Genomic DNA, 55998 nt, shown 5'->3' with positions numbered 1-55998 from the left:
GGTGGAACTCGGTGGACAGGCCGGTCGGGGTGAACGTGCCGGGGCGGTGCAGCCCGCAGGCGGCCTGGCGGGCGGCCTCGACCAGGACCATGCCGGGGTGGTGGTCGTTCGCGTGCTCGAAGAGGATCGGGTGGTCGAGGTCGGGGTTCAGCAGCCAGCTGCCGGGGCGGTCGGCGGGGGCGAGGACCACGTCGAAGGGGGCCAGCCGGCCGGCGGAGGCGGCGGGCACGGGCGTACGGCGGGGCAGCGGACGCGCTAAGCCGGCGTGGCCGCGGTCGCCGCGCAGCCGGCGGTAGGTGGCGGGGGCGACGCAGGTGAAGCGGGCGGTGCCGGAGGCGGCGAGGGCACCGTTGCGGTGGATGTCGACCTGGAGGAAGCCGGAGAAGCGGCTGCCCTTCCAGATGAAGTCGGTGCAGGTGGCGGTCATGTCGAGTTCGCTCGGGCCGCGGCCTATGCGCAGCTGCTCGGGGCGGGAGGTGAAGTCCAGGCTCCAGAGGAGGACGTTGTGGTCGAGGGGGACTCCGTAGACGGCGTGGCAGAGGTAGAGCCCCGTCTGTCTGATGGTCTCGCCGGCCTGTACGGGGTCGTGGCCGCCGCCGTCGGCGCTGGTGAAGAAGGTGTGGGCGCGGGGCCACTGCCCGGTGAGGGCGAAGGTGACGTCGCCGATGCGCTCGCAGCCGGTGAGGAAGACCTCGGCGAGTGAGCTGCGGTGGACGTACTCCCTGGGCACCGTGGTGGTCAGCACCGGGGCCTCGTTGCAGCGCGTCCAGGGGTCCCCCGCTCCCGCGAGCGGAAGGACGGGAGCGTTGTTCCGGATCGTCAGCATGGTCATGGGACCTCTCCCGCAGAGCCGTTTGACGGATGGGACGGGGTGCGTACGCGAGACGCAAGATACGTACTCTCCGGTTTTGTTTGCAAGGTGCGGAAGGAGAGTGAATGTCGCTCGCGCACCGGCGTCGGGGGCGGCCGCAGAGGGCGGTGCGGGGGCGCCGTGACGTCGACCAGCGAATATCAGGATGGCGGCCGTCGGCCGTGATGCGAGGGATCACGGCCCAAGTGGGAGAAGGCCTTCCGGTCATATGCGCCGGTCCGGCGGGGCATCGTCACGCGTTGTTCAACGAGCGGCGCGCGAGCCGTTCTTGAGCGATCGTCATGCAATAAGGGCTGCCTTGCAAACCATTGGCAGGCGGGGCAGAGCAATGCCAGAATCGGGGCCGCCGCCGGTCTTCAAAAGAACCGGATGGATGGTTTCTGAACGCAGGGTGTCGGCAGCTCGCTGCACCCTGTGACCGATGTTCGCCACCATCCGGGAGAGCCGTCAGATGACCCGTCAGTGCCCCATAGCGATCGACCTGTCCGGAGCGGACGTGCACGCCGAGGCGGCGCGCATCCGGGAGCAGGCGCCGGCGACGCAGGTGCTGCTGCCCGGCGGGGTGACCGGCTGGGCCGTCAACCGGCACGCCGACATCCGCAGGCTGCTCGTGGACCCGAGGGTGTCGAAGGACGCCTACCGGCACTGGCCGGCGTGGATCGACGGAGAGGTCGGCGCCGAGTGGCCGCTGGCGATCTGGGTCTCGGTGCAGAACATGATCACCGCCTACGGCGAGGAGCACACGCGCCTGCGCAAGCCGGTCGCGGCCGCGTTCACCTCGCGGCGCGTCGCCGCCCTGCGGCCGAGGATCGAGGAGGTCGTGGACGGGCTGCTGGACGGCCTGGCCGCGCTGGAGCCGGGCCGGGTGGTCGATCTCCGGGCGGAGTTCGCGCACGAGCTGCCGACCCGGATGGTCTTCGAGCTGTTCGGGATCCCGCAGCGGTCGTGGGCGGCCCTGCACAAGATCATCAGGGGTTTCTTCGACACGGCGATCACGGTCGAGGCCGCCCAGCAGAACGCCGTGGACATGGAAGCGACCATGGCCGACGTGGTCGCCTACCGGCGGGCGCACCCGGGCGACGACATCACCAGCGTGCTGATCGCCGCCCGGGACGCGGACGGCGAGGAGGACGGGGCGCACCTCAGCGAGAAGGAACTGGTCGACAACCTGATCCTGCTCTTCACCGCCGGGTACGAGACCACCGTCAACCTCATCTGCACGGCCCTGCACGAACTGCTGCGCCATCCGGACCAGTTGAAGCTGGTGCGCGAGGGACTCGCCTCCTGGGAGGACGTGGTCGAGGAGGCGCTGCGCATCGAGCCGCCGGCCTCGTACGGGCTGCTGCGGTTCGCGGTGGAGGACATCGACATGGGCGAGGGGGTGGTGATCCCGCAGGGGGACCCGATCCTGGTGTCGTTCGGCTCGGTCGGGCGGGATCCCCGGCTGCACGGGGAGCGGGCGGAGCGGTTCGACGTCACGCGCGCGACCCGCGGACAGCACCTGTCCTTCGGTTTCGGGACGCACTACTGCCTGGGCGCGACCCTGGCGCGGACCGAGTGCGCGATCGCCGTGCAGCGCTTCTTCGAGAGGTTTCCCCAGCCGGTGCTGGCGGGCCCGGAGGGCGGGGAACTGCCGCGGGTGGCCTCGTTCATCTCCAACGGGCTGCAGGAGCTGCCGGTGGTGCTGAGCGCCGGGAACGGGGGTATGTGAGGCGGGAGGGAGCCGAGGGGTGGGAGGGGGCGTGGGGTTTTGGTGGAGAGGTGACGGATTGTGATGCCCGGCTGGATAGAGGCGCTTGACTAAAATACGGACCTTCTGGTTGGTTTTGATGGGGTGGCGGATCCTGTCAGGGGGTCCGTCAGTCACAACCCCTGGACAACGGAGGCACCGTGGCACGGCAAGAGCGTGCGGTACGTACGCGTCGCGCGATCTTGGAAGCGGCGGCGGCGGTCTTCGACGAGCGCGGGTACGACGCGGCCACCATCGCCGACATCCTCGCCCGGGCGGGGGTCACCAAGGGTGCCCTGTACTTCCACTTCTCCTCCAAGCAGGAGCTGGCCCAGGGGGTGCTCGAAGAGCAGTTCGCCGAGGGCGGGGTGCCCCACCGGGAGAGCAAGCTCCAGGAACTCGTCGATGTCGCACTGGTGTTGGCGTACCGCATGAAGCACGAGCCGATGCTCAGTGCGGGGGCCCGCCTCTCCCTGGGCCCGGGCATGCGCGACATCTTCGGCGGCGGGTCCGTGCCGGGCTGGATCGAGTTCACGCGCGCGCTGCTCTCCCAGGCCAAGGAGCAGGGCGAACTGCTCCCGCACGTCGATCCGGCCGAGACGGCCTGGATCCTTTCCGCCTGCTGGACGGGCGCCCAGATCTTCTCCCAGACCCTCAACGACCGGACGGACCTCGAACAGCGGGTGGCCGCCGTCTACCAGCACATCTACCCGAGCATCGCCACGCCGGCGGTGCTCGCGCGGCTGGAGATGGGCCCCGACCGGGGGCGGCGGGTGACCGTGGAGATGGGGATCGCGGCCGGCCCGGCGCAGGAACCCGAGCCGGCTCTGCCCTGAGGCCGGCCGCCCCGGTGCGGAGCGCGGTGAGGACGTGCGGGGCCGGGTATACGGCTCTGGAGGTTCGGCCGCAGGGCGGGTCGGTGCGCGTCGGCTCCAGCGGGACACGAGCCGCGCTCCGGTGCGGCCGCTGACGGTGGGCGACACGATCTTGTACCCCCCTGGGCAAACCGCACTGACGGTTTGTGGAGACTCCATGGCCAAGCAGGAGCGTGCGGCCCGCACGCGAGAAACGTTGATCCGTGCCGCTGCGGAGGTCTTCGCCGAGCAGGGGTTCGTCACCGCGTCGATAGCGGCGATCAGCAGACGGGCCGGTGTGAGCGCCGGCGGGCTGCACTTCCACTTCGAGAGCAAGACCGCGCTCGCCCGGGCCGTCGAGGACCGGGCGTCGCAGGCGCTGCGGCGCGTCACCACCGAGAGGTGGGGGGCCGCGGCGGCCCCGTCCGGGGCGGTGGACGGCAACGCCCTGCAGGTGCTGGTGGATTCCTCCCACTCCCTGATGGCCCTGCTGGCGTCGGACGTGGTGGTACGGGCCGCCTTCGGGCTGTGCGCGGACGTCTCCCGCACGAGCGAGGTCGACCTGCGCCGGCAGTGGCGCCTGTGGGTCGAGGCGGTCACGCGGGCCGCGGCGCGGCACGGCGCGCTGGCCGACGGGCTCGCCCCGCAGGACGCGGCAGGCGTGGTCGTGGCCTCCACCGTGGGGCTCCAGGCCCTGGGAGCCGACGAACGGGACTGGCTCGCGCCCCACGCCCTCACCCGGTTCTGGGCGCTGACACTCCCCCAGCTCGCGGCCGCCGGGACGCTGGACGGGCTTGCGCCGGAGGGTTCTGCCGCGCACCCGGACTCCGTACCAGACTGAGTGGTCTGTTTAAGTGGCTGCGGGAGTCCCTCACCGGGTCTCGGTCGAGGGTGATCGGGGGGTGGGGTGGTCGATCCAGGACGTCATCGGTTGGGCGAAATCCCAGGTGGGAGTGGGTTTTTGAGTGACAGTCAGGAGGCTTCCGTCTCCAAAACAGCGCAACCGGTTTGATATTGACAAACCGTCGGTCCTGTTTTCTACTGGCTGTGCGACTCATCCAAGGACAGGGGAGTACGGCGTGGACATCGATGTACTGGGCGCGTTGGCTGTGCGGGAGAACGGGATCTCCATCACGCCGACCGCCCCCAAGCCCCGGCAGGTCCTGGCGCTCCTGGCCCTCCATGCCGATCAGGTGGTGCCCGTGTCGGCCCTGATCGAGGAGCTGTGGGCGGGCGAACCGCCGCGCAGCGCGCGCACGACGCTCCAGACGTACGTCCTGCAGTTACGTGCCCTCATCGCGACCGCTCTGGAGCGGGGCGCGGCCGGCGGTGCGGAGGCCGGTACGGATCCCGTGACGCATCCCGTGACGCAGCCCGGTACGGATCGCGGCGCGGGCGTGCGGACCGCGAAGGACATACTCGTCACCCTGCCGGGCGGCTATCTGCTGAGCAGCGGCGGCGGAGTGCTGGACGTGCGGGAGTTCGACCGGCTCGCCGGGAGCGGCTACCGCGCGATGGACGCGGGTGACTTCCCCGCCGCGGCGCGGCTGCTGCGCGAGGCGCTGGCCCTGTGGACCGGGCCCGCCTTCGCCGACGTGCAGAGCGGGGTCCAGCTGGACATGGAGGCCAGACGGCTGGAGGAGACCCGGCTGTGCGCCCTCGACCAGCGGATCGAGGCGGACCTGCGGCTGGGCCGGCACCGGGAGCTGCTGGCCGAACTGACCGTGCTGGCGAGCCGGTACCGCACGCACGAGAACCTGCACGGCCAGTTCATGCTCGCCCTGCACCGCTCGGGCCGGCGCGGCGAGGCGCTGGACGTCTACCAGCGGTTGCGCGGGACGCTGGTGCGCGAGCTGGGGCTGGAGCCGTCCGTGGCGCTGCGGCGCCTGCAGCGCTCGATCCTGATGGCGGGTCCCGAGAGCCTCTCCGAGCCCGGCGTCGAGCCCGGGGGCGAGCGGCTCGTACGAGTCTGAGGCGCGTGAGGTACGTGAGGTGTGTGAGGTGTGTGAGGTCTCTGAGGCCTTCGGGGCCCTCCGCTGTCCGGCCTGTCAGGGGCCTTCGAGGCGCGGGGGGCTCCGTCGGTGGCGGCGAGAGGGGACGGCTCGGTGCAGGAGAGGTCGGAGCGAACCCGTAGGCGGCTGGTGTGTGCCGCGGCCGGGATGTTCCACCGCAACGGCTACGCGAATGCGACGCTCGACGAGATCGCGGGCGCGGCCGGGGTGACGAAGGGGGCGCTGTACTTTCACTTCGCCTCCAAGGACGAGCTGGCGGAGGCCGTGCAGCAGCGGGGGCACACCCTGCTGCACGAGGAGGTGCGGGCCCTGCGCGAGTCGGGGGCCTCGCCGTTGCAGGCACTGATCGACATCACGCACTGGCTGGCCGTGGCGCTGCACGAGGATCCGGCGATCCCGGCGAGCTTCCGGATCACCAAGGAGTGCGGGGCGGGGCCCCGGGGGCCGGCCGGGGCGCGGCCGGCGGTGGTGGACTTCCACGCAGCGTGGATCTCGGCGGTCCGTACGCTGCTGCGGCTGGCGCGGGACGCGGGTGAGCTGCCGGCGGCTGAGCGCGGGTGGGAGGGCGCGGAGGCGCTGGTGACGGCTGCGGCGTGCGGGATCGAGGTCATGTCCGGTACCGGGATGCCGTATTGGGAGCTGCGGCGGAAGGTGGCGGCGATGTGGGCCCTGCTGCTGCCGGGCCTCGTGGACGGCGCGAGGGTACGGGAGTACCGGGCGCAGGCGCGCGGTGGCGCGTCGGCCGGCAGCGGGGCCGCCGCGGCGGGCGTGTAGCTCGCTCGCGCAGGCACCAAATGACGTGCACAGCACGGGTGTTGCTCGCCTTCGGCGGGCGCTGGCGGGACGGCTTCAAGTGCAGGTGCGGGTGTGAGTGCGATCCAGAGGTGACGGGGATGTTTCCGGCCGCTCGGGGAGCGCTCTCGGGGACTGTTCGTGCGGTGTTCCGCCGGTGCGGCCGTGGTTCCCGCGGCCGTGGGGCGGGGCTTGGAGAGGGGCTCGAAGGGAGCTTGAGGATCCGGTGACATCGTTCAGGGACCGCTACCGTGCCCCGAGTCGGAGGCCGAACGGCGAGGGACTCGACGACGTGCGGAGGAGACGGTGAAGATTCAGGTGCTGGGTCCGTTGAGCGCCGAGGTCAACGGGGGTTCGATCGTTCCGACCGCACGCAAGCCGCGGCAGATCCTCACGCTCCTCGCCCTCTACCCGGGCCGGGTGATGCCGGTGCCCACGCTCATGGAGGAGCTCTGGGGCACCAGCCTGCCGCAGAGCGCGCTCACGACCCTGCAGACGTACATACTCCAGCTGCGGCGGCGGCTGGGTACCGCCATGGGGCCGGGCGGGGGTGCGGGCGGCACCGGTGGCGCCGGTGGCGCGAAAGAGGTGCTCGTCACGCGGCACGGCGGGTACCTGCTGCAGATCCCGCCGGAGGCGGTGGACGTGCACGAGTACGAGGGCCTCGTGGCCCGGGGGCAGAGCGACTTCGAGCAGGGTGACGACGAGAGCGCGGCGTCCATGCTGCGCGCGGCGCTCGCGCTGTGGCAGGGGCCCGCGCTGGTCGACGTACGGGTGGGCCCGATCCTGGAGATCGAGGTCATGCGGCTGGAGGAGAGCCGGCTGGTCACCGTGGAGCGGCGGATCGACGCGGATCTGCGGCTGGGCCGGCACTCGGAGCTGCTGGCCGAGCTCACCGAGCTGATCGCCCGGCATCCGCAGCACGAAGGGCTGCACTCGCAGGCGATGGTGGCGCTGTACCGGTCGGGCCGGCAGGCGACGGCGCTGGACGTGTACCGGCGGCTGCGGGGCCGGCTGATCGAGGACCTGGGGGTGGAGCCGTCGCCGCAACTCCAGCGCCTGCACCAGGCCATGCTGGCCGTCGACCCGGCGCTGGACGTGCAGGCGGGGCCGAAGCGGGGGTCGACCTTCGACCTGTACGCCGTCTGAACCCGGCTCCCCTGCTGCGGCGGCCGCCCCTTTCCAGGGGCAGGTTCTAGGGGCAGGACTCCTCGTTCTTCACCGTGCCGAAGTCGATCTTCGTGCCGGTGCCGGTGGCCGTGCCGGCGGCCGGGGTCTGCGTGCAGACCTTCCAGTTCCGGTCGAGGACCTGGTGACGGTTCTTGCCGAGCGCGTCGTGCGAGGAGAGCAGGTGGAACCCTGCGGCCTGCGCGCCGTCTTGGGCGCTCTGGAGGACCTGGCCGACGAAGTCGGGCACGACGGCCGCCGGCTTTCCCGGTCTGCCGACGTGCCGGGTGGGCCGGGGGCTTCACCGCCTGCGCCGGCCACCGGCCTGTACGCGGGGCCGGCGGACGCCGGGGTGCGCGGGCCGCCGGTGGGCGCGGGTGTCACTGGTGGGGGATGTCGATGCCGGCTGCGCGCAGGTGCGCCTCGACCAGGGTGTTCAACCGGGCGATGGACGGTGTCTGGTCCTCCCGGTGGTGGTTGACCAGCCCGTACCGGGAGGCGGCGTCGGGCCGGTTGTGGAAACCGGTGGGCGCCGCCAGCAGTGCGCGGTGGGTCAGGAGTTTGCCGGCCAGTGCGGATGCCAGTTCCTCGATCCGCGGGTCGTCCGGATCCCAGGACCTCGCGTCCCAGCCGCGCTTGGTGAGCTCGACGTGCTCGGGGTCGTCGAGGACGTGTTCGAGGCGGGCCAGGAAGCCGTCGAAGATCTCCGGGACCAGTGCGCGGGCCAGCACCATGGCCTCCCGTTGGCCGGCCAGGTAGTCGGGGCCGAAGCCGAGTTCGGCGAGCCGGTCCAGGATCGTGCAGGCCCGGTCGGGCAGCAGGACCCGGTCGCCGTGGGTGAGGCGGTGCAGCGTGTCGCGGCGTGCGCTCAGGTCCTCGATCCGTTCGGTGAGCCGGCGGTGGACGTCGTCCAGGGCGGCGGCGAACCGCTCTGGGTCGGCGTCGAGCAGGTCACCGATCTCGGCCAGCGGCACGCCGGCCCCGGCCAGGGTCCGCACCTGGACCATCCGGAGCAAGTCGGCGGACCCGTAACGCCGGTAGCCGGAACCGTCGCGTTCCGGCTCGGCGACCAGGCCGAGCCGGTGATAGTGCCGCACGGTCTTGATCGTGACGCCGACGAACGCCGCCGCCCGGCCGATCGTGAGCCCGTCTGCCATCGGCTCGACACACCTCCAGGTCGTGGGCGGCCGCGGTCTCGCGAACCAGGGGCGAGGGTAGCGCGCATCCGGTCGGCCCCGGGCCGCGACGCAGGTTGACCTTGACCTTGGGTCAGGGTGCACGCTCATCGCACGGCCGCCTCGCATGCGAGTGGCGCCGGACACCTGCCCCCTCTTCTCACGAGATCGAGGAACGACCATGAGCGAATCCCTCTCCGCCACGAAGCACTCCGCCGCCGCGCCGGACCGCCCGGAACTGCGGGAGGCCCTACGGGAGATCGTCGATTCCGGTATCGCCGGAGTGCAGCTGCGCGTGCACGACGAGCGGGGCGAGTGGACCGGCAGCGCCGGGGTGGCCGAACGGGGCGGGGCCGCCGGGCCGCCGCTCGACGGGCACGTGCGGATCGGCAGCAACACCAAGACCTTCACCGCGACCGTGGTGCTGCAACTGGTGGCCGAGGGAAGGATCGCACTGGACACCCCGGCGGCCGACTGCCTGCCGGCGTTCGGGCTGGACCGGCGGATCACGGTGCGGATGCTGCTGCAGCACACCAGCGGCGTGTTCAACCACACCGGCGAGCTCCTGGAGGACGGGACGGTCGCGCCCGGGATCCCCTCCACGATCGCGGGCCGGGAATGGGTGGAGAACCGGTTCACGAGCTACCGGCCCGAGGAGCTGGTACGGCTGTCGTTGTCGAAGCCGGCACGGTTCGAGCCGGGAACGGGCTGGAGCTACTCCAACACCAACTACGTGCTGGCCCGGCTGCTGATCGAGAAGGTCACCGGCCGCTCGTGCGCGAAGGAGACGCAGGAGCGGATCCTGGGGCCGCTCGGCCTGTCGGGCACCGTCGTACCGGGCACCTCGCCGGAGATCCCCGAGCCCTACGCCCACGCCTACTACCGGTACGAGGACGCCGGCCGCCAGGAGATCGTCGACGTCACCCGCCACAACCCCTCCTGGATCTCCGCCGGCGGGGACATGATCTCGACCACCCGGGACCTGCACACCTTCATCTCCGCCCTGACGGGCGGCCGGCTGTTGCCGGACCCGCTGCTGGCCGAGATGCGCACACCGCATGCGATGAGCGGATTCGGCCTGGGGCTGCGGGTGCAGGAGGTGGGCGAGGACGGCGCGACCGTCCTCTTCCACAACGGCGGCGCGGCGGGCCACGCGGCGCTGATGTACAGCACGCCCGACGGCAGCAGGACCCTGACCGCCGCACTGAACTACGTGGACGACGCGGCGATGTCCCTGGCAGGGGCGTTCCACAAGGCGCAGGAGCGGCTCGTCGGGGAGGTGTTCGGCGGCGGGCGGGCCTGAGGGCCGGGCCTGAGGGCCGGGGCTGCCTTCAGGGCCGGGGCTGTTTTCAGGGCCAGCCGATGTCGTCGTCCGGGTGGGTCTTCCCGGCCGGTCGGGCGGGCCGGCGGGCGGGGGCCGCGAACGGGGTGTGGGCTGCGGGCGTCCAGGACGCGCGGGATGCGCACACCGATGGCCTCATCGTCGACTCCAAGGCGCCGAATACGGGAAGAGCGGGGCTCCGGCCGGGTGCCGGGGCCGGGTTCTGGAGAGTCTGCCTCGGCCGGATCGAGGAATGCTCGAGGAACGCATGACGTGCGCATGAGAGCCGTCGCCAACCCCTGGCAAAGGTTTGCCCGCGTATTGCCGGGCGTCCTAGGCTCGTTGGCGGTTCCCGACAGATTTCTTGCCCGCGACCTCAGGGATGCTCATGCTGCGACAGCCCGCGTTCGGACACCGCCTGAGAAAGCTCCGGATGGCCCAGGGCCTGTCCCAGACGGCGCTGGCCGGCGAGGGCATGTCCACCGGATATCTCTCCCGCCTGGAGTCGGGCGCACGCCAGCCGACCGAGCGGGCCGTGGGGTACCTGGCCGGCCGACTGGGCCTGGAGGCGGCCGACTTCGAGGAGCCGGCCACCGGCTCGCTGGCCCACGCGCTCACCCTCGCGGCGTCCACCGGCTCCCCCGACGCCGTCGAGGCGCTGCGCCAGGCGCTGACCGCCGAGGGCCACGAGAGCCCGGTACTGCGCTGGCAGGCTTTGTGGCTGCTCGCCGGGGCCGCCCGCGTCCAGGGCGACCACGCGCTGGAACTGGAGCGGCTCACACGGCTGGTCGATCTCGGTGAGGAGGTGGGCGTGTGCGAGCTGCGCGTACGGGGCCTGACCCGGCTCGCCCGCTGTCTGCGGTCCATCGGTGAGATCAAGGCGGCCCTGGAGGCCGCCGTCGAGGCCCACCGGATCGCGCTGCGCGAGGAGTTGGGCGTGGAGGACCGGGCCACCGCTCTGCTGGCGCTGGTGTCCGTACAGGCCGAGGCCGGCCGGATCGGTGACGCGCGCGTGCACGCCGACGAGCTGACCGTTCTCGTCGAGGGCCGCGCCGACGCGCTGTGGGCCGAGGCCATGTGGACGGCCGCCGCCGTCCGGATGCGCCAGGGCGACTACCCGGGCGCGCAGGCCTGCCTGGACGATGCCCTCGACCGGTTCGGCAGCCAGGAGGACCTGGTCCTGTGGACCCGGCTGCGGCTGGCCACGGCCCGGCTGCACCTGCAGAAGCTGCCCGCCGATCCGGAGCAGGCCCAGCGCCGCGCCGCCGAGGCCGAGGCCGCTCTCGCCTTCGTGGGCACACCGGCCCTGCGGCAGGACCTGACCGCGCTCAAGGCCGACCTGGCCTTCGCCACCGGCCGGTACGACGACGCGCGCGCCCTGTTGGCCGCGCTGGCCGGCGACGAGTCGAGGATGACCTACCGCGGCCGGGTACGGCTGGAGATCCTGCGTCATCAGCTGCTGATCCTCGGTGGCGACCCCTGCGGGATCCAGGGCCTGCGCAACCTGGCGCAGCAGGCTCAGCAGGACGCGAACATCGACCTCGCCGCCGAGATCTGGCGGGTGCTGGCCGACGCACTCACCCAGGCGGGACACGCAGGTCAGGCGGGACAGGCGGGACACGCAGGTCAGGCGGGTCGGGCGGGCCGGTTGAGCGGGGCCTCGCCCGTCGGGGGTTGAGGAAGGCTCAAGTCCCCTGGTGCAGCCTGAAACGCATCGCAGGAACGATCAGGGCGGGGGTGTGTCTCATGTCGTCGCAGCGCGTGCACGCGAGCGAGCGGACGGCGTGGGTGGCCGCCCCGGCCGGCGTGGTCTACGGGCTGCTGGCCGATGCCGTGCGCTGGCCGCTCCTGCTGCCCTGGCACGCCCACGTCGAGCGGATGGACTTCGACGGGGTCCGGGAGCAGCTGCGGCTCTGGGACGTGCGCGACGAGAGGGTCCGCTCCTTCCACGTACGCCGGGTGCTGGACCCGCACACCAGGACCGTCGCGTTCGAGCAGGAGGACACCGCCCGCCCCGGGGTGCCCACCACCGGCCTGTGGACGGTCGAGGCGCTCGGCGAGACGGAATCGCAGCTGACGTTGCGTCAGGACCGCACGCTGGAGGGGCTGCCCGCCGCCGAGACCGGGCGCAGCCGGCAGGAGTGGCAGGCGGAGCCGGCCGAGCAGCTCGCCCACGTCAAAGCGGTCGCCGAGCGCTGGGAGCGCCTGGACCAGCTGCTGCTCTCCTTCGAGGACAGCCTGCACGTCGACGGTCCCGCCGAGCTGGTCTACGACTTCCTCTACCGGATCGGGGACTGGCCGCAGCGCGTCCCGCACGTGGAGTCGGTCGCCGTGATCGAGGACGTGCCCGGCGTGCAGCTGGCCACCGTGGACTCCTGTGCCGCCCCCGGCGGACGCACGCTCACCACCCGGTCGGTGCGGCTGTGTTTCCCCTCGGCCGCGCGGATCGTCCACAAGGAACTGACACCGTCGCCTCTGATAGCCGCGCACAGCGGCGAGTGGTCGCTGGTCCCGGACGGGGGCGGCGTACGGGCCGTGTGCGCGCGGCAGGTGATGCTGCGGGAGGAGGCGGTCGAGGAGGTGCTGGGGGCGGGGACCGACCTGGTCGAGGCCCGCCGGTACGTACGGACGTGGCTGGGGCGGGCCGGTGGCGAGACGCTGCGGCTGGCCGGGTGGCACGCCCAGAGCGCCGTGCGCCGTCTGCGATGAGCCCGAGAAGGAGGTCGTGAGCATGGTTCCCGCCCGGTACCGCCCCGATCCGCTCGACGCGCCCCTGTACGTCGCCGGTCCCGAAGGGCCCTGGGACGAGGTGGGCGACCGGCTCGAGGACGCCGGCCGGGCTCTGGTCTGCACGACGTGGGGCCAGTGGCTGGCGGCCGTGCTGCTCGACCCCGCGCTGCGGCCCCTGCTGGGGAGCGACTGGCCGCGCTACCGGCAGACGGCGCCGGCGGCCGGCAGGATGCGGTTCGCGGTCTCGCGGTTCGTGGTCAGGCACTCCGCGGCCGCCGCGCTGAACGTTCCCGTGGACGGCCTGGAACTGGGGTACGCGCCGGACGGACAGCCCCTGGTGCGGGGCGCGGGCGCAGACCTGGAGGTGAGCCTGGCGCACACCGGTGAGCTGATCGTGGTCGGTGTCAGCCGTACCGGTCCGATCGGTGTGGACGTGCAGGACGCGGACCGTGACGTCTCCTTCGACGTGCCGCCCGGGCAGCTGTGCACGGCGCAGGAACGCGTGGCGCTGGCCGCGCTGCCCGAGGGTGAGCGCCGGGCCCGGCTGCTGTGGCTGTGGACCTTGAAGGAGGCCTACGCCAGGGCGCTCGGGCACGGGCTGCGCCGCGCCCCTTCCACCGTCGGGTTCGACCGGGACGAGCGGGGGCGTGCCGTCCTGGCGGGCGCACCGCGGGAGGGGGACGCGGGAGGGGCGTGGACGTTCACCACCCATCCCGTGCAGGGGCGTTACCTGGTCGGCGCCGCGCACCGGCGCCGGTCCGTCCTGCCGGCGGCGGACCGGAAGGCGCAGGTCGACTCCGGTTCGCGGAGCGCTGCAGCCCCGCTCGAGGAAAGGGGGGACGGGCCCGCGGCCCCCTTACGCTTGCTGCGACCGGTGACCTCCGGGCGGGGCGAGGGAAGGCGGACGCGGTGAACGCAAGGGAACGTCCCGCGGTGTCCTTCGCGTCGGTGCCGCCGTGTCGTGTCCGTGTCCGTGCCGGCGACTGACCGGAGCGCGGCGGGCGTACGGCCCGACGGCGTACGGCCGGGCTGTGTGCGGCCGGGCTGTGTGCGGGCCGGCCGGTGAGCCGCCGTGACGCCGCGGACGGGCCGGGGCCGGTCCTCACGGTGGTGCACGAGGCGGGCCGCGGTGCGCCGGGCTCCACGCTCGTCCTCGGCCTGCGGGGGCTGCACCACGATGCGGACGCCGAGGTGTTCGCCGCCCGCATCGCCGAGCGCCACCGCAGCTTCCGGGTCACCTTGGAGGGCCACGGTCCGGGCCGGCACACCCTGCGCCTCCTGCCGGAGGCCGCCGCGGCCGGCTCCGCGTCGCTGAGCGCCGAGCTGCTGGCCGACCTGCTGGGCCCGTACCCGGGCGGTGAACCCCTGGACCTGGACGGGTACCGGCGCGAACTGCTCGTGGAGGCCGTCACCCGTCCCGAGGGACCGGACCGGCACGTGGAGCAGATCCACTGGAACTGGGCGGGCCCGCTCGACCGGGCCCGGTTCGACGCGGCCTGGCAGTCCGTCTGCGGGCGGGAGTCGGTGCTCCGGGCGGCCTTCGACTGGACGGCCGTGCCCCGGCTCGTGCTGCATCCGGGCGCCGTGGTCGAGGTCGTCCACCGCACCCGCGCCGAGATCGGCTGGCCGGAACTCCTCGCCGCGGACCGGGCGCGGGGGTTCGCCCTCAACCGCCCGCCGCTGCTGCGCCTGACCCTGCTGGAGGGGGATGCGGGGGCGCCCACCCGGGTGCTGCTGACCTGCCACCGCGCCCTGCTCGACGAGCACGGCGTCCATCTGCTGCTGCGCGCGTTCTACCGCGCCTATCTCGCCGGAGGCGTCCTGCCCGGAGGGGAGCGCCGCCCCGACCTGTGGGACCACGCGCGCTGGCTGGCCCGGCAGGGCGCCGAGGGCGCCCGGGAGTGGTGGACGCGTGCGGCGCCCCCGCGCGGCGCCGCGACCGCGCCGGGGCGGCCCGGCGGGGACACCCGGCAGAGCGGTGAGGGGCACCTGCGTCGGCGGCTGGGCGAACCGTACGGTCCGAGGCTGCGCTCGTGGGCGGCGGCCCGGGGTGCCGGTGAGAGCAGTGCCCTGCACATGGTGTGGGCGCTGCTGCTGTACCGGGCGGCCGCGGCCGAGGGGCCCCTGCCGGTGAGTTTCGGGGTCCGGCTGCGGGGCGGAGACATCGCGCTGCCCGGGGCGGCCGGTATCCCCGGGCTGCTCGGCAGTCCGCTGCCGATGACGGTGCGGGTGGATCCGGCGGCCCCGCTGACGGGCCTGTTGCGGCAGGTGCACGAGGCCCGGCTGGACATGGCCGCCTACCCGTGGGTGTCGGCCGACCTCATCCGGGAGTGGAGCGGCCGGGGGGCGGGCGAGCGGCTCACCGACACCGTCCTCGTCTTCGACGGCCCGGCCGGACCGGGGGCGGACGTGGGCCGTGAACTGGCGGCACAGGGCATCGGCGTGGACGCGCCGCGGAGCGTCGGCGCCGCCACCGGGGTGCCCGTCACGGTCGTCGCCCGGCACGAGAGCGGCGGCGCGCTGGTGTTCGACGCCGTCTACGACCGGGCGAGGCTGGCGGATGCGGACGCCGCGGCGGTCCTGGGCCAGTGCGTCGGGCTGCTGCGGGCCCTGACCGATCTGCCGGACCCGGATCCCACCGTCGGCCAGGTGCTGGGGCTGCTGGCGGACGACGAGGTCCCCGCCATGGCCGGGGCGCCGGCCGTGGCACGGCGCGCCACCGTCAGCACGCTGCGCGGCGGGGCGTCTTCGGCGGACGTGATCTGTCTGCTGGTGGTGCCGGGGGTGGTGGGCGGCTGCTACGAGCTGTTCGCGCGCGAGCACCGGGGCCCGCAGACCATCGTGGCGCTGGACCTGGGCGGTCCGCCCGGCCCGGTGGGGCCCGCCGCCCTGGCCGCTCTGACCGGTCTGCCGGGGCCCGGCGGGCGGCTGGTGCTGTGCGGGTGCGGGCCCGGTGCGGGGGCGGCGTACGAGCTCGCGCGGGTTCTCGCGCAGGGGTCGGGGGCAGCGGTGAGCGTGGTCATGACGGGCCTCGGCGGTCCCCGGGGCAGCGCGGACGCGCTCGCCCGGGGGCTCGCGGGGATGGCGGTGCGGCGCGGCTGAACAGCCGGACGGCCGGGGTCCGGACACGGTCGGGTGTTATGCGGCGAAGAGGTCGAAGGTGGAGGTGCAGCGCGGTCCGGCGAGCACGTCGAGCTGCGGGTCGACGGCGAGCATGGCCTGGTGCAGGCGCTGGAGTTGGGGTGACGGCTCCACTCCGAGGTCCTCGATCAGGCGGCCGCGCAGCCGGCGGTAGACGTCCAGGGCCGTCGCCTGCCGGCCCGAGCGGTAGAGCGCGACCATGACCTGCGAGTGGAGTCCCTCGTGCTGGGGGTGGCGTGCGGTCAGCTCGGTCAATTCCGCGATCAGTTCGCTGTGCCGGCCCAGTCTGAGGTCGGCGTCGATCCGCCGCTCGACGGTGACCAGGCGGCTCTCCTCCAGGCGCATGACCTCGATGTCGAGGATCGGTCCGACGCGTACGTCAACCAGTGCCGGGCCCCGCCACAGGTCCAGGGCGGCCCGGAAGCGGGTGGCGCAGACCTGGCTGTCGCCGGATTCGAAGGCCGACTGGCCCTCGCGGACGAGGCGTTCGTAGTCGTGTACGTCGACGCCGTCCTCGGGTATCTGCAGGAGGTAGCCGCCGTGCCGGGTGACGAGGACCTCCTTGGCCCCGCCGGGGGCGTCGGGCCCCATCGCGGTGCCCAGCCGCCTGCGCAGCTGGAGGATGTACGTCTGCAGGGTGGTCAGTGCGCTCTGTGGCGGCGCGGTTCCCCAGATCTCCTCCATGAGGGTGGGAACCGGCATGACGCGCCCCGGATAGAGCGCGAGGAGCGACAGGATCTGTCTTGGTTTGCCCGCGGTCGGAACGATGGATCCGCCGTTGACCTCGGCGCTCAGCGGACCCAGAACCTGAATTCTCACGGTCTCCTCCGTACTTCCTTGGCTCTTTTCCTCCGGTGACCAAGGAGCTGCCCCCGTTCGAGGCACGCTAGCCGGGGTGGATGTGTTCCATCTCTTTCCTGTAGCGGCTTTCGAGCCGCCTTCCACCTGCGACGCCGCGGCAGAGCGCCCCTTTTTCGCACGGGTGCCGGGAATGCGGGAAAGATTTCTGATCCTTTTCCCGTGGAGGCCGAAAATCCGGTGCGTATGGCACGGGAATTCCCGGGCGTATTGGCGGCGGGTGGTTACGGCCAGTCGATGAGGGTGGTGGCCGGGGCGGGGGCGGCCGGGGCGCCGGCCGCGTGCGGGGCGACCGGCCAGTCGATGTCGCCGCCGTCGGCGAGGGCGGCCGCTCCGGCGGTGAGGACGGCGGCGGTGGCGAGGGCGGCGGTGGCGACGAGGCGGGCGATGTTCTTCATGGTGGCTCCTCCGTGGCAACGTTTCGAATCTTCTTGGCAAGTCCTCTGCCAAGAAGATTGGCAACGTGTGCTCGGGATTTGCTCGTCAATCGCTTGAGAAGGAGTGGAGGGAAGGGCGCCGACCGCCTCCCGGGCGGGTTGTCCGCCTTCGTGAACCGCCGTGACCTGCACGGAAATCGGCGAGGCGGGGCCGGTCGGGAATATTGCCAAGTGTTGCCAGGGGGTCGGAACTCGAGCATCGCCGGAGCGGGCATTGCCAAAACCGCCAGGCGATAGGCAATGTATTGCCAGACGTTTTGGCAATGCATGGCAGACAGGGTCGTGGACGTGCCGCGGCCCCGACAGCGGGGGGAGGCCCCTGAATTGAATGCGCCGACGTACGACACGGAACGAACGGCCCACCTGGACACGGCGGGCACGGGCCGGATGCCGGACGGCGTGCGGGCCGTGCTCGCCGCCTGCACGGCCCGCGACGACCGCTTCGGGAGCCGCGCGCTGGCGGAGCACCTCGGCGCCGTCCTGCACACCGAGGTGCACGAACGCATCGGCGCCCTGCTGGGCGTCCCGGCCGGCGACACGGTCCTGGCCACCGGCGCGGCCGAGGCCTTCGACGCCTTCGTCCGCGCCGCGGAGCTCGGTCCCGGCGACCGGATCTGGACCACCCCGTACGAGGGCGTGGCCCGCCTGAGCACCCTCTGCGCCCTGCGCGACCGCACCCGTTGCCGGCTGGAGGTGGTCCCGCTGCGGGCGGACGGCGACCTCGACCTGGACTGGATGCGGGCCCGCATCGACGAGGACGTCGCCCTCGTCTCGGTGGTGCACGTCTCCTCGGCCTGCGGGACCGTCAGTCCCGTCGAGCAGGTGGGCCGGCTGCTGGCCCCCCATCGGGCCCGCTACGCCGTCGACGCCTCCCACTCGGTGGGCCAGCTCCCCCTCGACGCCGCGCGCACCGGCGCGCACCTGGTCACGGCGGACGGCTGGCGGTTCCTGCGCGGCCCGCAGTCCGTGGGCTTCGCCTATGCCGCGCCCGGGGTGTGGAGCGGGCGCCCGCCGGCTCCCGCCCCGGCCGCCGTCGCCGCGCTGAACGCCGCCCTCGCCCACCACGGCGCCGCCGTGCGCCTGCCGTACGAGGACCTGCTGCCCCGGCTGCGGGCCGCCGTCGAGCGGACGCCGGGGACCGAACTGGTCCAAGCGGGCCGGGAGCAGGCCGGGATGCTGGCCTTCCGGCACGGCGAGGTGCCGGCCGCGCTCATCCGCCGCGGCCTGGCCCGGCGCGGGGTCGTCCTGTGGAAGACCGTCGCGCAGGAGAACCCGCTCCACCCGGCGGCGCGGGACGGCGCCCCCGCCGTGCGGGCCTCGGTACACCGCGACAACAGCGCGCAGGACGTCGACCGCTTCGAGCAGGCCCTGCGGGAGGTCCTGCGGGAGGAGCGGGAAGCGCGCAGGGAGCGGGGGCACGCCGGCGCGGCGGCCTCGGGTGCGGTGTGGGCCGCGGCCGGCGGGGACGGCTTCGGCGCTCCGTCGCCGTACCGGGCGGCGCCGGTGCGCCGCGGCCACCTCACCCTGCACCGGGCGACCTGAGCCCCACCACCCCCCACTGCCGGGCCGCCGAGCCCGCACGCCGCAGCGCGCCGGGACCGCGTCTCGTACGGGGTTCGAGTGGACTTCCACGGCGTCTTGAGCCGCGCGCGCGACGGTGGCCGCAATCCGGTCTTCAGATCTGGAGGATCCCCATGACCATCATCGACGTGTCCACCCCGCCCGTCCGTACCGACCGTGCGGCGGAACTGGCCGGCATCAAGGCGCAGGCCCTGGCCGGGCCGGGCGAGCGGGCCACCGAACAGCAGCACGCCAAGGGTAAGCTGACCGCCCGTGAGCGCATCGGCCTGCTGCTGGACGAGGGCTCGTTCCACGAGATCGAGGCGTTGCGCCGGCACCGCGCGAGCGGTTTCGGGCTGGAGCAGAAACGGCCCTACACCGACGGTGTGGTCACCGGCTGGGGCACGGTGGGCGGCCGCACCGTCTTCGTGTACGCGCACGACTTCCGCATCTTCGGCGGGGCGCTCGGCGAGGCCCACGCGGAGAAGATCCACAAGGTGATGGACCTGGCCGAGGCGGCCGGCGCGCCGCTGGTCTCGCTCAACGACGGAGCCGGCGCCCGTATCCAGGAGGGCGTGTCCGCCCTGGCCGGCTACGGCGGCATCTTCCAGCGCAACACCCGCTCCTCCGGGGTCATCCCGCAGATCAGCGTGATGATGGGGCCGTGCGCGGGCGGGGCGGCGTACTCCCCCGCGCTCACCGATTTCGTGTTCATGGTCCGCGGCACCTCGCAGATGTTCATCACCGGCCCCGACGTGGTCCGTGCCGTCACCGGTGAGGAGATCACGCAGAACGGTCTCGGCGGCGCCGACGTGCACGCCGCGGTCTCCGGGGTGGCCGCCTTCGCCTACGACGACGAGGAGAGCTGCCTGGAGGACGTACGGCACCTGCTGTCGCTGCTGCCCGCCAACAACCGCGAGACGCCGCCGCGCGAGGCGGGCGGGGATCCCGCGGACCGGCCGACCGGGGCGCTGGCCTCGATCGTGCCCGCCCATCCGCAGCAGGCGTACGACATCCGGCGCGTCATCGAGGAGGTCGTCGACGACGGGGACCACTTCGAGGTCCAGCCCGGCTGGGCGGCCAACGTGGTGTGCACGCTCGCCCGGATGGACGGGCACGTCACCGCGTTCGTCGCCAACCAGCCCGCCCACCTCGCCGGGGTGCTCGACATCCAGGCGAGCGAGAAGGCGGCCCGCTTCGTGCAGTTCTGCGACGCCTTCAACATCCCGATCGTCACCCTGGTCGACGTGCCCGGTTTCCTGCCCGGGGTGGGCCAGGAGCACGGCGGCATCATCCGGCACGGCGCCAAGCTGCTGTACGCGTACTGCAACGCCACCGTCCCGCGGATCTCCCTGGTCCTGCGCAAGGCGTACGGCGGCGCGTACATCGTGATGGACTCCCGTTCCATCGGTGCGGACCTCGCGCTGGCCTGGCCCACCAACGAGATCGCCGTCATGGGCGCCGAGGGCGCGGCGAACGTCATCTTCCGGCGGGAGATCGCCGCCGCGGCCGACCCCGACGCGACGCGCGCTCAGAAGATCAAGGAGTACACGACCGAGCTCATGCATCCCTACTACGCCGCCGAGCGCGGCCTGGTCGACGACGTCGTCGACCCGGCGGAGACCCGCTCGGTGCTCACCTCGGCCCTGGCCATGCTGCGTCCCAAGTACGCCGACCTGCCGTCGCGCAAGCACGGCAACCCGCCGGTATGACGGCCGGGGAGGCGGCCACCGGATCGGGGGCCGGGGAGGGGCCGTGGAGGATCACGCGCGGGCATCCCGACGCGGCGGAGACGGCCGCCGTGCTGGCGGTCCTGACGGCCCTGCTGGCCCGGCAGGCGGGCGAGCGGCCGGAGGAGCCTGCGCGCACCCGGGCGGCCGGCTGGGACCGCAGCGGCGGGTTCCGGCGCGCGGGGACCTGGCGCGAGCGCTGATCCGTCGCGCCCCGAGTGCCCTGCGGCACGCTCTGGACGTCCTGGTGAGCGACGGAGGGAAGAAGGATGACGACGGTCAAGGCGAGAGCGCAGGCCCCCGAACGGCCCGTGGCGCTGGTCACCGGGGCGACCAGCGGCATCGGGCTGGCCGTCGCCCGGGACCTGGGAGCGCGCGGCCACCGGGTGTTCGTGTGCGCGCGCACCGAGGCCGCGGTCAAGGAGACCGTCGCCGACCTGCAGGGCGAAGGGATGAGCGTGGAGGGCGCGGCCGCCGACGTACGCGACCGCTCGGCCGTGAAGGCGGTGGTCGCCTCGGCGGTGGCGGTGTACGGGGCGCCGGTCAGCATCCTGGTCAACAACGCGGGCCGCAGCGGCGGCGGCGCCACCGCGGACATCACCGACGAGCTGTGGCACGACGTCATCGACACCAACCTCAACAGCGTGTTCCTGCTGACGCGCGAGGTCCTCAACGGCGGCGGCCTCGGGGCGGAGCCCTGGGGCCGCATCGTCAACATCGCCTCCACCGCGGGCAAGCAGGGGGTCCTGCTCGGCGCCCCCTACACCGCCTCCAAGCACGCCGTGGTCGGCTTCACCAAGGCGCTCGGCAAGGAACTCGCACCGACCGGTACCACCGTCAACGCGGTCTGCCCCGGCTATGTGGAGACGCCCATGGCGGCGCGCGTGCGCAGCGGGTACGCGCAGGCGTGGGACACCACCGAGGAGTACGTGCAGGAGCAGCTCGAGTCGAAGATTCCGCTCGGCCGCTACTCCACGCCCGAGGAGGTGGCCGCTCTGGTCGGCTACCTGACCACCGATCTGGCGGCCTCCATCACGGCCCAGGCCCTCAACGTGTGCGGGGGGCTGGGGAACTTCTGACGCCGGCCACCGCCGCCGGGGGGCGGGGACGCACGTGAGGGAGGGCCGCGGACGGTCGATCGTCCGCGGCCCTCCCCCGCTGCCGGTCCCTCCTCGTCACAGGATGGCCGGCGGTCCCGAAACGTCCCAGACGACGGCCTGCGGGGCGATCCGTGCGTCCCGCCAGTCGGCCAGGGCGGGTGCGTCGACCGGCTCGTCCGAGAGCAGGACGTGCCGCAGGGCCGGCAGGCTGCTCCGGCCGGTGCGGGCCGCCGCGGTCAGGCGGGCGAAGGCGGACGGCAGTTGCGTCAGCACCGTCACCTCCTGCTCGGCCAGCAGGCGGGTGAAGGCGCGGGCGTCGCAGGCGGTGTCGCGGTCCACGACGACGGCGCGTGCGCCGGACAGCAGGGGTCCCCAGAGCTCGCGCATGCCCAGGTCCAGGCTGAGGGAGTGGAAGGAGGTCCACACCGCTTCCGGTCCCGACTCCAGCAGCGGGAGCAGGGCGTCCACCCACGACAGGACGTCCAGGTGGCTGACGGGCCGCAGGGCCAGGGCCCGGCCCGGGTCGCCGCCCTCGGGGAGGGCCAGGAAGGCGGTGGCGGGCGCGATCGCGCGGCGCATCGCCGCTTCGGGGCGGGCCGCGATGACGAAGCGGCCCGCCTTGGCCAGCGGGATCTCGTCGCGCAGCAGTCCGCCGTCCGAGACGACCATCTCGGCGCCGGCGTCGCGCATCAGGAACTCCTGCAGGCCCGCGTTGTGCCCGGGCTCCAGCGGCAGTACCGCCGCCCCGGTGCGCAGCGCGCCCACGACGGCGGCGGGGGCCTTGCAGGTGCGCTGGGCGCGTACGGCGACCACCGATCCGGGTCCCGTGCGGCCCGACAGGCGTGCGGCGATGTCGTCGGCGAGCCAGTCCGCTTCGAGGTAGGTCGTCTGCTGTTCGCCGTCCCGGGCGCAGATGCGGGCCGGGTGGCGGGCGGCCGCGGCGGCGAAGCGGAGGTCGATGCGGTGCCGGCGTGCGGACGGCCCGGCGGCCGGGTCGAGCCCGATCCGTGCGAGCAGAGCGGCCAGGTCGGCGGACAACTGGTCGAGCTCCGGATGATCCGGAGTGGCGTTCATGCGGCCTCCCAGCGGGCGGGTCGTTGCTCCGGGGGCCGATGGTGTCGCAGGGGACCGGAGAACGGCTCAAGTCCCGCCGCACAGGGCGGCTTGACGGTTGCTCAGCGGGGGCTGGACGTCTGCTCGATGCTGTGTCCACGGGTGGTCGAGGACTGCTGGAAAGGCCTGGCCCGCCCGGTGGTGGCATGCCTACGATTCTGGAACTCACGCCGAAGCCACCCTCTCTCCGTCGCGCTCCGAGGTGACCACTCGTAGACGCAGGCATATGGAACTGAGCTTTGTGGCTATGGCCCGTCTCGCGAGACTGGACTTGACTGTACTCATGACTCAGAACACGCAGATCACCCTCGTCATCGGCGGTCACGGCAAGACCGGCCGGCGCGTCGCCGAGAAGCTTTCCGCCCAGGGCCGCGAGGTCCGCATCGGTTCGCGCAGCGGCCGGCCCGCCTTCGACTGGCACGAGAGCGCCACCTGGGGTCCGGCGCTGGAGGGCGTCGACCGGGTGTACGTGACCTACTACCCCGACCTCGCCTTCCCGGGAGCGGCCGAGCAGGTCGCCGAGTTCTCCAAGGTGGCCGTCGCCGCCGGTGCGCGCCGTCTGGTGCTGCTGTCCGGGCGCGGTGAGGAGGCCGCGGAGGTGTCGGAGGAGAACCTGAAGGCCTCCGGCGCCGACTGGACCATCGTCCGCTCCAGCTGGTTCAACCAGAACTTCAACGAGAGCTTCTTCCTGGAGCCCGTCCTGGCCGGCGAGATCGCCCTGCCGACCGGTGACGCCGTGGAGGCCTTCGTCGACGCCGACGACATCGCCGATGTCGTGGTGGCGGCGCTGACCGATGACAAGCACATCGGCAAGACCTACGAGCTGTCGGGCCCGCGCCTGCTCAGCTACAGCGATGTGGCCGCGGAGCTGACCAAGGCCACCGGGCGCCAGATCACGTACATCTCGGTCACCAACGAGGAGTACCGTGCCGTGCTGCGCGAGAACGGCCTCCCGGAGGAGTTCGCGGACCTGTTCACGATGATCCTCGACGGTCGCAACGCGCACCTGGTGCACGGTGTCGAGGAGGCCCTGGGCCGCAAGCCCAAGGACTTCTCGGAGTTCGCGCGCGAGGCGGCGGCGTCCGGGGTCTGGAACGTCTGACGGTAGGGGACCCCTTTCACCGTCTCTCTGCTCCCTCCCTTCTCACTCCTTGACCGGGCGGCGACTCTGGTACGGCCGCCGCCCGGTGCTCGGGGTGTCCGGGGACGGACAGCGCACAGCGGCACCACCGCACACCGGTACCACCCCGCAGGACAGACAGGCAGGAGGCTCCCGTGCCGGCTCCCCCGTCGTATTCCAGCGAACACGGGCTGGAACACCTTCCCCCGCACTTCCACGGCTTCGCCCTGATGCACGTCGCGATGCGGCGTGACGCGGCCCGGCTGCGCGCGGCGGCCCCCGCGTGGAACGGTGCGGGCGCCGCGTGGTGGCAGCGGCTGCGCGAGGTCATCGAATGGCACCACACCAGTGAGGACGACGTGCTGTGGCCCGGACTGCGCCGCCGGGACGCCGACTTCGATGCGCAGGCGCGCGAACTGCACGAGGACCACGAGGAGTTGGACGCGGCGATGGCGGCCGTGTCGACGGCGGTCGCCCGCCGCGGCGACGGTCTGGTCAGGGCGGCGCAGACCTTCGAGGGCGTGCTGCGCGACCATCTGCGCGACGAGGAGCGGATCGTCTTCCCGGTCTTCGACCGGCTGGGCGAGCGGGCCTATCTGGCCGAGGAGCGCAAGGTGGTCTCCAGTGCCCCGATGCGCGTGATGACGTATCTGCAGCCGTGGATGTTCGACGGCGCGTCCCGGCAGTCGGTCGCGCACGTCTCGGCGACCATCCCGCCGCCCGTCCGGCTGATCGGCGCCACGCTGCTGAACCGGCGCTACGAGCGCACGTTGAAGGGAATTTTGAAGTGAGCAGCACGACCACGCAATCGGTGACGCTGGTGGCGGCGACGGTGGGGACCGGGCTGATGGCCGGCCTGTACTTCGCCTTCGACATCTCGGTGATGCCGGGGCTGGGCCGCGGTGACGACCAGACGTATGTGACCGCGATGCGCAACATCAACGAGGCGATCGACAACGGTCTGTTCGGCCTGCTCTTCCTGGGCGCGTTCCTGGCGACCGGGGTGGCGGCCGCGCAGCAGCAGCGCGGCGGCCGCCTTGACGCGGCGCGGTGGGGCTGGCTGGCGTTCGCGCTGTACGGGCTGTCGCTGGCGGTCACCGCGATCGTGAACCTTCCCCTCAACAATCAGCTGGCCCGGGCCGGCGCCGACGCGGCGGCGGCCCGCTCCCGTTTCGGGGGCCGGTGGGCTTCCGGCAACGTCGTGCGCACGGTGGCCTGTACGGCGGCGCTGGCCGCGCTGGGGCGCGCGCTGACGCTGCACGGCCGCGCCTCGGCGGCGTAGAGCCCCGCGATCGGCGCCCGCTCTCTTTCCGTCCCCCGCGGGAGAGCGGGCGCTTCGCCGCGTGCGGACGGCGGCGCGGGAACAGCAGGGGTGCGGGGTGGGGGGCTTCGGCGCGGAGGCGCGCGGCGCGAGAGGATGGATGCATGGACACGCTGACCGGATTGCTGGAGGGGCCCAAGGCCCGGGGGGCCTTCCTCCTCAAGTCCGTCTTCAACCCGCCCTGGTCGCTGCGCGTGGAGGACCGGGCGCCGCTCTCGGTGGTCACGATGGTGCACGGTGACGCCTGGCTGGTGCCCGGCCTCGGCAGCCCGGTGATGATCCGGCCCGGTGACGTGGCGGTCGTGCGGGGCCCCGAGCCGTACACGGTCGCGGACCGCCTGGACACGCCGGTGCAGATCACCGTCGGCCCGGAGCAGCGGTGCAGCACCGAGGAGGGCGAGGACGTCACCGAGACGATGGCGCTGGGTGTGCGGACCTGGGGTGACGATTTCCAGGACGCCGGTTCGGCGGTGATGCTGAGCGGCACCTACCAGGCGCCGAGCGAGATCGGCCGGCGGCTGCTGAGCGCGTTGCCGACGATCCTGGTGCGTCCGGCCGAGGCCGCCGACACCATGCTGGTCGCGCTGCTGGCCTCGGAGATCTCCAAGGACGAGCCGGGCCAGGAGATCGTGCTGGACCGTCTGCTGGACCTGCTGCTGATCGGGGTGCTGCGGACCTGGCTGGCGGCGCCCGGCAGCGGTGCGCCCTCCTGGTACCGGGCGCAGAGCGATCCGGTGGTCGGGCCGGCGTTGCGGCTGCTCCACGAGAATCCGGCGCACGGGTGGACCGTGGGGGAACTCGCCCTGAAGGTGGGGGTGTCGCGGGCTTCGATGGCCCGCCGGTTCACCGATGTGGTGGGTGAGCCGCCGGTGGCCTATCTGACGGGGTGGCGGCTCGCCCTCGCCGCGGATCTGCTGCGGGAGCCGGACGCGACCATCGCGACGGTGGCCCGGCGGGTGGGCTACAGCTCGGCCTTCGCCCTGTCGACGGCCTTCAAGCGGGTGCGGGGCGTGAGTCCCCAGGAGTTCCGTACGGGTGTGCACCCCGTCGCCGCGCCGGAGGCCGTGCAGCAGGCGCGCACGGTGGTGTTGCCCCGGCCTTGACGGCCGGTGGCGGGTGCGGGCCCGGGCGCCGGGGGGTGTCCGGGCCCGTGTTCTAGACGGGCGCCGCCGCGGAGGCCGGTACGGGCGCTGCGGCCTCCTGGGGCGGCCTGCGGTGCTCGCGTGCCACGGCGGTCAGGACCAGGTGCGGGCCGGCGAGCCAGCGGCCCCGGTAGTGCGGGTCCACCGGTGGGGGCAGTGGCGGGTGCAGGGTGGTGGTGAAGCGGCCGTCGGGGAAGAGGGTGAGGGTGGCGTCGCGGAAGCCGAGCCAGATGCCGGTGGCCGGGTACCAGGCCTTGTACGCCGCTTCCTTGGCGGAGAAGAAGATGCGGTCCCACGGGGTCGAGGGGTCGGCTGCGGCGAGGTCGGCGAGGTGGCTGCGCTCCGTGTCGGAGGCGATCAGGCCGAGGACGCCGCGGGGCAGTGGGCCCGCCGGTTCCGCATCGATGCCGATGGCGGCCATCGCGGAGGCGGGGGCGGCCGCCGCGGCGCGGTAGCCGGCGCAGTGGGTGATGCTGCCGACCACTCCGGCCGGCCACTGGGGGGCGCCGCCCGGGCCCGGGAGGAGGGCTGTGGCGGGGCGGCCGAGGTCGGCCAGGCAGCGGCGGGCGCAGGCCCGGGCGGTGGCGAACTGGCGGCGCCTGCGGTCCCGTCGGCCCTGCATGAGGGCGGCCTCGGCCGGGAAGAGAGGGGCGGGCGCCGCGTCGTCGAAGGCTTCCGATGACGTGACGCCCGGGGGAAGGAGTTCCTCGATCATCGTTGGGCGAGCTCCGTGACGGCTGCGACCGCCAGCAGCGGACGCTCCAGCGCGAGCATGTGGCCGGCGTCGGGGACCGGTTCGAAGCGGGCGCCGGGCAGGACCTGGGCGAGGGTTTCGGCCAGGGTGATGTCGATCACCTTGTCGGCGTCGCCGTGCAGGACCACGGCGGGGGTGGTGACCGCCTTCAGTTGCTCGCGGACGTCCCAGCCGCGGGTGCAGCGGAAGAAGTCCGCGCGCACGCGCGGTGTGGTGGCGGCGAACATCTGCCGGTTCACCTCTCGTACGACGGGATCCACGCCCTTGCCCAGGGTGGAGCCGAGCAGTTTGCCGCCCAGCCAGGGGCGGTGCAGGGCCCGGGAGAAGACCGGGCTGCCCATCATCTTGACCTCGCTGTCGGGGGTGTCCTGGCCGTGTGCCGCCGTGGCCAGCAGCACCAGGCCGCGCAGTCGGCCCGCCGAGGGTGAGGTGGCGGCGTAGGAGAGGGCGGCGAAGCCGCCGCCGGAGTGGCCGACGAGGACGGCCTCGCGGGCGTCGGTCTCGCCCAGGACGGCGGCGAGGTCGGCGCTGAGGCGCTCCACCGAGACCGGGGTGCGGCCGAGGGTGGAGGCGCCGTGGCCGCGCTGGTCGTAGAGCACGACCCGGTGTCCGGCGCGGATCAGCCGGTCGGCGACGGTGCCCCAGGCGCGGCGGGTGTGTGCCCAGCCGTGCAGCAGGACGACGTCGGCGCCGGGCGGTGTTCCGTTCAGGGGGGCCAGTACGGTCACCGCGAGTTCGGCGCCGTCGTCGGTGCGCAGGGTCAGCTCGCCGGCGAGCTGGGGGGCGGCGGTCACCGGGGTGCCGCCGACAGCTGCCGGTCCAGTGAAGCGAACGCGGCGAGGGTGGCCTTGGAGTGCTCGGCGCCCAGGTCCGCGACCTTGGCCAGGACCTTGAGCCAGCCGTGCGGGCTGCCGGTGAAGTGCATCGAGACGCGGGTGCGGCCACCGGGCAGCGGTTCAAGGAGGAAGGTGCTCGGGCCGCGGAAGACGCCGTCGACGTACTCGATGTCGAGTCGGCGGCCGGGCTCGACGGCGACCGTGCGGGAGGTGAAGCGCAGCTTCAGTCCGCCCTTGTCGACGCCCTTGGTGTGCACGGTCACCCCGACCGTGCCGCCGACCTCGTCGGGGGCGCCGGAGACGGCGGTGAACGTGTTGTGCGGGACCCACCATTTCTTGGCGCCGCGGAATTCGGCGACGAGCGCGTCCCAGACGGCATCCGCCGGGGCGTCGATCACCGCCTCGTCGATCAGGTCGTACGTGCTCATCTGAGGGGCCTCCACTCGATACGGGACATGGCAGTGGGGGCGGGGGTCGTGGTGCTCCCCCGCCCCCACCGCCGGGACTCCACGGCCGGCCGGTCTGCCGTCAGGCGAAGAAGCCCTGGCCGGGCGTGAAGATGTTGTTGGGGTCGAACCTCCGCTTGGCGTTGACGAAGCCGCTCCAGCGGTTGCCGAAGTGCTTCTGCCAGTCGGCGCCCGTCATCGGGATCGAGCCCACCAGGTAGCGCTTGGCGCCGGAGGCCACCGCGATGTCGTACAAGCGGCGGTTCTGGTCGATCATGCCCTGGATGTCGGGCTCACCCGGGTTGGGGAAGCGCAGCAGGTCGAAGAGGTAGACCACGGACTCGTTGGGCATCATCGCCAGCGGCCGCTTGATCTTCGAGGTGTAGAACGGGTAGAAGAGCAGGAATCCGCCGCCGAGGGAGTTCGCGTCCAGCTCCTGCTCGACGAGCTTCATGAACGCCTTGGTCTTCGAGGCGGGCAGGAACATGCTCAGCCACGGCTTGGGCGTGTACCAGTGGCCGCCCTCCTTCAGGTACGCCTCGTAGGCGTCGAGGCGGAACATGTAGTCCCTGAAGGAGACGTCCTCGATGACGGCGTCGGCGCGGACGTCCTTGAGGTCGCACAGCAGCCGGGTGCGGTTGGGCGGCGTGGTGTTGTAGGTGGCGCCGACCTCGAGCTTGTACCGCCAGCCGGAGTTGTCCGGGGTGCGGAGCATCTCGCCGGCGTGGACCTGGAACCGGCCGTCGGCCAGGACCTTCTCCGAGTCGGCGAGGTACTGCTCGACGGTGCTGTAGAAGAGGCTGAAGATGACGGCCCGCTTGGGCGCGGGGATCAGCTTGACGGTGGCCCGGACGATGATGCCGACCTGGCCGCCGCCGGAGAGGGCGGCGTTGAACAGTTCGGTGCGCTGGGTGGCGCTGGCGGTGACGAGCTTGCCGTCGCCGGTGACGATGTCGATCGACTGGACGGTGTCGCACAGCAGGCCGTACTTCTGCACGGTGCCGCCGATGCCGCCGATGCTGATGGTGCCGCCGATGGAGATGTACAGGTAGTCGGGCAGCGCCGGCGGGGTCTTGCCGACCTTGAGGGTGGCGTCGGTCAGCTGGCCCCAGGTCACCCCGGCCTCGACGACGGCGGTGTCGCTGCCGATCGAGATGATCTTCGACATGCCCTTGGCGTCGATGGAGATGCCGCCGGGGACCCGGGCCTGTCCGTAGACCGAGTGGGATTCGATGTCGTCGCCGGTGCCGCCCTGCCCGTTGACGGCGATCTTGATGTTGTTGGTGCGGGCGTAGTCGACGATCTTGACGATGTCGTTGGTGCCGCCGGGGCGCAGCACCGCCCACGGCTTGCTCGGGGCGCCGTCGAAGAGGTGCCCGAAGTCGTTGGCGAAGGAGTCGACCACGCCGGGGGTCGTCTCCAGGGTTCCGACCAGCCCCGGTACGGGGACGACGTCGGAGTTGCCGGCGGCCTCGGCGGCCGTCGCCCAGGTCTGGGACACGGTGTTCCAGCCGACGACCGCGACGGCCGTGGTCGCGATCCCGCCCAGGACCCGGCGGCGGGACGGCTCCGCGGCGGTGCCCGCGGCGGTTCTGTGGGTGCTGCTCATCTTCGTACGTCTCCTACTGGTGAGGTACCGGCTTGGTGCTGCGCACCCGGGAAGCGAGCTGGTACTCGCTCAGGTCGAGGCGCTTGGTCCCGCGACGGAAGCGCCAGGTGTAGGTGGGGAAGACCGTCGTGTTGCGGCCGTTCGCGTCGAGGTACCAGCTCTTGCAGCCGCCCGACATCCAGACGGTGCCCTCGAGGTGCTGGTCGAGTTTGCGGTTGTAGGCGTCCTGCGCCTCCTGGCGGACCTCGATGCTGGCCAGGCCGCGCTTCTCGGCCTGCTGGAGGGAGTCGACGACGTACTGGACCTGCGCCTCGATCATCACGGTCTGCGAGGAGTGCCCCAGGGCGGTGTTGGGGCCCAGGAGCATGAACAGGTTGGGGAAGCCGGCGATGGTGGTGCCCCGGTGGGCGGCCATGCCGTCCTTCCAGGCCTCGCGCAGCTGGACGCCGCCCCTGCCCCAGATCCGGCGGGCGACCGGGCGGTCGGTGGCCTGGAAGCCGGTGCCCAGGATGATGGTGTCGACCTCGCGCTCCACACCGTCCGAGCCGACGATCGACTTGGGGCGGACCTCGGCGATGGTGTCGGTGACGATCTCCACGTTGGGCTGCTGGATCGCCGGGTACCAGGTGTTGGAGAACAGCAGGCGCTTGCACGCCACCAGGTAGTCGGGAGTGAGCCTGGCGCGCAAGGCCTCGTCCGCCACCGACTTCTTCAGGTGGTCGCTCGCCATCTTCTGGACCTTCTCGGCGAGCTTGGGGCGCTTCCAGAAGAAGGCCAGGATCTCCCGGCCCCACATGTTGAAGCCCCGCCGGAACTGCTGGTAGCCGGGCAGCGAGCGGAGCATCCTGGTGTGGAGCTCGCTGTTGGCCTTGTCGGGCTTGGGGCCGATCCACGGGGGCGTGCGCTGGTAGAGGTCCAGCTGCCCGACCTCGGGCTGGATCTTGGGGACGAACTGGATGGCGGAGGCGCCGGTGCCGATGACGGCGACGCGGCGGCCGGCCAGGTCGTGGTCGTGGTCCCAGTTCGAGGAGTGGAAGATCTTGCCCTCGAAGTCGGCAAGTCCCTTGATGTCGGGGACGGCGGCCTCGCTGAGGTAGCCGGTGCCGGTGACCAGGAACTGGGCGGTGTAGCGGCCCTGGGAGGTCTCGATCGTCCAGTGCCGCTCGCCCTCGTCCCAGCGGGCGGCCTCCAGTTCGTGCCCGAACCGGATGTGGGGGCGTACGCCGAAGCGGTCGGCCGTGTCGCGCAGGTAGGCGTACAGCTCGTCGCGGGAGGCGAACGTCGACTTCCAGTTCGGGTTGCGGGCGAAGGAGAACGAGTAGAGGTGGGACATGACGTCGCACGCACAACCGGGATAGCTGTTGTCGCGCCAGGTGCCGCCGACCTCGTCGGCCCGCTCGAACACCAGGAAGTCGTCGATGCCCGACTGCAGCAGTCGGATGGCGGTGCCCAGGCCCGAGAAGCCGGTGCCGATGACCGCGACCCGCAGGTGCCGGGTCGGTCCGCCGCCACCGGGATGCGTCTCGGTGCCCGTGAGTGCTCCGCCGTCCTTGGCCGGCTCAAGAATGCTCGTCACGTCGGCCTCCTCAGCGGCGCGTGATGGTGACGCGGAAGTTGTTGAAGAACTTGTCCTCGAGGGTGTACGCGAAGATGTCGAGGTAGCGCTCGAAGCGGGAGACGACCTCTTCGCCCTCCAGGGCCACGGCCTCGTCCCGGCGCTCGGCCAGCAGGACCAGCCAGGCGCGGCAGGCCATCGCGAAGGACTCGCGCTCGTTGACGATCTCGTCGATCTCGAAGAGGCCCTCGGCGGCGGCGGACAGCTCGCTCAGGTGGGGGATGTGGCAGCCCTCGAACTCGGAGCGCTGGAGGAACTTCAGGTCGTCGAGGAGGGCGCGGTTCATCGGCAGCGCCTCGGCGGTCATGGTGTGCAGGACGAACTTGGCGCCCGGGTTGAGGGCGCCCGCGACCTGCTGGAAGAAGTACCGGTAGCGCTTGGTGCGCTCCTTGGGCGGCAGGTTGGAGGAGACGAAGTGCTCGAGCGCGTTGATGCAGAACGCGGCGTCGTACTTCTCGCTGTCGTCCGCGACCTTGTAGTCCGCCCAGCTCTGGACCAGCGTGGTGATCCGCGGGTTGCCCAGGCCGTCGATGAAGGCCTCCTGGGTGCGGGAGAGGGTCAGGCCGACGGCCTGCTCCGCGCCGTGCACGGTGGTGAGGCGGTTGAGCATGGTGCCCCAGCCGCAGCCGATGTCCAGGACGCGCTTGGCGCCGCCGGCCGCGACGTTCGCGAGCTCGGCGAACTTGTCGAGCTTGCGCTCCTGCGCCTCGTCCAGGGTGGCGACCAGGTCCTCGCCGTCCTCCCAGTAGCCGCCCGAGTACATCATCGTGGGGCCCAGCAGGAGCCGGTAGAAATCGTTGCTGACCTCGTAGTGGTGCCTGATCGCATCGACCTCGGGGTCCACCGACTTGGGGGCGACCGTTGTCATCCTGATCCTCTTTCCTGCGTGTCCGGCGGGCCGTGATTTCCGAATTCGCGACCGAGAAAACCCGATGCCCCGCAAGGCGTGCGCAAGAAGACCGGAAATCGGGATCCGGGGCGGTGTTGCGGCTTCCTTGCGGGGGCGCAGCTTTTATCACTCTCGAAAACCAGACACGCACTGCCGAGTTGCATTGCCGAGAGAGGACCGACCCCATGTCGCTGCCCACCATCGAAGAACTGGCGAGCCAGCTCGAGGCCGTCTCGGGTGCCGCGGAGGTCAGCCCCGACGCCCCGCTCCAGCACATCGCGGACGTCGACTCGCTGGACCTGATGGAGTGGCTGTACGGATTCCAGAACCAGTACCCGCACATCCCGGCCGACGAGTCCCTCTTCGCGGACCTCGACGACACGACCACGCTGCGTGACGTCTACGCGAAGATCGTCGACCTCGTCCCGGCTCAGGCGTAGCGAGGGGTGACGTGACCGGCTTCGACATCACCGGGTGGGGCATGTCCGTACCCGAACGCATCGTCACCAGCGCCGAACTCGCGACACGTTTCGGCGTCGACGAGCACTGGGTCGTCAGCCGCTGCGGGATCCGCGAGCGGCGGGCGGTCGACCCGGGGCAGACCACCGCCTCCCTGGCCGTCGAGGCCGGCCGGCGTGCGCTGGAGAAGGCCGGGCTGACCGGCGAAGACATAGCCCACCTCATCGTCGCGACCGCCACGCCCGAGCAGCCGTCCCCGGCGACGTCCGCGTTCGTCCACCACGAACTGGGCATCTCGGGGAGTGCGCACGACGTCAACTCCGAGTGCGCGGGGTTCGTCTACGGGCTGGTGTCGGCGATGGCGCTGATCGCCATCGATCCCCGGCCGATCCTGCTGATCGGCTCCGACACCCACACCCTGACGGCCAACCCGGCCGACCGTGACCTGTCCATCCTCGTCGGCGACGGCGCGGGCGCGATCGTCCTGCAGCCGGGCGCGGAGAACCGGGTCAAGGCCTGGAACCTGGGCGCCGACGGCGCCTGCACCGGCTCGCTGAAGGTGCTGGCCGGCGGCAGCCGGATGCCCACCACCCAGGAGACGCTGGACGCGGGCCTGCACTACGCGCAGATCAACGGCAACGAGATCTACCTCAACGCCGTCCGCTACACCGTCCGTACGGTGCGCGAGACGCTGGAGAGCGCCAAGGTGGACGCGGCCGATGTGGACCATGTCGTTCCGCACCAGGCCAACATCCGGATCATCAACTCGATCCTGTCGCACACCGGCCTGCGCCAGGAGGCTCTGATCACCAACCTCCAGAAGTACGGCAACACGGCTTCGGCGTCGATCCCGATCGCGCTGACCGAGGCTTTGGAGGAGGGCCGTATCAAGGCCGGTGACAAGGTCCTGCTGGCCGGTTTCGGAGCCGGCATGACGTGGGGTTCGATCCTGATGGAATGGGGCGGTGTCGCGGCATGAGCAAGAACGGTGCGGGAGAGCGGCCCGAGTCCCCGGTCGCGCTGGTGACCGGCGCCTCGGGCGGCCTCGGCCAGGCCCTGGCGCTCGAACTCGACGCGCTGGGCTGCCGGGTCGCGGTCCACTACAACAGTGCTCGTGAGGCGGCCGAGGCCGTCCGGGAGAAGCTGGTGAACCCGTCGGTGCTGGTCACCGGGGACGTCGGTTCGTGGGAGGCCACCCAGGCCCTGCACGAGCGGATATCCGCCGAGCTCGGCCCGGTGGACGTCCTCGTCAACAACGGGGCGATCCGCAAGGACAGCCTCATGGCGATGCAGAACCCGCAGGACTGGGCGCAGGTCATCCAGACCAACCTGATCGGCTCGTTCCACACCGCCCGGGTGTCGGTGCCGCACATGCTGCGCCGGCGGTGGGGCCGGGTGATCAACGTCGTGTCCCCGTCGGGCATCATCGCGACGGCCGGCCAGACGGCGTACTCGGCGTCCAAGGCGGGTCTGATCGGCTTCACCCGTACGCTCGCGTCCGAGTGCGGCCGGCGCGGGGTGACGGTGAACGCGCTGTCCCCCGGGTTCATGATCACGGGTATGACGAACACCCTCCCGGACCGGGTCATCGAGGGCATGGAGGGCAAGGCCCCCATCCCCCGGTTCGTCACGGTCGAGGAGGTGGCCCGCAGTGCCCGTCTCTTCCTGGAGCAGGACTGCATGACGGGCCAGGTCATCAGCATCGACAGTGGCGTGTCCATCACCTGACCCCGACCTCCCCTCCCCCCACGGCCCCGGTCTCCCACCCCCAGGGGAGGCCGGGGCCGCTCGCCGTGCCCCGGCCCGCCGCCCCAACCGGGCGCGAGCAGGGGGTGCGGATGCGAGGGGGGGGTGGGGCTGGCCGGGGGTCGGCATGGCGAAGGCCGCCGCGCAGTGCGCGGCGGCCTTCGGTGTGTCCGGGTCAGGCGGCTGTGTCCGGGGTCGGGCGGCTGTGTCCGGGGTCAGGCGGCGGGGAACGAGGTGACGGGAGGTGTGACGGGATGGGTGACGCAGCCGTGGTCGACCAGGGAGCAGGGGCGGGGGGCCGAGGCGCGGTGGTCGATCTCGAAGACCCCCATCAGCAGCGGGTCCAGGCGGGCCGCGGAGCGCGGAGCGAACGAGCGGGGTTCCGGTGTGCGCAGCAGTTCCAGGTAGGCGGCCTCGGTCTCCGGTGCCGGGTCGATCCCCAGCTCCTCGGCCAGTACCTCGCGCAGCTGCTGGTAGCTGCGTAACGCCTCGGCCCGGTTGCCGGCCCGGGTGTGGGCCGCCATCCGGCAGCGGTAGGCGCTTTCCCTGAAGGGTGCCCGGCGCACCGCCTCCTCCGCGTAGCGCAGGGCGTGGTGCTCGTCGCCGAGGGCGGAGGAGGACAGGCTCGCGGTCTCCAGGGCCTTCAGGCGCAGTTCCTCGAGCTGTTCGCGCATCGCGTTGACCCAGTCGCCCTCGTGTGAGGGCAGGAAGGATCCGCGCAGGTTGGACACGGCGCCGGCGGCGAGCTGCTGGGCCACGGCGTAGGCGCCCTCCGTGTACGCCTCGGCGGCCTCGGTGACCGCGGTTTCCGCGCATTCCACGTCCACGGCGGCGTCCTGCGGCAGCCGTAGGAGGTAGCGGCCGCCCTGGGCGACCAGCGGGGTCACTCCCGGCTGGTCCTGCGGTGTGGTGACGAACGTGCGGACGCGGCTGACGAGGCTGCGCAGCGCGGAGGCCCAGGTGTCGGGCAGTCCTTCGGGCCATATGGTCTCGGCCAGTTGGTCACGGTCCGTACCGCCGGTCCGCTCCAGGAGCAGGCGGGCGAAGGCCACCTGTGCCTGGGCGCTCGACAGGTGTTGTGGCGCTGCTCCGTCCGGCTCGATCGTGACAAGACCTATGAGTCTGATCAGCACTATGCACTCTCCGAAACGGTCGGCTTCCGGCCGTGTCCCCCTAGTTCGTGCGATTCAGAGGATACCGGCGGGTCGTCTCGGCATGTCAACAGCGGTCGGCAAAACATTCCTTCGCGAATGAAAGCCGAGGTCCGGGGATTGTCGTTCTCTTTTCGAGTACAGCTATGGCCTTCCTCTTGCGCCGCTATTGCGCCCCCCGAGTCTTAATGGAATTCCACTAGAGCCCCGCCGGAAGTACGGCAGAGCACCGATGGAGTTCCGGATCCGCCGGACGATCGCGACGAGGAGAAGCACGTGAACGCATCCGCCGCCTGGAGCCGACTCGAGCCGAAGCTGGCCTACTTCCGCGACCGCGTCCGGTCGCTGGAGTACGAGCCCAACCGCAAGAACAGCTTCGTCGCCTACACCGTCGAGCGGGATTCGGCGTACGCGGACCAGGACGGGCGGCGCCTGCTGATGATGTCGGGCTACAGCTATCTGGGGCTGGCCGGCGACGAGCGGGTCGTCTCGGCGGCGAAGGCCGCCGTCGACCGGTACGGCACCGGCAATCACGGGGTGCGGGCGCTGGCGGGATCGACGCCGCTGCACGAGGAACTGGAGGCCGAGGTCGCCAAGTTCGCGGGCCGTGAGCAGGCCCTGGTGTTCGGTTCGGGCTATGCGGCGAACGTCGGCACGGTCGGCGCGATCGTCGGTCCGGGCGACACGGTGTTCATCGACAAGTACGACCACGCGAGCATCGTCGACGGCTGCAAGCTCTCCGGTGCCACGGTGACCCGGTTCCGCCACAACGACGTCGCCCACCTGGAGCGCCGGCTGGCCGCCGCCCCCGACACCGGTGTCCGCCTGGTCATCGTCGACAGCGTGTACTCGATGGACGGCGACATCGCCCCCCTCGTGGAGCTGCGCAAGGTGTGCGATGCGCACAACGCGCTGCTGATGGTCGACGAGGCGCACGCGCTCGGTGTGATCGGTGCGACCGGCAAGGGCATCGAGGAGCACTTCGACTACGAGGTGAAGGTCGACGTCAAGCTCGGCACCCTCTCCAAGGCGATCCCCTCCATGGGCGGCTGGGTCGCCGGTTCCGCCGAGCTGATCCACCACCTCAAGTACGCGGCCCGCCCGTTCCTGTTCTCGGCCGCGCTCGGGCCCGCCCAGAGCGCCGCGGCGCTGGAGTCCCTGCGGATCCTGCAGCGCGAGCCGGAGCGGGTGGAGTTCATCCAGGGCGAGTCCGCGCGGTTCCGCTCGATGCTGCACGAGGCGGGGATGAGCACGGTCGACAGTGAGACCGCGGTGGTTCCGGTCATCGCCGGCTCCGACATCGCCGCCTACGACTACGCCACGGTGTGCCGCAAGAACGGTGTGATCGGCCTGCCGGTGGTCACCCCGGCCGTCCCCAACGACCTGGCCCGGCTGCGGATCGCCATCACCGCGGCCCACACCAAGGCCGACATCGACTTCGCCGCCGAGGCCTTCATCACCTCGGCGCGCGAGTGCCGCATCATCTGACCCCCCTCTTTTCTTGACGACCGCTCTTACGCCTTAGGGAGCAGACATGCCTGGACCGTCCAGTGGCAGTTCGGCGCTCGCGCCCGTCGCCATCACCGGCATGGGTGTGGTCACCCCCGGCGGGTGCACCCCGGACGAGCTGTGGGACACGCTGTGGGCCGGCCGGTCCACCGCCGCCGCCCTCACCCACTTCGACCTCGGCCGCCACCGGGTACGGATCGGCTGCCGCGTCCGCGGCCTGGAGGGCCTGGCCGGGCTCGTTCCGGCCAAGGAGGCCCGCCGGATGGACCCGTTCGCGCACTACGGGACGGCCGCGGCGCTCGCCGCCCACCGCGACGCGGGATCTCCCACCGCCGAGGCCGGCCGCACCGCGATCGTGGTGGGCAACGCGGTGGGCGGGCGGGCCACCAGCGACCTGGAGTCCGCCCACTACACCGAGGGCGGGCCGGGCCGGGTCAACCCGCTGATGCCGCTGATGACCATGCCCAACGCGGCCGCCGCCCACATCGCCATCCGGCTCGGCTGGACCGGTCCCGCCTTCACCGTCGCCAACACCTGCGCCAGCGGCGCCGACGCGATCGGGCACGCCCTGATGCTGCTGCAGACCGGCCGCGCCGATCTCGTCATCGCCGGCGGCGCGGAGCACACCCTGACCCCGGTCACCCTGGCCGGCTTCGGCAACCTCAACGCGGTCTCCCTGCGCAACGAGGACCCGGAGCACGCCTCGCGCCCCTTCGACAAGGACCGCGACGGGTTCGTGATGGGCGAGGGCGCGGGGTTCGTCGTCCTGGAACGGCTCCAGGACGCGCGGGCGCGCGGGGCGCGGACGTACGGCCTGGTCGCCGGGTACGCCGCCACCGCCGACGCCCACCACCTGGCGATGCCGCTGCCCGACGGCGCGGGAGCGGCGGCCGCCATGGCCGGCGCCATCGCCGACGCCGGCCTCGAGGCGGCCGACATCGTCCACGTCAACGCCCACGGCACCTCGACCCCGCACAACGACCGGTCCGAGGCCGCCGCCCTCACCAAGGTGTTCGGCACCGCCCAACCCCCGGTCACCGCACCCAAGTCGGTCATCGGGCACCTGATCGGAGCCGCCGGAGCCGTGGAACTCATCGCGACCGTGCAGGCCATGCGGCACTGCGAGGTACCGCCCACCGCCAACCACGAACAGCTGGAGCCAGGAATGGACATCGACGTCGTCCACGGCACACCCCGTGCCGTGCGCCCGGGACCCGCGATCACGAACTCCTTCGGGTTCGGCGGCCACAACTCCTCCGTGGTGGTGACGCCGGTATGACGCTGCTGTCCCTGCCCTCCCCCGTGCGCACGCTGACCGTCACCGAAGGCGAGATCACCGACTACCGAGGCGCCGCCCGGCGGGATCTGCCCACCGCCCGTCCCGGCCAGGCCTCGCCCGTGCACACCTTCGTCCTGGCCCACACGGTGGCCGAGCAGACCGTCGCCGCGCTGACCGCCGCCGAGCCCGGCCCGGTCTCGGTGGTCCACCTCGGCCAGGACATCCGCACCGTGCGGCCGGTCAGGCCGGGCGAGGAGGTGACCGTACGCCTGGAGGTGGCCGGCATCCGCAAGGAGCCGCGCGGCGCCCGCATCGCGCTGCGGGTCCGTCTCGTCGGCGAGGACGGCCCCGAGCCGTTCGCGGAACTGACCATCTCCGCGCTGCTGGTCGGTGCGACGCTGCTGGAGCCCTTCGGCGACATCGGCGGCGGCCCGGCCGCCCCCGCCCCGGCCGGCAGCTCAGAGCCGCAGAGCGTCGTGCACGAGCTGACCTGCGACTGGATCACCGCGTACGCCCACGCGTCCGGTGACCTCAACCCCATCCACCTCGATGCGCAGGCGGCCCGCGGGGCCGGTTTCGACACCGTCATCGCGCACGGCATGAGCGTGGTCGCCCTCGCCGTGGAGGAGGCCGTGGACCGCTTCGCGGACGGCGACTCCGCGCGGGTGCGCGGCCTGGGCTGCCGCTTCTCGGCCCCGGTGCCTCCCGGCACCGCCCTGGAGATCCTCCTGCAGCCCGACAGCCAGGGGCGCGTCGTCCGCTTCACCTGCAAGACGCCGAAGGGCGCGGCCGTGAAGTCGGGCTGGATCGAGCTCGCCCAGCCGCCGGCCCAGGAAGGAGAAGAGCAGCCATGACCACCCCCACCCCGCCGTCCCCCGCAACCGTCCCGGCTGTGGAGCTCGGTCTCCTGGGAGGGTTCCTGACCCAGGTCCGCGACCGTCCCCACGCCACCGCCCTCGTCTTCAACGGCGAGGAGACCAGCTACCGGGAGCTGTACGAGCTCGCCGGCCGCGAACGCGACCGCCTCGCGCTGCTGGAGCTGGCCCCCGGCGTGCCGGTCGGTGTCCTCGCCGACAAGTCCCCCGCCGCCGTGGCCCTGGTCCTGGGATGTCTGCTGGCCCGCCGGCCGCTGCTGCTGCCGTCCCCGGCCCTCGCCGACACCCTCCTGGCCGATCTCTTCGCCCAGGCCGGCTGCGCCCGGGTGCTGGCCCCCGGCGGTCAGCCGGCCCGGGTCGCACCCAACCCGGAGGTGGCGGCCCAGCCGCTGCCGGCCGGCGAAGCGGCGGAGGTGGCGTTCATGCTCACCACCTCCGGCTCCACCAGCCTGCCCAAGATCGTTCCGCTGGGCCTGGACGCCGTGGACCGCTTCACCCGCTGGGCCGGCCACGCCTTCGGGATCGGGCCCGACCGCACCGTCTTGAACTACGCCCCCCTCAACTTCGACCTGTGCCTCCTGGACGTGTGGACCACCCTCGCCCGCGGCGGCCGCGTGATCCTGGTCGACCCGGCGCTGGCCGCCCACGGACGCCACCTGCGCGACCTGGTGCTGCGCCACGACGTCCACGTCGTGCAGGCCGTCCCGATGGCCTTCGGGCTCCTGCAGGACGCGGCCGACAAGACCGGCGACACCTTCCCCGGCGTCGAGCACGTCATGTTCACCGGCGACGCCATCCCCGACCGCACCTTCGCCGCCCTGCCCGCCCTCTTCCCCAAGGCCCGCATCCACAACATCTACGGCTGTACGGAGACCAACGACAGCTTCGTCCACGAGGTCGACACGTCGGCCACCGCCTTCCCGCCCGTCCCCATCGGCCGCCCGCTGCCGGGCGTCGCGGCCCTGATCCTCGATCCCGACACCGGGGCGCTCGTGGAGGGGCCCGGCAGCGGAGAGCTGTTCGTCTCCACGCCCTTCCAGACGCGCGGTTACCTCGACCGGACCCGGCACGCCGACAAGTTCACCGCCCATCCGCTGGGCCTGGACGAGCGGCGCTGGTTCCGCACCGGCGACCTCGTACGGCGGGACGCGGCCGGCACCCTGCACCTGAGCGGACGCACCGACTTCCAGGTCAAGGTCCGCGGAGTCGCCGTCAACACGGCCGAGATCGAACGGGTCCTGCAGGAACACCCCGACGTACTGGAGGCGGGTGTCGCGGCCCTGCCCGACCCGATCGCCGGCAAACGGCTGATCGCCGCCGTCCAGCGCGCCCCCGGCACCGCCCTGACCGGCCTGCAGCTGCGCACGCACTGCGCCCGGCACCTGCCCAGGGCGGCCGTCCCCCACCAGCTCACCGTGACCGACACCCCGCTGGCGAAGACCGCCACCGGAAAGGTCGACCGCAAGGCACTCGACCGACCCGACCTGCCCGACCGGGCCGGCTCCCCCGCTGCCACGCCCGCACCTGCCACGACACCCATCGCCACACCTCTCGCCGAAGGAATCCCGTCATGAGCAACATCGACACCATCAAGAACTTCGTCATCACCGAGTTCCTCCCGGGCACCGCGGCCGCCGAACTCGCCGCAGACCACGACCTGCTCAACGACGGGGTCATCGACAGCCTGGGCGTCCTCAAGCTGATCGCCTGGGTCGAGGACCGCTTCGAGCTCGCCATCGGCGACGCCGACCTGGACCCCAACAACTTCCGCAGCGTCGAGGCGATCGACACCTTCATCGACCAGGCCCGCCGCACGGCGGCCGCGTAGAACCACCCACCACCACCCGACGACGTCACGAGACGGAGAGCGACCGTGCACGACGCACTCACCGGCCTGCTGGAGCAGCGGGCCCCGGTCGGCCGGGAGACCTGGCGGTCCTGGTGGGACCAGCTCGGCGACGGCAGGCTGGACAAGAGCGAGGTCCTCGCCCTGCTGGCCTCCCTGACCAGCCGGCTCCCGGACCACCAGACCCTGCGCCACCTGCTGGACTCGCTCGCCGAGCGCCGGCCGGCCGCGACGGTGACCACCTCCTGGGAGGGCACCGTCAACGTGGTGGGCACCGGCGGCGGGCCCAGGACCTTCAACATCTCCACCGCCTGCGCGTTCGTCGCCGCGGCCGCGGGGGTCAAGGTCGTCAAGACCGGCTCGCGGGCCTACACCAGCTCGATGGGCTCCGTCGACCTGCTGGAACGCCTCGGTGTCCGTCTCACCTCCTCCTACGCCCAGACCGAGGACACCCTCGCCGCCCACGGGATCGCCTTCGCCGGACCCTTCGTCTACCCGGTCCAGCTGACCCGGCTGGCGCGGACGGTGGCCCCGTACCCGATGAAGCCCTTCGGCCGGTTCCTGAACGCACTCGGCCCCTTCCTCGCCGACCTGCCGGTGACCGCCCAGGTCACCGGGGTCTCGGCGGCAGCCCCCCTGGACACCCTGCGCCAGCTCGCCGCGACCACGACGGGCCGCCGGATCTGGCTGACCGTCAACGACACCGGCGCGGACGAGCTGCTGCCCTTCGCCACCAACACCGTCCACGGGCAGAACACACCGGCCCGGGTCATCCGGCCGGGCGAACTCACCCCGGGCGACGGCTCCTTCGCGGACCTGCGGCCGGCCCCCGACGCCGGCGCGGCCGTCGATCACTTCCACCGCGTCCTGGCCGGCACGGCCGGCCGGGTGGCCACCCACACCGTCTGCCTGGGCGCGGCCGCCCTGGTGGTGGCCTCCGGCGTCCGCCGGGACTGGCCCTCCGCCCTCGCCCTCGCCGAGGGCGCGGTCCGCTCCGGCGCAGCCCACGACCTGGCACGGCGCCTGACGGCCGCGTCCGCCACCCGCACACCGGCGGTGGCCCGTGCCTAGGCCTACGACGCCGACCCGCCACACCCCGGCCACACCCACAGCCACAGCCACGGACCGGGTCAACGGCCCGGCACCGGCGGCGGCCGGTGTGCGGGCGGGGACCACAGCGTCCCCGACCCCGACCCCGGTGGCCCGCCTCGCCCAGGCCTCGCCGGCAGGCGGCCCCGCACCCTTCTTCCCGACCCGCCGGCCCGGCGCCACCCCCGGGCTGGCCCTGTTCCTCAACGCGGGCGACCCGCCGCTGCCCCTGCTGCGGGACCTGGTCCTGATGCTCGACGAGGAGGGCGTGGACTGCCTGGAGTTGGCCGTCCCGTTCCCCGACTCGGTCACCGACGGCCCCGTCGTACGGCGCTCCGCCGGCCGGGCGCTGGAGGCGGGCGGCGCCGGCCTGGACGACGTACTCGCCTTCATCGCCGAGGTACGGCCGCACCTTTCGCACCTGCGGATCGCGCTGCTCGCCGACTGGAGCCACTCCCTCAAGGGCCGCGATCTCGCGGCCGCCACCGGGGAGATCGCCTCGGCGGGCGCGGACGGGCTCCTCGTCCACGCGCTGCCCCCGCGGCTGCGCGAGGCCCATCTGGAATCGGCGCGGGCGGCCGGGCTGCCGGTCGTCACCACCTGCTACGCCAGCAGCCCGGCCGAGGTCCGGGCGCAGGCCGCCACGCAGGCTGGCGCCTACCTGTATCTCGTCGCGCACTACGGGCGCAGCGGGACCGCGCCGGCCGCCGGCCATGCCGCGCTGGCGCAGACCGTCACCGGCCTGCGGGCGCACACGACGTCCCCGATCGCCGTCGGCTTCGGGGTCAGCACACGGCAGGACGTGGCGGCCGTCGGGGCCGCGGGCGCCGACGCCGCGATCATCGGCTCGGCCGCGGTGGCCGCCGTGGAGCGGGCGCGGGAGGACGGCCGGGAGGTGACCGCCGCCTTCCGCGAGTTCGTCCGCTCGGTCCTGCCCGACGTGCCGCACTGACCTTCCCTACCAGCGGAAGTGGGCTCCACCCCTCACCAGCACCATCCGTGCACCACCTCACACCAGGAGACTGCCATGATCGTTCGCGACATCGAGTCCGTGAAGACCGTCGAGTGGGGCAACGGCCTCAGCCGCCGCTTCCTCCTCGCCGAGGACGGCCTGGGCTACTCGCTCACCGACACCACCGTCCTCGCCGGCACCAAGTCCCGCCTGGAGTACGTCAACCACCTGGAAGCCTGCTACTGCATCGAGGGCTCCGGCGAGGTCATCGAGCTCGACGGGACCTCACACGAGATCGTCCCGGGCCGGATGTACGCCCTCGACCAGCACGACGCCCACTTCCTGGTCGCCAGCCCGCACGAGGACCTGCGGCTGGTCTGCGTGTTCTCGCCGGCCCTGCGCGGCGACGAGGTCCACAGCCTCGACGCCCACAGCTCCTCCGCCTACTGAGGCGCGCGTACCGCGCGTACCGCTCGTCCGATCCGTCAGCCGAATGACAAAAAGGGGTCCCTCGTGATCCGTTGGAACGCCGACCAGGCAGATCTGCGCGAAGGCCTGGGGCGGTGGGGAGACGCACTCAGCGCAGACCACATCGAACTCGACGAGCAGTCCGCGTTCTCGCCGGACAAGTGGAAGCTCGTGCAGAAGACCGGGATTCTGGCGCTGCCTTTCGACGAGGACCACGGAGGCCTCGGGCAGTCGCTGCTGACGACCATGTACGTGCTGGAAGGCCTTGGCGAGTACAACCGCGACTCGGGCCTGAGTTTCTCGGTCACCACCTCCATCTGCTCCACCGGCATCCCGATCCAGCAGTTCGGCACCGTGGAGCAGAAGGAGCGCTACCTGCCGCTGATCTGCTCCGGGGAGGCGATCGGCGCCCACGCCATCACCGAGGCCGAGGGCGGCTCGGACGCCATGGCGATGACCACCCGGGCCGTGCGTGACGGGGACGACTTCGTCATCAACGGCAGCAAGGTCTTCGTCAGCAACGGACCGGTCGCGGACGTGATCGTGGTCTACGCCCGTACCCATCCGGACGGCGGCCCGCTGGGGACCACCGCGTTCCTGGTGGACCGGAACACCCCGGGGGTGAGCGCCGGCAAGCCCATCAAGAAGATGGGCCTGCGGACCTCTCCGCTGAGCGAACTGTTCTTCGACGACGTACGGGTGCCCAGGAGCGCGGTGCTGGGCAGGGTCGGAGGCGGGTTCCTCGTCCTGGACCACGTGATGAAACGGGAGATCCTCTTCTCCTTCATCGTCAACGTGGGCGAGATGCAGCACCGGCTGGAGCGGTGTGTCGACTACGCGAAGACCCGCAAGTCCTTCGGGAAGGCGATCGGTTCGTACCAGACGATCGCCAACAAGATCGTCGACACGAAGATCCAGCTGGAGACCGCCCGCAAGTGGCTCTATGACACCGGGGAGAAACTGGAGGCGGGCGAGAACGTCACCGTGGACCTGGCCATCGCCAAACTCGTCACCAGCGAGAGCAACCTGGCCACCAGCATCACCGCCGTGCAGATCTTCGGCGGCCACGGCTACATGTCGGAGTTCGGCCTGGAGCAGGACGTGCGCAACGCGCTGGGCGGCACGATCTACTCGGGGACGAACGAGATCCAGTACAACCGCATCGCCTCGATGCTGGGACTGGGCAAGTGAGCGGCATGCGCCCGCTGTCCCAGACGCTGCTGAAGGTCTGCGGGGCCACGGCCCCGCAGGACATCGAGGCGGCGGCGGCCGCCGGGGCGGACTGCGTCGGGCTCTGGCACGGCGTACCCGGCGGCCCCTCGGAACTCGGCCTGGACGGGCTCGCCGCCTTGGTGGCGGCGGCCCGGCCGGCCGGGCTCCTGCCGGTGCTGGTGACGTTCCTGGCCGATGCGGGTGAACTGGCCGAGATCGTGCGGCGCACCCGTGTCGCCTGGGTCCAGCTTCACGCCTACCAGCCGCCGGCCGTCGTACGGGCACTGCGCGAGGCGCTGCCCGCCGGGGTCGGCCTCGTCAAGGTGCTGCACGTCGACGAGGCGGGCGGCTGTGTGGAGCGCCCGCTGATCGGCGCGTACGAACGGGCCGGCACCGATCTGTTCCTCCTGGACACCGCCACCGGGGACGGCCGGATCGGCAGTACCGGCTCCGCCCTGGACCCGGCCCGTCTGACCGCGTTGCTGCCCCGGCTCACCCGCCCCTTCCTCTTGGCCGGCGGACTGACGGCAGCCAACCGGCCGGCCTACGAGGAGGTGGTGCGCCACGGCGGATTCCGCGGGATCGACGTGGACACGGCGGCGCGCGAGAGGGCGACGGGCCGCTTCGGTGTCCCGGAGATCGCCGCCCTGGCCCGCGCCTGGCGCACCGGCACCCCCCACCCCACCCACACCACCCACCCCGCCGGCGCTGGCGCTGTTGCTGCCGGCGCCGGTGGGCATACCCGACTGGAGCTGTCGCGATGACGAAGCAGAACCGGAACGGCTTCCCTTTTCTCGAGGCCCTCCTGGCCTCTCCCACCCCCGTGGTGATGGAGGTGAAACGGCGCGACGCCCACGGCTACGACATGCTCGGCGGGCGGATTCCCGCCGCGATCGTCCAGGCGTACGAAACGGCGGGCGCGCCGTGCATCTCGGTGGTGACGGGCCGCTGGTTCGGCGGCTCGCCCGCGCTGCTGCGGGACGTGGCCGCCCTGACCGGCCTTCCGCTCCTGCAGAAGGACTTCATCACCAGGAAGGACCAGGTCCGCACGGCGAAGGAGCTCGGGGCCTCGGCGGTGCTGCTGACGGCAACCCTGCTGACGGCCTCGAGCATGCGGACCCTGGTGACGGAGTGCCTGCTGGCCGGCCTCACCCCGTTCGTGGAGATCACGACGGAGGCCGAACTCGAAACCGTCCACCATCCCCAGGAGTGTGTGATCGCGGTCAACAACAAGGACATCCGCACTCGCGAGAAAGGCGCCGGCGACGTGGGCCGCTCCCTCGACCTGCTCCCGGCGCTGCGTGCGGCCGGCGTCGCCTGCCCGGTGAGCGCGAGCGGCATCGACGGCCCCGCGAGCGCCGCCCGTCTCCTGGACGCCGGGTTCGGCGGACTGCTGGTGGGCACCTCGCTGCTGCGCACGGGAGCACCCGTGGAGTGGGTGGACGCGATGGCCGGCGCCCGGAAGGGGCTGGCCCTGCGATGAACTCCCCCACAAGCGGTGCACGCCCCTACGCGCTGAACGCCGCGGGCATCCCCCTGTCGGGGCTGCTGGCCTTCCCCGCGGGCGGGGAGGTCCGCTCCACGATCCTGGCCATCCACGGCCGGGGCATGCGGGCGGCGTACTGGAACTCCCTCATCCCCCTCGCCACCGGCCTGGGCCACGCGGTCCTGGCCCTGGACCGGCCCGGCTACGGCGACTCGGCCGCCTTCCTGACCGAGGGCCAGAGCCTGGCCGGGCAGGCCGAAACCCTCCACGCGGCCCTGAAGGAACACGCGGCCGCGCACCCCATCGGCGCCGGCGTCCTCCTGCTGGGCCACTCCGACGGCGGCAAGGTCGCCCTCCACACGGCGGCCAGCGACGGCGCCGTCCCCCTCCTGGGCCTGGACGCCTCCGGGGTCGGCTACCGCTACGACCCCCAGGCCCTGCACTTCCCCTCCACCCTCGGCGGCGGCGCCTCCAAACTCAACTGGGGCCCCCTGAACCTCTACCCGCGCGGCACCTTCCAGGCCAGCCGCACCCTGCTGTCCCCCACCCCGGCGCGCGAGTCCGCGGAAACCGTCCGCTGGCCGGGCCAGTACGAGGACCTGGCCCCCCGCGTCCGTATCCCCGTCCGCCTCACCTTCGCCGAGCACGAAGCGTGGTGGAACCTGGACGACTCCACCCTCACCGCCATGACCTCCCAGCTGACCGCCGCCCCCCAAGTCATCCTCGATCACCTGGCCGCGGCGGGCCACAACATCAGCCTCGGCCACGCGGCCACCGCCTACCACCTGCGCGCCCTGGCCTTCCTGGAGGACTGCCTGCGCACCTGACCCTCCCCGCACCCCGCCGGCTCCCGCAGCTCCCGCAGCTCCCGCGGGACCTGAGGGAGCCGCGGGTGGCCCCGTACGCCGTCCGGCCGCGCCCCACACAACAGGGGGCGCGGCCGGACGGGTGTCAGGAGGGGCGGGGTCAGGCGGCCACCACCCGGCGCACCAGCTGGTCGCGGATCCGGGCCGGGAGCGCCGGCGCGAACCGCTGCAGGTAGTGGTCCATGTGGGCGTCGTCGCCCACCAGGAAGGGGAGGTCGAAGACCAGGAGCTTGCGGACCGCCAGCAGCGGCAGCGGGGAGCGCAGCGGGCGGAAGGCCTCGTTGTAGAGGCCCGGTTCCTCGCAGACGGGGTGGAACTGGCCGATCATCAGCCCCTCCGCGACGAACTCGTCCTTCGCCTTGCGCTGGAGTTCGTCCAGTTCCACCGAGTCCGTCGCATCGAAGCCGGGCAGGACCAGCAGGATGGTGAGGAGTTCGCGGTCCTCCGGCGACAAGGGCTCCGACAGGGCCGCGTGGCGGGTGCGCAGCGAGTCGACGGCCATGGCCAGGTCCTCGCATCCGGCGGACGGCAGGGCGAGGTGGAAGAGCTCCTTGCGCAGTGAGGGCTGGGTGTAGGGGCAGACCGGTCCGGTGCGGCCCAGCTCGGGGTGGCTGGAGACGAGGAAGTCCCGGCTCCACATGAGGACTTGGAGCAGGGGTCCGAGGGCTTCGGCCGGTACCTCGCCGCGGGCGACCTGGCCGGTGGTCCAGGACTGGATCAGGTCGTCTCCCCTCATCGGGGGTTCCTCCACATCGGTCGCAGGACGGGGCCGCCGTCGGGCAGGGCGATGTCGGTGCCCAGGCGGTCGAAGCCGGCCCGGCGGGTGGCTGCTTCGCCGCCCGGTGAGCTGGCCTCGGTGTAGACGCCGACGCCTTCGGCGTCGGCGCGGGCCGTGATCTGGGCGAGGAGGCGGGAGATGAGGCCGTGCTGCTGGCGGCCGGGGCGGACGGCGCCGAAGGAGACGTAGTAGTGCGGGGTGTGCGGGTGGCGTTCGGCCTGGAGGCGGGCGATGGTGCGCAGTTGGCCGGTGTGCTCGCCCAGCACGTGGGCGAAGGCGGCGTCCAGGGCCTCCTCGTCCGCCTCGGCGCCGGGCGGCAGGAACAGCAGCACCGCATCGCCGTCGTCGGTGGTGAGGATCCCGTCGTGGGCGGCGGAGAGTTCGACGAACACCCGGAAGAACCCGGGGAGCAGTGCGGTGCGCTGCTGCTCGTCTGGGATCATCCAGGCCGTCAGCGCGTCGTCGTGGAAGGCGGCGGCGAGCAGGCCGGACAGGTGGGTGGTGGAGGGCGGGTTGGGCCGGGGTAACACGGTCGGGCCGGGTGTGTGCGGGGACAAGGCGAGGACCTCCGGTCGGAAGGACGAAAAGAAGGGGGCGGGGCAAGGGGCGGGACGGGAAGCGTGTGGGTCAGGGGGTTGTGCGGGCGCGTGCGAGTTCCTCGATGCGGGCGTGGAGGGTGGGCAGGTAGTGCTCGGACTCGGGCTTGATCAGGACGCTGCGGATCACCCGGGCCGCGTCCGCGTCGCGCCGCACGTGGGGGTGGCGGCGGTGGAAGGCGTCCGCGTCGGCGCGCAGCACGCTCAGGAACACGGGGTCCGCTTCCGCTGTCATGCCGTCGCGCAGCAGCCGGTCGCTGGCCGCGTCGATGGCGGACAGGCAGGGGTGGGGGGTGGTGGGGAAGTAGGTGACGATGTCGAGGTCGGGGCGCTGGTAGAGCTCGAGGTCCTCGGAGGCGGTCAGCAGGTCGGCCCAGTGCAGTGCGGCGCGGCGGTTGGCGGTGAGGATGCGTCCGAAGCCGTCGGGTGTGAGCGGCAGGAGTTGCAGGGTCAGCCACAGGGCGGCGGCGGCTGCGCCCGCCCGTGAGCATTCCAGGCTGATCTCGCCCAGGTGGAGGTCGGCGTCGGTGAAGTAGGTGTAGGGCGAGTCGTGGGTGAAGTGGCGGCCGGCCCGCGGGTCGGGGAAGAGGACGGCGCCGCAGCCGTAGGGCTGGAGGCCCTGCTTGTGGGGGTCGACGACCACGGAGTCGCAGGCGGCGATGGCCTGCCAGGGCTTCGGGTCGATGGTGGGGTTGGCGGCCCGGCCCAGGATGGCGTAGAAGCCGCCGTAGGCCGCGTCGACGTGGACGCGTGCCCCGTGGCGGCGGGCCAGCGTCAGGACTTCGTGGACGGGGTCGACCGCTCCGAGGCCGGTGGTTCCGGTGGTGACGACGACGGTGCCGATGCGCCCGGTGCGCAGGGCGCTCTCCAGGGCGTCCAGGTCGATGCGGCCGTGGGTGTCGGTGGGGATGCGGTGGCCCTGCATGCCCAGGACGTGGCACATCCGCTCGTGGGTGTAGTGGCATTCGGCGCTGTAGGCGATGCCGCGGTCGGGGTGGAGCTGGCGGGCGACGTAGAGGGCTTCCAGGTTGGCCATGGTGCCGCTGGTGGTGAGGTGGCCGGTGTGTGCGTCGAGCCCGAACATGGCGGCGAGTTCGGCGACCGCTTCCCGTTCCATCTCGGTGGTGGCGGGACCGCCCTCGGCGGCGTGGTTGTTGGGGTTGAAGAGCATGGCGGTGAGGTAGCCGGTGACGGCTGCGGGGTGGGGTGGTTTGACCATCTGTCCGGCGTAACGCGGGTGGAAGAACGGGTAGTTGTGGTCCATCCGTTTGGCGAGACGGTCGAAGGCCTCGGTGAAGGCATCGGGGTGGACGCGGTGCGCGTCGTGGCTTTGGTAGGGGCCGAACTGCCCTCCCCACCGCTCCGCCACCGTGAGCGCGCGCGGCAGCCAGTCGCGTAAGTCGTGCAGGTCGTGCAGGTCCACGGGTGCCTCCCCCAGCGGCCGCCCCCTTCGGCGGCACGAGTCGGGCGTACGCGGTCGTACGTACGCAAGAGGAGGGTTACGAAGGCCCCGCAAGGCCCGCGCAACGCCTGAGGCCCGCACACCATCTGGGCTCCAGTGATGCGCAAGCCGCGTCTGGTGCACTCGCGGCGCGACAGCCACGCGGGGTTCCCCTTTCTCGCCGCCGGCTGCCCCCGGGGGGAGCGGCGTGCCGAGAGCCGGGCCGTCCCCTTGGTGTGTTCGGCCCCGCTCCCGGGCGTCCGCCCGCAGCCAACCCCCGTTTCCCAGGAGGAAGATTCCATGGTCACCAGACGCAGCTTGCTCGGCGGCGCCGTCGCCGCGACCGGCGCCGGCCTGCTCACCGGCGGTGGCCTGACGCCGCTGCTGCGTGCCCGGACGGCGGAGGCCTCCGCCACCGGCACCGGCACGGGTTCGGGTTCGGGTGGGCCGGTTGTGGTTCCGCCGCCGTTCAGCGTGCGGATGCCGACGGCGCCGGTGCTGCAGCCGATATCGACGCTGGGCGGCCAGGACACCTATGCGGTCACCATCAAGGAGGTGGCGCGGGAGATCATCCCCGGTGTGCAGACGAAGGTGCTGACCTACGACGGGCAGTTCCCGGGGCCGGTGCTGCGGGCCCGCAGCGGGCGCAAGGTGGTCATCCGGCACCGCAACACCCTCACCATGCCGGTCTCGGTCCACCTGCACGGCGGCAGTGTCTCGCCGGACAACGACGGCGGCCCGATGGACACCTTCGCGCCGAACACCTCGCGCACCTACACCTACCCGAACCAGCAGCCGGGCGCCGGCCTGTGGTTCCACGACCACGCGCACCACATGGAGTCGGAGCACGTCTTCCGCGGCCTGTCCGCGACGTATCTCCTCTCCGATGAGAACGAGCGGTCACTGCCGCTGCCGTCCGGCCCCTACGAGGTGCCGATCGCGTTGCGTGACGCCCGCTTCGACGAGGCCGGGCAGCTGGTCTACGTGATGGACGACGTCTTCGGGCGGACCACCATCCTCGCCAACGGCCGCCCGAGCCCGTACGTGGAGGTCGCGGCCCGCAAGTACCGTTTCCGGCTGCTGAACTCCTCCAACATGCGTTTCTTCCAGCTGCGTCTGTCGGACGGCGGCCAGATGATCCAGATCGGCACGGACGGCGGCCTGCTGGAGGCGCCCTTCCCGACGGACACCATCGGGCTGTCGCCGGCGGAGCGGGCGGACGTGGTCATCGACTTCTCCCGCTACCGGGTCGGCACGAAGATCGTCCTGGAGAACACCCTGGGCCCGGGGAGCCCCGACCAGGTGGGCAAGGTGCTGCGCTTCGACGTCGTACGGACCGCCTCCGATGCCTCCCGGGTGCCCGAGCGGCTGCGCACCCTGCCGGCGATGGCGAAGGCCACGGTCGAGCGGAGCATCGTCTTGAGCATGGACGAGGACGGCCGCCAGGAACCGCGGGGGTTCATGGACGGGCAGGTGTGGGACTACCAGCGCATCGACCAGACCATCGCCCACGGCAGTTCGGAGATCTGGACGGTCACCAACGCCAACAAGATCGTCCCGCACAACTTCCACATGCACCTGGTCCAGTTCCGGGTGCTGGAACGCAACGGGGCGCCGGTGGCGCCGGGTGAGGCCGGACTGAAGGACACGGTCCGCCTGTTCCCCGGCGAGACGGTGAAGCTGCACGCCACCTTCAACACGTTCAAGGGGACCTACGTCTACCACTGCCATCTGCTGGACCACTCGGCGATGGGCATGATGGCCAATTTCCGTATCCGCTGACGGCACCCGCGCGGTTATGGGGTGTGCCGTATCCAGCGGAGGTGGGGGAACCGGCCAGGTCCGCTCGACGCGCTCTCAAGGACGGGCCGAGGACCGGACGGCAGGATCCTCGGCAACAGACCGTGTCCGGCCGTGTCCCCCACGCCCGACCCCTGCCCGACCCCTGACCGACCCGAACGATCCGACGTGTCAGCCGTCGCAGCCCTTACGACTGTTGCAGCTGTTGCGACTGTTGCACCCCACTTGTCCCCACACCCACCAGGAGTGAGATGTCCCGCCGTCTGTTCACCTCGGAGTCCGTGACCGAGGGCCACCCCGACAAGATCGCCGACCAGATCAGCGACACGATCCTCGACGCGCTCCTCGCCGAGGACCCCGCCTCCCGGGTGGCGGTGGAGACCCTCATCACCACCGGCCTGGTCCACATAGCCGGCGAGGTCACCACGAAGGCGTACGCCCCGATCGCACAGCTGGTACGGGCCAAGATCCTCGAGATCGGCTACGACTCCTCGCAGAAGGGCTTCGACGGCGCCTCCTGCGGCGTGTCGGTGTCCATCGGCGCCCAGTCCCCCGACATCGCGCAGGGTGTCGACACCGCCTACGAGAGCCGGGTGGAGGGCGCCGCCGCAGGTGAGGACGGAGACGAGCTCGACCGGCAGGGCGCCGGCGACCAGGGCCTGATGTTCGGCTACGCGTGCGATGAGACCCCCGAGCTCATGCCGCTCCCGATCCACCTCGCACACCGGCTCTCGCGCCGGCTGTCCGAGGTCCGCAAGAACGGGACGATCCCCTACCTGCGCCCCGACGGCAAAACGCAGGTCACCATCGAGTACGACGGTGACAAGGCCGTGCGCCTGGACACCGTCGTCGTCTCCACCCAGCACGCCTCCGACATCGACCTGGAGGCCCTGCTGGCCCCGGACATCCGCGAACTGGTCGTCGAGCACACACTGGCCCGGCTCGCCGAGGACGGCATCAAGCTGGAGACCGAGGGCTACCGGCTGCTGGTCAACCCGACCGGCCGCTTCGAGATCGGCGGCCCGATGGGCGACGCCGGCCTCACCGGCCGGAAAATCATCATCGACACCTACGGCGGCATGGCCCGCCACGGTGGCGGCGCCTTCTCCGGCAAGGACCCGTCCAAGGTCGACCGCTCCGCCGCGTACGCGATGCGCTGGGTCGCCAAGAACGTCGTCGCCGCCGGTCTCGCCTCGCGCTGCGAGGTCCAGGTCGCGTACGCCATCGGCAAGGCCGAGCCGGTGGGTCTGTTCGTGGAGACCTTCGGTACCCACACGGTGCCCGCCGACCGGATCGAGCGGGCCATCACGGAGGTCTTCGACCTGCGTCCGGCCGCGATCATCCGCGATCTGGACCTGCTGCGGCCGATCTACGCGCAGACCGCCGCGTACGGCCACTTCGGCCGTGAACTGCCCGACTTCACCTGGGAGCGCACCGACCGCGCCGAGCTGCTGAAGGCCGCCGCCTCCTGAGCCCCCGGGCGCGGCCCTGGCCCCTCCCCCACCAGGCCCCCCCACACACCGCCCCGCCCCGCGCCGCCCTGGGCCTGCCCCACCAGGCCCCCACACACCACCCCACATCGCCCCGCCCCACACCCCGCCCAGTCGCCGCCCAGTCCCAGTCCCGTCCAATGCCCCATCAGATGTCCCCTCAGTTGTCCCCGCACACCCCGCCCCGTCTCGCCTCGCCCCGCCGGTATCAGACCAGTTCACAGGAGTCCACGTGCGTATCGCGGTGACCGGATCCATCGCCACAGATCACCTCATGGCCTTCCCGGGCCGGTTCGTCGACCAGTTGCTGCCCGACCAGCTGGAACACGTCTCGTTGTCGTTCCTCGTCGACAGCCTCCAGGTGCGGCGGGGCGGAGTGGCGGCCAACATCGCCTTCGGCCTCGGCGGCCTCGGCCTCGCCCCCCTCCTGGTGGGAGCCGTGGGCCCGGACTTCGCCGAGTACGAGGTCTGGCTCAAGGAACACGGCGTCGACACCGGCTCGGTGTACGTCTCCTGCGAGCACCAGACCGCCCGCTTCATGTGCATGACCGACCAGGACACCAACCAGATCGCCGCGTTCTACGCGGGCGCGATGGCCGAGGCCGGCCGTATCGACCTGCGTGCCGTCCACGACCGCGCCCCCCTCGACCTGGTGCTCGTCTCGCCCAACGATCCCGGTGCGATGGTCCGCCACACCGAGCAGGCCCGGGAGCTGGGCATCGACTTCGCCGCCGACCCCTCGCAGCAGCTCGCCCGCCTCACCGGCGACGAGGTCCGCAGCCTGGTGACCGGGGCCCGCTGGCTCTTCACCAACGAGTACGAGTCCGCGCTGCTGCGGGAGCGGGCCGGCTGGAGCCACCAGGAGGTCCTGGACCGCGTCGGGGTGTGGGTCACCACCCTGGGCGCGCAGGGCGTCCGTATCGACCGCAAGAACGAACCGGCCATCACCGTCGGCGCGGTCCCTGACGTCCGCGCCGAGGACCCGACCGGTGTCGGCGACGCCTTCCGCTCCGGGTTCCTGGCCGCCGTCAGCTGGGGCCTGCCGCTTGGGACCGCAGCCCAGCTCGGCTGCGCGATGTCCGCGCTGGTCCTGGCGACGACCGGATCCCAGGCGTACGAGATCCGGCCGGCCGCTCTGCTCGCCACCGTCCGCACGGTGTACGGGGAGCAGGCGGCCGGGCTGCTGGAGGCGAAGCTGGGGCGGCCGGCATGACGGCGGACGCGCAGACGCGGGCCGATGCCCTGCGGGAGGCGCTCGCGACGCGTGTGGTGGTCGCCGACGGGGCGATGGGGACGATGCTGCAGGCGCAGGACCCTTCGATGGAGGACTTCCAGCAGCTGGAGGGCTGCAACGAGGTCCTGAACATCACCCGCCCGGACATCGTGCGGTCGGTGCACGAGGCGTACTTCTCGGTGGGTGTGGACTGCGTCGAGACGAACACCTTCGGTACGAACTACGCCGCGCTGGCCGAGTACGACATCGCGGAGCGGAACTTCGAGCTGTCCGAGGCGGGTGCCCGGATCGCCCGTGAGGTCGCGGACGAGTTCACCGCCTCCACTGGCCAGCAGCGCTGGGTCCTCGGCTCCATGGGCCCCGGCACCAAGCTCCCCACGCTCGGCCACATCACCTACGGGCAGATCCGTGACGCCTACCAGATCAACGCCGAGGGCCTGATCACCGGCGGGGCGGACGCGCTGCTGGTGGAGACCACCCAGGACCTGCTGCAGACGAAGTCGTCGATCATCGGCGCCCGGCGCGCGATGGAGGCCCTGGGGGTCACCGTTCCGCTGATCTGTTCGGTGACGGTGGAGACGACGGGCACGATGCTGCTGGGCTCGGAGATCGGTGCGGCGCTGACGGCGCTGGAGCCGCTGGGCATCGACATGATCGGCCTGAACTGCGCCACCGGCCCCGCGGAGATGAGCGAGCACCTGCGGTATCTGGCGCGCAATGCCCGTATCCCGCTGTCCTGCATGCCGAATGCGGGGCTTCCGGTGCTGACGAAGCAGGGTGCGCACTATCCGCTGAGTGCGGCCGAGCTGGCGGACGCCCAGGAGACGTTCGTCCGCGAGTACGGGCTCTCGCTGGTGGGCGGCTGCTGCGGTACGACGCCGGAGCATCTGCGGCAGGTGGTGGAGCGGGTCCGCGGTGCGGCGGTCACCGAGCGCAGCCCCCAGCCGGAGCCGGGTGCGGCTTCGCTGTATCAGACGGTTCCGTTCCGTCAGGACACCTCGTACATGGCGATCGGTGAGCGGACGAACGCCAACGGCTCCAAGAAGTTCCGTGAGGCCATGCTGGAGGCCCGCTGGGACGACTGTGTGGAGATGGCCCGCGACCAGATCCGCGAGGGCGCGCACATGCTCGACCTGTGCGTGGACTACGTGGGCCGCGACGGCGTCGCCGACATGGAGGAGCTCGCCGGCCGCTTCGCCACCGCCTCCACCCTGCCGATCGTCCTGGACTCCACCGAGGTCCCCGTCATCCGTGCCGGCCTGGAGAAGCTCGGCGGCCGCGCGGTCATCAACTCCGTCAACTACGAGGACGGTGACGGTCCGGAGTCCCGGTTCGCGCTGGTCACCCGGTTGGCGCAGGAGCACGGTGCGGCTTTGATCGCGCTGACCATCGACGAGGA

54 protein-coding genes (1 of these 54 only partly in view) are annotated in these 55998 nt (G+C 72.1%); 38 read left to right on the top strand and 16 right to left on the bottom strand.

Annotated features, from left to right (window positions below; translation table 11 throughout):
- Positions 1–832, bottom strand: partial view of a ScbA/BarX family gamma-butyrolactone biosynthesis protein gene (locus ACIPYQ_RS38640; protein WP_401259073.1) — the 5' portion only. Its footprint begins 155 nt before the window's first position; the window shows 832 of its 987 coding nt (coding positions 1–832); the start codon lies at positions 830–832; its stop codon lies off the left edge, out of view.
- A 460-nt stretch (positions 833–1292) separates the two neighbouring features.
- Between ACIPYQ_RS38640 and ACIPYQ_RS38635 the strand changes: the two genes are divergently transcribed.
- The 6 genes from ACIPYQ_RS38635 to ACIPYQ_RS38610 all read left to right on the top strand — a co-directional run bounded on the left by ACIPYQ_RS38635 (position 1293) and on the right by ACIPYQ_RS38610 (position 7407).
- A complete protein-coding gene (locus tag ACIPYQ_RS38635) occupies positions 1293–2582 on the top strand; it encodes a cytochrome P450 (protein ID WP_401259071.1) in 1290 nt (429 codons plus the stop codon).
- A gap of 179 nt (positions 2583–2761) precedes the next feature.
- On the top strand, positions 2762–3436 hold the full coding sequence (locus tag ACIPYQ_RS38630; protein ID WP_401259069.1) for a ScbR family autoregulator-binding transcription factor: 675 nt from the start codon (positions 2762–2764) through the stop codon (positions 3434–3436).
- A 196-nt stretch (positions 3437–3632) separates the two neighbouring features.
- Positions 3633–4295 carry a ScbR family autoregulator-binding transcription factor gene (locus ACIPYQ_RS38625; RefSeq protein ID WP_401259067.1) on the top strand — a complete coding sequence of 221 codons (663 nt, stop codon included), beginning with the start codon at positions 3633–3635 and terminating at the stop codon, positions 4293–4295.
- Positions 4296–4533: 238 nt separating this feature from the next.
- The gene (locus ACIPYQ_RS38620; protein ID WP_401259065.1) at positions 4534–5427 is read left to right on the top strand and encodes a BTAD domain-containing putative transcriptional regulator; all 894 of its coding nucleotides are present in this window, start codon (positions 4534–4536) and stop codon (positions 5425–5427) included.
- A gap of 108 nt (positions 5428–5535) precedes the next feature.
- Positions 5536–6240, top strand: coding sequence for a ScbR family autoregulator-binding transcription factor (locus ACIPYQ_RS38615; RefSeq protein WP_401259063.1), 705 nt, complete (start codon positions 5536–5538; stop codon positions 6238–6240).
- A gap of 324 nt (positions 6241–6564) precedes the next feature.
- On the top strand, positions 6565–7407 hold the full coding sequence (locus ACIPYQ_RS38610) for a BTAD domain-containing putative transcriptional regulator (protein WP_401259061.1): 843 nt from the start codon (positions 6565–6567) through the stop codon (positions 7405–7407).
- A gap of 46 nt (positions 7408–7453) precedes the next feature.
- On the opposite strand, the gene ACIPYQ_RS38605 is transcribed toward ACIPYQ_RS38610, so the two are convergent.
- A complete protein-coding gene (locus ACIPYQ_RS38605; RefSeq protein ID WP_401259059.1) occupies positions 7454–7675 on the bottom strand; it encodes a hypothetical protein in 222 nt (73 codons plus the stop codon).
- 130 nt (positions 7676–7805) lie between these two features.
- Complete coding sequence (locus ACIPYQ_RS38600) at positions 7806–8582, bottom strand: MerR family transcriptional regulator (protein ID WP_401259057.1); 777 nt, start codon at positions 8580–8582, stop codon at positions 7806–7808.
- Between the two features lie 199 nt (positions 8583–8781).
- Here ACIPYQ_RS38600 and ACIPYQ_RS38595 point away from each other — a divergent pair, with 199 nt between their 5' ends.
- From ACIPYQ_RS38595 to ACIPYQ_RS38575, 5 genes are all read left to right on the top strand, one after another.
- Positions 8782–9903 (top strand): serine hydrolase domain-containing protein, encoded by a 1122-nt coding sequence (locus ACIPYQ_RS38595; protein ID WP_401259056.1) that lies wholly within the window; start codon positions 8782–8784, stop codon positions 9901–9903.
- Between the two features lie 406 nt (positions 9904–10309).
- Positions 10310–11599 carry a helix-turn-helix domain-containing protein gene (locus ACIPYQ_RS38590; protein ID WP_401259054.1) on the top strand — a complete coding sequence of 430 codons (1290 nt, stop codon included), beginning with the start codon at positions 10310–10312 and terminating at the stop codon, positions 11597–11599.
- 68 nt (positions 11600–11667) lie between these two features.
- Positions 11668–12630 carry an SRPBCC family protein gene (locus ACIPYQ_RS38585; protein ID WP_401259052.1) on the top strand — a complete coding sequence of 321 codons (963 nt, stop codon included), beginning with the start codon at positions 11668–11670 and terminating at the stop codon, positions 12628–12630.
- Between the two features lie 22 nt (positions 12631–12652).
- The gene (locus ACIPYQ_RS38580) at positions 12653–13564 is read left to right on the top strand and encodes a 4'-phosphopantetheinyl transferase family protein (RefSeq protein ID WP_401259121.1); all 912 of its coding nucleotides are present in this window, start codon (positions 12653–12655) and stop codon (positions 13562–13564) included.
- Between the two features lie 149 nt (positions 13565–13713).
- A complete protein-coding gene (locus tag ACIPYQ_RS38575) occupies positions 13714–15753 on the top strand; it encodes a condensation domain-containing protein (protein WP_401259051.1) in 2040 nt (679 codons plus the stop codon).
- A 36-nt stretch (positions 15754–15789) separates the two neighbouring features.
- On the opposite strand, the gene ACIPYQ_RS38570 is transcribed toward ACIPYQ_RS38575, so the two are convergent.
- On the bottom strand, positions 15790–16611 hold the full coding sequence (locus ACIPYQ_RS38570) for an AfsR/SARP family transcriptional regulator (RefSeq protein WP_361761518.1): 822 nt from the start codon (positions 16609–16611) through the stop codon (positions 15790–15792).
- Positions 16612–16874: 263 nt separating this feature from the next.
- On the bottom strand, positions 16875–17048 hold the full coding sequence (locus ACIPYQ_RS38565; RefSeq protein ID WP_401259050.1) for a hypothetical protein: 174 nt from the start codon (positions 17046–17048) through the stop codon (positions 16875–16877).
- A gap of 363 nt (positions 17049–17411) precedes the next feature.
- Between ACIPYQ_RS38565 and ACIPYQ_RS38560 the strand changes: the two genes are divergently transcribed.
- The 4 genes from ACIPYQ_RS38560 to ACIPYQ_RS38545 all read left to right on the top strand — a co-directional run bounded on the left by ACIPYQ_RS38560 (position 17412) and on the right by ACIPYQ_RS38545 (position 21456).
- The gene (locus ACIPYQ_RS38560) at positions 17412–18629 is read left to right on the top strand and encodes an aminotransferase class V-fold PLP-dependent enzyme (RefSeq protein ID WP_401259049.1); all 1218 of its coding nucleotides are present in this window, start codon (positions 17412–17414) and stop codon (positions 18627–18629) included.
- A 152-nt stretch (positions 18630–18781) separates the two neighbouring features.
- Positions 18782–20359, top strand: a complete 1578-nt coding sequence (locus ACIPYQ_RS38555; RefSeq protein ID WP_401259048.1) for an acyl-CoA carboxylase subunit beta — start codon at positions 18782–18784, stop codon at positions 20357–20359.
- On the top strand, positions 20356–20580 hold the full coding sequence (locus tag ACIPYQ_RS38550) for an acyl-CoA carboxylase epsilon subunit (protein WP_401259047.1): 225 nt from the start codon (positions 20356–20358) through the stop codon (positions 20578–20580). The genes ACIPYQ_RS38555 and ACIPYQ_RS38550 overlap by 4 nt, the downstream gene beginning before the upstream one ends.
- 66 nt (positions 20581–20646) lie before the next feature.
- Positions 20647–21456, top strand: coding sequence for an SDR family NAD(P)-dependent oxidoreductase (locus ACIPYQ_RS38545; RefSeq protein WP_361761533.1), 810 nt, complete (start codon positions 20647–20649; stop codon positions 21454–21456).
- A gap of 96 nt (positions 21457–21552) precedes the next feature.
- Here ACIPYQ_RS38545 and ACIPYQ_RS38540 read toward each other — a convergent pair whose 3' ends face one another.
- Positions 21553–22551: an AMP-binding protein gene (locus ACIPYQ_RS38540; RefSeq protein WP_401259046.1), complete on the bottom strand. Its 999-nt coding sequence runs from the start codon at positions 22549–22551 to the stop codon at positions 21553–21555.
- A 322-nt stretch (positions 22552–22873) separates the two neighbouring features.
- Here ACIPYQ_RS38540 and ACIPYQ_RS38535 point away from each other — a divergent pair, with 322 nt between their 5' ends.
- The 4 genes from ACIPYQ_RS38535 to ACIPYQ_RS38520 all read left to right on the top strand — a co-directional run bounded on the left by ACIPYQ_RS38535 (position 22874) and on the right by ACIPYQ_RS38520 (position 26134).
- Positions 22874–23692, top strand: coding sequence for an NAD(P)H-binding protein (locus ACIPYQ_RS38535; RefSeq protein WP_401259045.1), 819 nt, complete (start codon positions 22874–22876; stop codon positions 23690–23692).
- 173 nt (positions 23693–23865) lie between these two features.
- Positions 23866–24501 (top strand): hemerythrin domain-containing protein, encoded by a 636-nt coding sequence (locus ACIPYQ_RS38530; RefSeq protein WP_361761542.1) that lies wholly within the window; start codon positions 23866–23868, stop codon positions 24499–24501.
- Positions 24498–24992: an anthrone oxygenase family protein gene (locus tag ACIPYQ_RS38525; protein ID WP_361761544.1), complete on the top strand. Its 495-nt coding sequence runs from the start codon at positions 24498–24500 to the stop codon at positions 24990–24992. The genes ACIPYQ_RS38530 and ACIPYQ_RS38525 overlap by 4 nt, the downstream gene beginning before the upstream one ends.
- A gap of 143 nt (positions 24993–25135) precedes the next feature.
- Positions 25136–26134: an AraC family transcriptional regulator gene (locus ACIPYQ_RS38520; RefSeq protein ID WP_401259043.1), complete on the top strand. Its 999-nt coding sequence runs from the start codon at positions 25136–25138 to the stop codon at positions 26132–26134.
- A gap of 52 nt (positions 26135–26186) precedes the next feature.
- Here ACIPYQ_RS38520 and ACIPYQ_RS38515 read toward each other — a convergent pair whose 3' ends face one another.
- From ACIPYQ_RS38515 to ACIPYQ_RS38490, 6 genes are all read right to left on the bottom strand, one after another.
- Positions 26187–26888 carry a 4'-phosphopantetheinyl transferase gene (locus tag ACIPYQ_RS38515; RefSeq protein ID WP_401259041.1) on the bottom strand — a complete coding sequence of 234 codons (702 nt, stop codon included), beginning with the start codon at positions 26886–26888 and terminating at the stop codon, positions 26187–26189.
- Positions 26885–27721, bottom strand: coding sequence for an alpha/beta fold hydrolase (locus tag ACIPYQ_RS38510; RefSeq protein WP_401259039.1), 837 nt, complete (start codon positions 27719–27721; stop codon positions 26885–26887). Before ACIPYQ_RS38510 ends, ACIPYQ_RS38515 begins: the two co-directional genes overlap by 4 nt.
- On the bottom strand, positions 27718–28191 hold the full coding sequence (locus tag ACIPYQ_RS38505) for an SRPBCC family protein (protein WP_401259037.1): 474 nt from the start codon (positions 28189–28191) through the stop codon (positions 27718–27720). The genes ACIPYQ_RS38510 and ACIPYQ_RS38505 overlap by 4 nt, the downstream gene beginning before the upstream one ends.
- 100 nt (positions 28192–28291) lie before the next feature.
- Entirely contained in the window at positions 28292–29818 is a 1527-nt protein-coding gene (locus tag ACIPYQ_RS38500) for an FAD-binding protein (protein ID WP_401259036.1), read from the bottom strand.
- 13 nt (positions 29819–29831) lie between these two features.
- Positions 29832–31394: a flavin-containing monooxygenase gene (locus ACIPYQ_RS38495; RefSeq protein ID WP_401259035.1), complete on the bottom strand. Its 1563-nt coding sequence runs from the start codon at positions 31392–31394 to the stop codon at positions 29832–29834.
- A 10-nt stretch (positions 31395–31404) separates the two neighbouring features.
- Positions 31405–32301 (bottom strand): class I SAM-dependent methyltransferase, encoded by an 897-nt coding sequence (locus ACIPYQ_RS38490; RefSeq protein ID WP_401259033.1) that lies wholly within the window; start codon positions 32299–32301, stop codon positions 31405–31407.
- A gap of 206 nt (positions 32302–32507) precedes the next feature.
- Here ACIPYQ_RS38490 and ACIPYQ_RS38485 point away from each other — a divergent pair, with 206 nt between their 5' ends.
- The 3 genes from ACIPYQ_RS38485 to ACIPYQ_RS38475 are packed head-to-tail and all read left to right on the top strand — an operon-like array spanning position 32508 to position 34509.
- Positions 32508–32762: a hypothetical protein gene (locus tag ACIPYQ_RS38485; RefSeq protein WP_030390264.1), complete on the top strand. Its 255-nt coding sequence runs from the start codon at positions 32508–32510 to the stop codon at positions 32760–32762.
- An 11-nt stretch (positions 32763–32773) separates the two neighbouring features.
- Positions 32774–33760 (top strand): 3-oxoacyl-ACP synthase III family protein, encoded by a 987-nt coding sequence (locus ACIPYQ_RS38480; RefSeq protein WP_401259032.1) that lies wholly within the window; start codon positions 32774–32776, stop codon positions 33758–33760.
- Complete coding sequence (locus ACIPYQ_RS38475) at positions 33757–34509, top strand: SDR family NAD(P)-dependent oxidoreductase (RefSeq protein ID WP_361761569.1); 753 nt, start codon at positions 33757–33759, stop codon at positions 34507–34509. Before ACIPYQ_RS38480 ends, ACIPYQ_RS38475 begins: the two co-directional genes overlap by 4 nt.
- Positions 34510–34742: 233 nt before the next feature.
- Here the strand turns inward: ACIPYQ_RS38475 and ACIPYQ_RS38470 are convergent, their stop codons facing one another.
- Entirely contained in the window at positions 34743–35660 is a 918-nt protein-coding gene (locus ACIPYQ_RS38470; RefSeq protein WP_361770483.1) for a bacterial transcriptional activator domain-containing protein, read from the bottom strand.
- Between the two features lie 294 nt (positions 35661–35954).
- Here ACIPYQ_RS38470 and ACIPYQ_RS38465 point away from each other — a divergent pair, with 294 nt between their 5' ends.
- The 12 genes from ACIPYQ_RS38465 to ACIPYQ_RS38410 all read left to right on the top strand — a co-directional run bounded on the left by ACIPYQ_RS38465 (position 35955) and on the right by ACIPYQ_RS38410 (position 47221).
- A complete protein-coding gene (locus tag ACIPYQ_RS38465) occupies positions 35955–37166 on the top strand; it encodes an aminotransferase class I/II-fold pyridoxal phosphate-dependent enzyme (RefSeq protein WP_401259029.1) in 1212 nt (403 codons plus the stop codon).
- A 46-nt stretch (positions 37167–37212) separates the two neighbouring features.
- Positions 37213–38466, top strand: coding sequence for a beta-ketoacyl-[acyl-carrier-protein] synthase family protein (locus ACIPYQ_RS38460; protein ID WP_401259028.1), 1254 nt, complete (start codon positions 37213–37215; stop codon positions 38464–38466).
- Entirely contained in the window at positions 38463–39320 is an 858-nt protein-coding gene (locus tag ACIPYQ_RS38455) for a MaoC/PaaZ C-terminal domain-containing protein (protein ID WP_401259027.1), read from the top strand. The genes ACIPYQ_RS38460 and ACIPYQ_RS38455 overlap by 4 nt, the downstream gene beginning before the upstream one ends.
- Positions 39317–40915, top strand: coding sequence for an AMP-binding protein (locus tag ACIPYQ_RS38450; protein ID WP_401259026.1), 1599 nt, complete (start codon positions 39317–39319; stop codon positions 40913–40915). Before ACIPYQ_RS38455 ends, ACIPYQ_RS38450 begins: the two co-directional genes overlap by 4 nt.
- Positions 40912–41169, top strand: a complete 258-nt coding sequence (locus tag ACIPYQ_RS38445; protein ID WP_361770498.1) for a phosphopantetheine-binding protein — start codon at positions 40912–40914, stop codon at positions 41167–41169. The genes ACIPYQ_RS38450 and ACIPYQ_RS38445 overlap by 4 nt, the downstream gene beginning before the upstream one ends.
- Positions 41170–41214: 45 nt before the next feature.
- Complete coding sequence (locus tag ACIPYQ_RS38440) at positions 41215–42258, top strand: hypothetical protein (RefSeq protein WP_401259025.1); 1044 nt, start codon at positions 41215–41217, stop codon at positions 42256–42258.
- 127 nt (positions 42259–42385) lie between these two features.
- The gene (gene trpA / locus ACIPYQ_RS38435) at positions 42386–43228 is read left to right on the top strand and encodes a tryptophan synthase subunit alpha (RefSeq protein WP_401259023.1); all 843 of its coding nucleotides are present in this window, start codon (positions 42386–42388) and stop codon (positions 43226–43228) included.
- A gap of 75 nt (positions 43229–43303) precedes the next feature.
- On the top strand, positions 43304–43678 hold the full coding sequence (locus ACIPYQ_RS38430) for an ectoine synthase (RefSeq protein WP_030721055.1): 375 nt from the start codon (positions 43304–43306) through the stop codon (positions 43676–43678).
- Between the two features lie 63 nt (positions 43679–43741).
- Positions 43742–44887, top strand: coding sequence for an acyl-CoA dehydrogenase family protein (locus tag ACIPYQ_RS38425; protein WP_401259020.1), 1146 nt, complete (start codon positions 43742–43744; stop codon positions 44885–44887).
- Positions 44888–44892: 5 nt separating this feature from the next.
- Entirely contained in the window at positions 44893–45672 is a 780-nt protein-coding gene (locus tag ACIPYQ_RS38420) for an N-(5'-phosphoribosyl)anthranilate isomerase (RefSeq protein ID WP_401259119.1), read from the top strand.
- A complete protein-coding gene (locus tag ACIPYQ_RS38415; protein ID WP_361770511.1) occupies positions 45669–46391 on the top strand; it encodes an indole-3-glycerol-phosphate synthase in 723 nt (240 codons plus the stop codon). Before ACIPYQ_RS38420 ends, ACIPYQ_RS38415 begins: the two co-directional genes overlap by 4 nt.
- Positions 46388–47221: an alpha/beta hydrolase gene (locus ACIPYQ_RS38410; RefSeq protein ID WP_401259017.1), complete on the top strand. Its 834-nt coding sequence runs from the start codon at positions 46388–46390 to the stop codon at positions 47219–47221. Before ACIPYQ_RS38415 ends, ACIPYQ_RS38410 begins: the two co-directional genes overlap by 4 nt.
- Positions 47222–47360: 139 nt before the next feature.
- Here the strand turns inward: ACIPYQ_RS38410 and ACIPYQ_RS38405 are convergent, their stop codons facing one another.
- The 3 genes from ACIPYQ_RS38405 to ACIPYQ_RS38395 form a co-directional block, all read right to left on the bottom strand.
- A complete protein-coding gene (locus ACIPYQ_RS38405) occupies positions 47361–47996 on the bottom strand; it encodes a DUF6875 domain-containing protein (protein WP_361770857.1) in 636 nt (211 codons plus the stop codon).
- Positions 47993–48595, bottom strand: a complete 603-nt coding sequence (locus ACIPYQ_RS38400) for a hypothetical protein (protein ID WP_401259014.1) — start codon at positions 48593–48595, stop codon at positions 47993–47995. The genes ACIPYQ_RS38405 and ACIPYQ_RS38400 overlap by 4 nt, the downstream gene beginning before the upstream one ends.
- Before the next feature lie 70 nt (positions 48596–48665).
- Entirely contained in the window at positions 48666–50057 is a 1392-nt protein-coding gene (locus tag ACIPYQ_RS38395) for a pyridoxal phosphate-dependent decarboxylase family protein (RefSeq protein ID WP_401259011.1), read from the bottom strand.
- Positions 50058–50375: 318 nt separating this feature from the next.
- Here ACIPYQ_RS38395 and ACIPYQ_RS38390 point away from each other — a divergent pair, with 318 nt between their 5' ends.
- The 4 genes from ACIPYQ_RS38390 to ACIPYQ_RS38375 all read left to right on the top strand — a co-directional run.
- Positions 50376–51857 (top strand): multicopper oxidase family protein, encoded by a 1482-nt coding sequence (locus tag ACIPYQ_RS38390; RefSeq protein ID WP_401259009.1) that lies wholly within the window; start codon positions 50376–50378, stop codon positions 51855–51857.
- Between the two features lie 269 nt (positions 51858–52126).
- Positions 52127–53347, top strand: coding sequence for a methionine adenosyltransferase (gene metK, locus ACIPYQ_RS38385; protein ID WP_401259007.1), 1221 nt, complete (start codon positions 52127–52129; stop codon positions 53345–53347).
- A 250-nt stretch (positions 53348–53597) separates the two neighbouring features.
- A complete protein-coding gene (locus tag ACIPYQ_RS38380) occupies positions 53598–54578 on the top strand; it encodes a carbohydrate kinase family protein (RefSeq protein ID WP_401259005.1) in 981 nt (326 codons plus the stop codon).
- Positions 54575–55998: homocysteine S-methyltransferase family protein (locus tag ACIPYQ_RS38375; protein ID WP_401259002.1), on the top strand; the 1424-nt coding region annotated here is incomplete at its 3' end. The genes ACIPYQ_RS38380 and ACIPYQ_RS38375, both read left to right, overlap by 4 nt.

The organism is Streptomyces sp. NPDC090045 (assembly GCF_044747975.1).
Lineage (GTDB): Bacteria > Actinomycetota > Actinomycetes > Streptomycetales > Streptomycetaceae > Streptomyces.
The sequence above is the reverse complement of the archived record's forward strand: the minus strand, read 5'-3'. Positions and strand labels throughout refer to the sequence as shown.

Excerpts from the sequence above, each read along its gene's own strand:
- ACIPYQ_RS38635 (WP_401259071.1), top strand. The coding sequence starts at position 1,293 with ATGTTCGCCACCATCCGGGAGAGCCGTCAGATGACCCGTCAGTGCCCC.
- ACIPYQ_RS38625 (WP_401259067.1), top strand. The coding sequence starts at position 3,633 with ATGGCCAAGCAGGAGCGTGCGGCCCGCACGCGAGAAACGTTGATCCGT.
- ACIPYQ_RS38600 (WP_401259057.1), bottom strand. The coding sequence starts at position 8,582 with ATGGCAGACGGGCTCACGATCGGCCGGGCGGCGGCGTTCGTCGGCGTC.
- ACIPYQ_RS38595 (WP_401259056.1), top strand. The coding sequence starts at position 8,782 with ATGAGCGAATCCCTCTCCGCCACGAAGCACTCCGCCGCCGCGCCGGAC.
- ACIPYQ_RS38590 (WP_401259054.1), top strand. The coding sequence starts at position 10,310 with ATGCTGCGACAGCCCGCGTTCGGACACCGCCTGAGAAAGCTCCGGATG.
- ACIPYQ_RS38585 (WP_401259052.1), top strand. The coding sequence starts at position 11,668 with ATGTCGTCGCAGCGCGTGCACGCGAGCGAGCGGACGGCGTGGGTGGCC.
- ACIPYQ_RS38580 (WP_401259121.1), top strand. The coding sequence starts at position 12,653 with ATGGTTCCCGCCCGGTACCGCCCCGATCCGCTCGACGCGCCCCTGTAC.
- ACIPYQ_RS38565 (WP_401259050.1), bottom strand. The coding sequence starts at position 17,048 with ATGAAGAACATCGCCCGCCTCGTCGCCACCGCCGCCCTCGCCACCGCC.
- ACIPYQ_RS38555 (WP_401259048.1), top strand. The coding sequence starts at position 18,782 with ATGACCATCATCGACGTGTCCACCCCGCCCGTCCGTACCGACCGTGCG.
- ACIPYQ_RS38550 (WP_401259047.1), top strand. The coding sequence starts at position 20,356 with ATGACGGCCGGGGAGGCGGCCACCGGATCGGGGGCCGGGGAGGGGCCG.
- ACIPYQ_RS38545 (WP_361761533.1), top strand. The coding sequence starts at position 20,647 with ATGACGACGGTCAAGGCGAGAGCGCAGGCCCCCGAACGGCCCGTGGCG.
- ACIPYQ_RS38540 (WP_401259046.1), bottom strand. The coding sequence starts at position 22,551 with ATGAACGCCACTCCGGATCATCCGGAGCTCGACCAGTTGTCCGCCGAC.
- ACIPYQ_RS38535 (WP_401259045.1), top strand. The coding sequence starts at position 22,874 with ATGACTCAGAACACGCAGATCACCCTCGTCATCGGCGGTCACGGCAAG.
- ACIPYQ_RS38520 (WP_401259043.1), top strand. The coding sequence starts at position 25,136 with ATGGACACGCTGACCGGATTGCTGGAGGGGCCCAAGGCCCGGGGGGCC.
- ACIPYQ_RS38515 (WP_401259041.1), bottom strand. The coding sequence starts at position 26,888 with ATGATCGAGGAACTCCTTCCCCCGGGCGTCACGTCATCGGAAGCCTTC.
- ACIPYQ_RS38505 (WP_401259037.1), bottom strand. The coding sequence starts at position 28,191 with ATGAGCACGTACGACCTGATCGACGAGGCGGTGATCGACGCCCCGGCG.
- ACIPYQ_RS38500 (WP_401259036.1), bottom strand. The coding sequence starts at position 29,818 with ATGAGCAGCACCCACAGAACCGCCGCGGGCACCGCCGCGGAGCCGTCC.
- ACIPYQ_RS38490 (WP_401259033.1), bottom strand. The coding sequence starts at position 32,301 with ATGACAACGGTCGCCCCCAAGTCGGTGGACCCCGAGGTCGATGCGATC.
- ACIPYQ_RS38485 (WP_030390264.1), top strand. The coding sequence starts at position 32,508 with ATGTCGCTGCCCACCATCGAAGAACTGGCGAGCCAGCTCGAGGCCGTC.
- ACIPYQ_RS38475 (WP_361761569.1), top strand. The coding sequence starts at position 33,757 with ATGAGCAAGAACGGTGCGGGAGAGCGGCCCGAGTCCCCGGTCGCGCTG.
- ACIPYQ_RS38460 (WP_401259028.1), top strand. The coding sequence starts at position 37,213 with ATGCCTGGACCGTCCAGTGGCAGTTCGGCGCTCGCGCCCGTCGCCATC.
- ACIPYQ_RS38455 (WP_401259027.1), top strand. The coding sequence starts at position 38,463 with ATGACGCTGCTGTCCCTGCCCTCCCCCGTGCGCACGCTGACCGTCACC.
- ACIPYQ_RS38450 (WP_401259026.1), top strand. The coding sequence starts at position 39,317 with ATGACCACCCCCACCCCGCCGTCCCCCGCAACCGTCCCGGCTGTGGAG.
- ACIPYQ_RS38445 (WP_361770498.1), top strand. The coding sequence starts at position 40,912 with ATGAGCAACATCGACACCATCAAGAACTTCGTCATCACCGAGTTCCTC.
- ACIPYQ_RS38430 (WP_030721055.1), top strand. The coding sequence starts at position 43,304 with ATGATCGTTCGCGACATCGAGTCCGTGAAGACCGTCGAGTGGGGCAAC.
- ACIPYQ_RS38420 (WP_401259119.1), top strand. The coding sequence starts at position 44,893 with ATGCGCCCGCTGTCCCAGACGCTGCTGAAGGTCTGCGGGGCCACGGCC.
- ACIPYQ_RS38415 (WP_361770511.1), top strand. The coding sequence starts at position 45,669 with ATGACGAAGCAGAACCGGAACGGCTTCCCTTTTCTCGAGGCCCTCCTG.
- ACIPYQ_RS38410 (WP_401259017.1), top strand. The coding sequence starts at position 46,388 with ATGAACTCCCCCACAAGCGGTGCACGCCCCTACGCGCTGAACGCCGCG.
- ACIPYQ_RS38405 (WP_361770857.1), bottom strand. The coding sequence starts at position 47,996 with ATGAGGGGAGACGACCTGATCCAGTCCTGGACCACCGGCCAGGTCGCC.
- ACIPYQ_RS38390 (WP_401259009.1), top strand. The coding sequence starts at position 50,376 with ATGGTCACCAGACGCAGCTTGCTCGGCGGCGCCGTCGCCGCGACCGGC.
- metK (WP_401259007.1), top strand. The coding sequence starts at position 52,127 with ATGTCCCGCCGTCTGTTCACCTCGGAGTCCGTGACCGAGGGCCACCCC.